Raw genomic sequence first — 55,462 nt, forward strand, 5'->3', positions numbered from 1 at the left:
GTCGGCGCCGGAAGCCCGGCGCCGACCCGCGGCGACCCGGTCAGGGATGCATGGTGGCACCCTTGAGCACCTTGTCCACCACGTTGCGCGGGGCGTGCAGCGCCAACCCCACGAGGTCGATCTTCTCCCGACCCGCCGCCCGCACGGCGGCCCGGTTGTCCCGGTCGTTACCGGTGGCGAACAGCTCCTGCGTGAAGATCGAGAGGCGTAACCCACGGCTGAGCGCACGCGAGTGCGCGCCGGCCAGCACGGCCCGGTCGCCAGCGAAGACCAGCACCGGCTGGCGGAACATCGGCAGGTACGTGGTGCCGTCCGCGTCGCGGTACTCCTCGCCGAGCAACTCCGGCTCGGCGTTCGCGACGCCGCTGATCAGGAAGGCGGTGACGTTCAGCTGTTGCCAGCCCGCCAGGTCGTTGCGGAGCAGCACGGCAATCTTGGTGGGAAAGCGGATCGGTTCGGTCATGGCGTCGAACCTGCCCGAACCGGTACCGGCAGGTCTTGTACGTTCTTAGCGTGGTCACCCGGCCAGCGGGCTCGCACGTCAGCGCGTGGCGACCCTCGGTAGCCGGGGTCGCCGAGGTCTTCCACGCCCACTTCGTGGATCACGCGTACCCGCCGCACACCCACGACGCGTGGACGCTGCTGATCGTCGACGATGGCGCGGTCCGGTTCGACCTCAACCGGCACCGGCACGGCGCGCTGCGGACGTCCGTCACCCTGCTGCCGCCGTACGTACCGCACGACGGCCGCGCCGCCACGCCGCACGGCTTCCGCAAGCGGGTCCTGTATCTCGACACCTCGACGCTCGGTGCGGAGCTGGTCGGCCGCGCGGTCGACCAGCCGAACCTGGCCGATCCGCGACTGCGGCACCGGATCCACCACCTGCATCAGGTGCTCGCCGTACCCGGCGACGAGTTCGAGGCCGACAGCCAGCTCGCGCTCATCCTGGACCGGCTCCGCCAGCAGCTCAGGCAGCCGGCCCGAGCCAGCGTCCAGCCGGCCGCGCGCGGCCTCGCCGTCCAACTGCGTGAGCTGCTGGACGCCCGCACCGTCGAGGGCGTCCCGCTGCGGGAGGCCGCCGCCCTGCTGCACGCCCACCCGACCCATCTGGTCCGGGCGTTCACCCACGTGCACGGGCTGCCGCCGCACTCGTACCTGACCGGTCGCCGGGTCGAGCTCGCGCGTCGCCTGCTCCTCGAGGGGCGGCGTCCCGCCGAGGTCGCCGCCGCGGCGGGGTTCTTCGACCAGGCTCATCTGACCCGCCACTTCCGGCGTCACCTGGGCGTCAGCCCGGCCCGCTACCCGGCCGCGCAGCGCTGGCACGGACCGCGTTCGGGCGAAGCGGCCGTCCCGCCCGCCGGCCGCACCTAGCATCGGGGGAGGACCGTCCCGGACCCGTTCAATGGTGTCCGCAGGTACGGCGCCGGCACGGGGTGCCCGCCGTGGCCCGTCCGTCCGATTCCCGACCCGCGACCAGGAGGCATCGGCATGAGCTACGTCAAGGCCAAGGACGGCACCAAGCTCTACTACAAGGACTGGGGCGAGGGGCCTGTCGTCACCTTCTCCCACGGCTGGCCGTTGAGCGCCGACGCCTGGGACGGGCAGATGCTCTTCCTCGTCCAGAACGGGTTCCGGGTGGTCGCGCACGACCGTCGCGGGCACGGCCGGTCGAGCCAGGCCCGCAGCGGCAACGACATGAACGGGTACGCCGACGACCTGGCCGCCGTCATCGAGGCACTGGACCTGCGGGACGCCACCCTGGTCGGTCATTCCACCGGCGGGGGAGAGGTGGCCCGCTACATCGGCCGGCACGGGACGGAGCGGGTCGCCAAGGCCGTGCTCATGTCCGCCGTACCGCCGATCATGGTGCAGAGCGCGGACAACCCGGAGGGGCTGCCGATCAGCGTCTTCGACGACCTGCGGGCCCAGCTCTTCGCCGACCGGTCGCAGTTCTACCAGGACCTGGCGCAGATGTTCTACGGCGCCAACCGGCCGGGTGCGAAGGTGTCGAAGGGGATCCTCGACCAGTTCTGGCTGTGGAGCATGCAGTCCGGCATGTGGAACGCCTACGAGAGCATCAAGGCGTTCTCCGAGACGGACTTCCGGGACGACCTGGCGAAGTTCGACATCCCGACGCTGGTGATGCACGGCGAGGACGACCAGATCGTGCCCGTGAAGGACTCGGCGCACAAGACCGCGAAGCTCGTCGCGAATGCCAAGGAGATCTACTACCCGGGCGCACCGCACGGCATGACGGCGACGATCCAGGACCAGGTCAACAAGGATCTGCTCGCGTTCCTGCGGAGCTGACCGGGGTCAGACGAGCTGGGCGCCGATGACGGTGAGCAGCCGCAGCTTCTCGTCGCTCTCCGACCCGGGCACGGCGGTGAAGACCAGCAGCGTCTGGGACTGGTCGGGATCCACCAGCGTCTGGCAGTGCAGCTCCAGCGGCCCCACCTCCGGGTGGACGAAGCGCTTCGGAGGGCAGTAGCCGGCCTGCACCGGGTGCTCCCGCCACAGCTGGGCGAACTCCGGGCTCGTGGCCAGCAGGGAGTCGACGATCGTCGCCGCCCGCGAGCCCCGGCCGTCGCGGGTGTACGCCGCGTGCAGGTGCGCCACGAGGAGCCGGCTCTGCGTCTGGTGGTCCTCCGCCGGGTGTAGCTGCCGGGTCTGCGGGTCGGTGAACCAGCGGTGGTGCAGGCTGCGCGCCAGCCCGGTGTGCCGGGTCTCGTCGCCGAGCAGCGCGATCGCCGGCACGGTCTGCGCCAGGGTCTCGCCGAGGTGGTTCACCACCTGGGCGGGGGTGTCGTGCAGCCGGTCGAGGATCCGCATCATGCCCGGGTTGACGTGGTCGGCCCGGACCGTACGGTGCGGGACGGCGTGACCGGCGAGCTGGAACAGGTGGTCCCGCTCGGCCAGGGAGAGTCGCAGGCCACGGGCAAGGGCGGCGAGCATCTGCTCCGAGGGGTGTGGCCCCCGCTGCTGCTCCAGCCGGCTGTAGTAGTCGGTGGACATTCCGCTCAGTGCGGCGACTTCCTCGCGTCGTAGCCCTCCGGTCCGCCGGCGCCGGCCCCGGGGCAGCCCCACGTCCTCGGGCTGGAGCGCCTCGCGTCGGGTACGCAGGAAGCTGGCGAGTTGGGCGCGGTCCACGGTGGCTCCTCGATCGGTGGGTGCCGGTGGGGGACCGGCACAGTGACTGCAACAGGCGAACCGGGGCGGGGTGTTCCGCTCCGGCGCCCCGAGGATGCCGGGGGCGGCGGCCTTGCATCAGTCCTTTGCTGTGCTTCACCCCACGCAACACCAGACGTCCGCTATCCGGACAACCGGTGTTGCGCCGGTTGAAGCAGAGCAAAAAGCGCGCGGAGGGCGGGACCGGGCGGCCCGGCCCCGACGGCGCGGGACAGCCCCGGCCCGACGGCGCGGGCCGGGACGCCGGGCGCGATCAGCGCTGGATGGACTTGGTCTCCAGGAACTCCTCCAGGCCGAAGCGGCCGAACTCGCGGCCGTTGCCGGACCGCTTGTAGCCGCCGAAGGGGGCGAGCGGGTTCCAGTGACCGCCGTTCACGTCGACCTGGCCCACGTGCAGCCGCTTCGCGACCGCGAGGGCGTGCTCCGGCTCGCCGAAGACGCCGCTGGTCAGGCCGTACAGCGTGCCGTTGGCGATGGTTACGGCCTCATCCTCGTCGGCGTACGGGATGATCGTCAGCACCGGGCCGAAGATCTCCTCCTGGGCGATCGCGGAGTTCGGGTCGACGTCCGCGAAGATCGTCGGCTGCACGTAGGCGCCCTTCGCCAGGCCCTCCGGCCGACCTGGGCCACCGAACACGAGCCGGGCGCCGTCGGCGACCCCCCGCTCGATGTACCCGACGACCTTCTGCCGGTGGGCCTCCGAGGCCATCGGGCCGATCCGGGTCGCCTCGTCGGCGGGGTCGCCGACGGTGAACTGCTTCGCCGCCTCGACGGCGAGCGACACGACCTCGTCCTGCCGGGAGGCGGGCACCAGCATCCGCGGCCATGCGCCGCAGACCTGGCCGCCGTTGGCGAAGGACATCATCACCCCGGCGGTGACCGCCTTCGGCAGGTCGGCGTCGTCGAGGATGATGTTCGCGCCCTTGCCGCCCAACTCCAGCGCGACCCGCTTCACGGTCGCCGCGGCCACCGCCCCGATTCGCTGCCCGGCCCGGGTGGAGCCGGTGAAGGAGATCATGTCGATGTCCGGGTGGGCGGAGATGGCCTCGCCGACGACCGCGCCGGTGCCGTACACCACGTTGAACACGCCCGCCGGTACGCCGGCCTCGGCGGCGACCTCGGCGAGGATCCGCGCGGTCAGCGGGGCGTTCTCGGACGGCTTGAACACCATCGTGTTTCCCGCGAGCAGCGCCGGCGCCAGCTTGGAGACGATCTGCTGCAGCGGGAAGTTCCACGGCGTGATCGCGCCGACCACGCCGATCGGCTCGCGGACGATCAGCGAGTTGCCGACCTCCTCGGTCCAGGCGAAGTCGTCGGCGAGGCCGGCGACCGATTCGATCACGGCGGCGGGGAAGGCGACCTGGGCGGTCCGGGACATGCCGATCGGGGAGCCCATCTCGGCGGTGATCGCCCCGGCGATCTCCTCCTGCCGGGCGGCGAGGCCCGCGCCGAGGCGGCGCAGCACATCCGCCCGGTGCTGCGGGGTGGTCGCCGCCCAGGCGGGGAAGGCCGCCCGGGCGGTGGCGACGGCCCGGTCGACGTCGGCGGCGGTGCCGGCCGGCGTCTCGGCGACGATGTCACCGGTCGCCGGGTTCACGACGGGAAGGGTGCCGGCCGAGCCGGCGACGATCTCGCCACCGATCCAGTGGCCGGTGACGGTGTGGGTGGAAGGTGTCATGCACCGACCGTGGCACCGGCGCCGAGCCCCAACCAGGTGCGGTCTATCCAGGGTTTCGCGATCCCTGGCTGGGGCCGGGCCTGGTCAGAGCGCGAGGACGACGCGGCCGGCCGCGGTGCCGTTGTCCTGCCGGGACCAGGCGTCCGCGACCGAGGCGAACGGCACGATCTCATGGTCGACGGTGAGCCGACCGGCGGCCGCGTGCCCGGCCACCACGGCCAGCGACGCCGCCCGCTGCTCGGTCGACAACCCGTTGTTGGTGTAGCCGATCATGCGCAAGGAGCCACTGCGCAACACGGCGGACTCGATCGGCGCGGTGGCGCCCGCGGCGCTGCCCAGGTTGACCAGGCGGCCACCCGGGCGCAGCACCCGCAGCGCCGCCGCGGCCGGAACGCCGAAGACCGGATCGAGGACGAGATCGATCGGACCGTTGGCGGCGTCGCGCAGTCGGTCGGCCATCGACGCGACGTCGTCATCCGGCAGCAGCGGGAGGGCGGCCGCCGCCCCGAGCTCCTCGGCGCGGGCCCGCGCCGAAGCGGAGCGGGCCACCGCGATCACACGCCGCGCCCCGCCGAGCAGGGCCAGCTGCACGGCCGCCTGGCCGACCACGCCGCCGGCGCCGAGCACGATGACCTGCTCGCCGGCCACCAGGCCGCCGGCGCGGGTCAGGGCCGCGTGCGCGGCGACCGCGGAGAGGCCCAGGGCGGCGAGCAGGGTCAGCGGTACGTCGGGCGGCAGCGCCACCACGTCGGCGGTGGGCACCGCGACCGTGGTCGCCATGCTGCCGTCGACTCCGGGCCGCATGCCGGCCGAGGTCCCGAACCAGACGGGGGTGCCGTCGGCGAGCCGGCCGACACCCTGCACGCCCGGCACGTACGGCGTCGCCGGCGTGCCGAAGTAGCTGGTGCCGGTGGCGCAGAGCACGTCGAGCGGGGTGATCGGCACCGCCTCGACGGTGACCACCACCTCGCCGTCGGCCGGCACGGGGGCCGGCCGCTCGGAGACCGTCGGCGGAGTGCCGCAGGCGGTGAGCTGGGCCGCGCGGATCACGTCGCGATGTCCGGGTAGGGCATCGCGAAGTGAGCCAGCCGCGCGCCGTAGGACTTCTGGTACTCCAGCGGCTCGGTGTTGTCCCGCTCGAAGACGGCGATGAAGAGGGTCAGCGTCAGGAACGGGTGGGCGCCCAGCTCGAACAGCTTCACGTGGTCGTGGGCGGCCAGCGCCTCGCGCTCGACGTCGTCGAAGCGCAGCCAGGTGCTCGCCTCCCCGCCGTGGCAGTTGAGCACCGCGTTGGCGCGTTCAGCCTCCCACCAGGCGACCAGCTCGCGCGGCTCGCTCCGGTAGCGCTCGACCAGCTCCGGATCGCGGTCGACGGTGTAGAGGAACTTGTTCAGCAGGTACTTGCTCATGCCGCCGGCGCTCCGTTCGGGTACCAGGTGAAGTACGCCTCCATGGTGTGGAACAGGTCGAGGGTGTCGACGTAGTCGGCCTTCACGCCGGCACCGGCCACGCCCATCATGAGCATGAAGTCCATGAAGCCGTGGGTGGCGTTGCCCGGTGAGTGCAGGCTGTCCAGCGTGACCTCGCGCAGGCACCCGTCCAGGTCGCCGTTGGCGATCCACTCGACGGCCCGCTGGTCGAACTCCGGGTCCGGGCCGTGCGGGCCGAACTGCCGGGGCCCACCGAGCTCGAGCGAGAGGTGGCCGGTGCCGATGACGGCGACCCGCAGGTGCGACGGCCACGACTCGACGATCTCCCGGATCGCCTCGCCGAGCTGGACGAAGCGCTTCGGCTGCGGCAGCGGCGGCGCGAAGATGTTCGTGTAGATCGGCACGATCGGCAGGTCGGCCTCGGGCCGCAGCGTGATGATCGGGCAGGTGATGCTGTGGTCGATGCGCAGCTCGTTGCTGAACGCGAGGTCGAAGCCGGCGTCGAGCCCCGCCCGCAGCACATGCGCGGACAGGTCCTCCTGACCCTTCAGCAGCATGCGGGGCAGGCCGAACTCACGCTCCTCGTTGTACCAGTTGGCGTCGTAGAAGGGCGCCTTGCCGACCAGGAACTGCGGCATGTTGTCCAGCCAGAGCTGGTGGAAGTGGTCGGAGCCGACCATCACCAGCACGTCGGGCCGGGCCCGGGTCAGCGTCTCCCGGAAGGCCAGGATCTTGCTGGTCCACTCGTCGGCGAACGGTGGCCGATCCTCGCCCGTGGCCGTGCTGGCGCGGTAGTAGAAGGGGTGATGGGTGGAGGCGATGACCGCGACGATGGAGGCCATTCCCACTCCTCTCGGGGGCTGAAAAGGGGGATCAGGGTTCGTACACGGCGTTGCGGTCGACGGTGCGGTAGATGTCCATGCCGAGCGGTCGGCGCCGCTCCTCAGCGAGGTGCCCGAGCAGCCCGGCCGCGCGGGCCAGCAGGGCGAACCCGCGCAACATCTCGACGGGGAGCCCGAGGTCGGCGAGCGCCGCGCCGCAGACCCCGGCGCCGTTGAGCGGCAGGGTCCGGCCGAGCACCTGCGGGTGGACCCGTCCGATTGCCTCGAACAGTCGCAGGTGCGGGCCGTGCAGACCCTCCTCGGTGGCGATCCGGATCAGGACGGGGGTGCGCGGGTCCTGCTCCTTGTGCACGGGGTGCCCGAGCCCCGGGACCAGCCGGCGCTCCTGCCGGGCACGGGTGACGGCGTCGAGCGCCACGGCGTCGTAATCGGTCACCTCTCCTGCCTGCGCGAGCGTGTCGGCGAGGAAGCGTCCACAGTCCTCGGTGACGCCGAGGAAGCGCGAGCCGCCACCGAGCAGGCCGGCGGCGAGCGCGCCCTGAAGCGACTCCGGGGCGGACAGGTAGGTGAGTCGGGCGGCGATCGCCGTCGGGGTGAAGCCGTGGTCGGCGAGCGCCACCAGTACCGCCTCGAAGACCCGCACCTCGCCCCGGGTGGGCCGGCGGCCGGCGACCAGCCAGTACGCCAGCTCGCCGAAGCCGACCTGGCCCATCAGGTCGGCGGCCAGGTCCTGCCCGAGCAGCGAGATGGTGGTCGGGTCGGACGTGCCGATCCCGGTCGGGAAGCTCAGCTCTTCAGCCACGCGCGGATCTCCTCGCCGTGTTCGTCGAGCCCGGGCGGCGGCAGCTCGTACCGGGCGGGGGTGTCGGAGAAGGTGATGGGGTTGCGGACCCCCGGCACGTCGCCGACGGCCACCACCGGGTCGAGCCCCAGCTCCTGGGCGAGCGCCACGCCGCCGTCGATGGTGTTGATCGGTGCGCACGGTACGCCCGCGGCGAGCAGGTCGCGGAACCACTCGTCCTTGGTCCGCTTGGCGAGTCGTTCGACGAGCAGGGGTCGCAGCTGTTCGCGGTTGGCGGTGCGATCCTGGTTGCGCCCGAAGCGCGGGTCGTCGGGCAGGTCGGGCAGGTCGAGTACCTGGCAGAGCTTGCGGAACTGCCCGTCGTTGCCGGCGATGACGATCAGCTCGCCGTCCGCCGTGGGCAACGGCTCGTACGGGAAGAGGCTCGGGTGCGCGTTGCCCATCCGGAACGGGACGGTGCCATCGGCGACGTAGCCGCTGGAGTGGTTGACCAGGCCGGACAGCGCGGAGCTGAGCAGGTTGACCTCGACGTGCTGCCCCTTGCCGGTCGCGCCACGGTGGTGCAGCGCGGCGAGGATGCCGATGCTCGCGTGCAGCCCGGCCATCACGTCGAACACGGAGATGCCGGCCCGGTACGGCGGGCCGTCCGGGTCGCCGGTGAGACTCATCAGGCCCGAGATCGCCTGCACCATCAGGTCGTAGCCGGGGAAGTCCGCTCCGGCGCCGGTGCCGAAACCGCTGATGCTCGCGTACACGACCTTCTCGTTGCCGGCGGTGACGGTGTCGTAGTCCAGGCCGAAGCGGGCCAGGCCGCCGGGCCGGAAATTCTCGATCATCACGTCGGCGCGGCGGGCGAGTTCCTGCGCGGCCGCCAGGTCGTCCGGCTTCTTCAGGTCGAGGGCGATCGACCGCTTGTTGCGGTTGATGCCGAGGTAGTACGTCGAGACGCCGTCGCGGGTGGGTGGCATCCAGGTGCGGGTGTCGTCGCCACCGGGGCTCTCCACCTTGATCACCTGGGCGCCCAGGTCGGCCAGGAGCATCGTGGCGTACGGCCCGGCGAGGATCCGGGAGAAGTCCGCGACGAGCAGGCCGGCTAGTGGCCCCGTCGAATGCTGCACCATGTTTCCGCCCGTTCTGCGGACACCTGTCCGCAGAAATAGCTTGCGTCACCGGCTGGGAGCTGTCAACGGTCAGCTCATCGTACCGAAACGGGTCCTTGACACGACTTCGTGACCGGGACCACACTGGCGCCACTCGGGGCTGGCCGCACAGCGGACAACCGTCCGGAACCCCTCGTACCCGGAAAGGAATGGGTGGCGATGAGCGCAACCTCCCGGCCGGTGGTCTTCCGCAACGGCCTGGTTCTCACCATGGACGACGCACACACGGTGCTGCCGGGCGCCGACGTGCTGGTCATCGGCGACCGGATCGCGGAGGTGGGCGTCGGCCTCACCGCTCCCGACGACGCCCTGGAGATCGACGCCGCCGGCGGCATCCTCATGCCGGGAATGGTCGACACCCACCGGCACATGTGGCAGACCGCCATGCGCGGGTACGGCGCCGACTGGACCCTGACGCAGTACTTCGTCTGGTACTACCTGGAATCCGGCAAGCTGTTCCGGCCCGAGGACGTGTACGCGGGCAACCTGCTCGCCGCGATCGAAGCGGTCGACGCGGGCGTCACCACCACCGTCGACTGGTCGCACGGCCTCCAGACACCCGATCACGCCGACGCGGCCGTCGACGCCCTCGAGGCGGTCGACGGACGGTTCGTGCTCGCCTACGGCAACATCCAGCAGGGCCCGTGGGAGTGGGCCACCTCGCCGGAGTTCCGCGACTTCCACCGGCGCCGGATCGACGGCGGCAAGCTGGCCGGTTTCCAGATGGCGTTCGACGTCACCGGCGATCCCGCCTTCCCCGAACGCGCCGCCTTCGAGGTGGCCCGGGAACTGGGCGCCGCGGTGACCACCCACGCCGGCGTCTGGGGCGCCACCAACGACGACGGCATCCGGCTGATGCACGAGCACGGCTTCATGAACCCCTCGACCGTCTACGTGCACGCGGCGACGCTCACCCACGACTCGTACAACCGGATCGCCGCCACCGGCGGCTCCGTCTCCGTCTCCACCGAGAGTGAGCAGAGCGCCGGGCAGGGTTACCCGCCCACCTGGCAACTGCGCCACCACGACATCCCGGTGTCGCTCTCCATGGACACCAGCGTCTGGTGGAGCGGCGATCTCTTCTCGGCGATGCGGACCACGCTCGGCGCCGACCGCTCCCGCGAGCACCTGGAGGCGCACGCCAAGCAGGACACCATCACCCACTGCCACCTGCGGGCCGAGCAGGTCGTCGAGTGGGCCACCCGGGGCGGCGCCCGCGCCCTCGGCATGGACTCCACGATCGGCGCCCTCACCCCCGGCCGGCAGGCCGACATCGTCCTGATCAAGAACGACGCCTCACCGGTGATGTTCCCGATCCTCAACCCGCACGGTCACGTCGTCTTCCAGGCCCAGCGCGGCGACGTGCACACCGTGCTGGTGGGCGGCCGGGTCGTCAAGCGGGACGGCCGGCTGGTCGACGTCGACCTCGCCGCCGCGCGGGCCAGGGTGGCGGCCACGATCGACCACCTCCGCGAGACCATGGGGGAGGAGGCGTGGCTGCGGGGCATGAACCCGGACGTCCCGGAGACCGCGATCCTGGAGAACCCGTACCAGTACACCGAGTGGGACGCCGGCTCGGCGCAGTGGAAGCATTAGGACATGAGTGACACCGGAAGGGGCGCCGGGCCCGACTTCATCGAGGCTCTCGCCCGGGGTCTCGACGTCCTGCGCTCCTTCCGTCCGGCCTGCCCGTCGATGACGCTCAGTGAGATCGCCGCCGCCACCGGCCTGGCCCGGCCCACGGTCCGGCGCATCCTCATCACACTCGAGTCGCTGGGCTACGTCCGCGCGGTCGGCCGTGGCCACGCCCTCACCCCGCGCGTCCTGGAACTGGGGATGGCGTACGTCAACGCGCTGAATATGTGGGACGTCGCCCGCCCGCACATGGAGAAGCTCGTCGCGCAGACGAACGAGTCCACCTCGATGGCCCAGCTCGACGGCAGCGACATCGTCTACGTCGCCCGCGTCGCCGTACCGAAGATCGTCACGCTCGCCGTGACCATCGGCACCCGCTTCCCGGCCCCCGCGACGTCGATGGGCAAGGTGCTGCTCGCGGGGCTGCCGCCGGAGACGCTGGCCGCCGTGCTCGCCGAGCCGACCCGCTCCGGGATCACGCCCCGCTGGCAGCCCTCGCCCGGTGAGTTGGACGCCGTGCTGCGCGAGGTGCGTGCGAAGGGTTGGGCGCTCGCCGACCAGGATCTCGCTCCGGGGATCCGGTCCGTCGCCACCGGGGTCCGCGACGGCGACGGTCGGGTCATCGCCGCGATCAACGTCACCGTGCACGCCGCGGAGACGTCGTTGGAGACGCTGGTCGACGACCACCTGCCGCGGTTGTTGCGCGCGGCCGCCGACATCGGGCACGACTGGGCGCTGACCGCCGCGGTGCCGGTGTCCACCGCCTGAAGGTCCACCTCCCCGGCTGCCCCTTGTGGGACCCGCTCGGCGCCGGCCGGGGCGGACCGCGTCGACGGCGGGCTCGGCCGTTTCGGCTGGCTGATCGACACCCCGACAACCGGCTGCAATCGGACGGCCGAACGGATGCGCCGCCGCGCGGTCACGAAATCCGGCGGCGGACCGTCACAGGGGACAGATAGTCTGCCTGCGCGCGTCGTCGCCTCGGTACGTCGCGTCCTGCGCCTGGTAGGCGCGGCACCGCCGCCACCGCCCACCATTCGCCGGTTCAACCGACTTCAGGAGAGTTTGTGACCCAGCAATCTGTCGCGACATCGGACAAACTCGACGCCGCGGTGCTCAAGGTGGCGGGCGTCGTCGTCCTCGGCGCGATCATGTCGATCCTCGACGTGACGGTGGTCAGCGTCGCGCTGCCGACGTTCCAGAGCGAGTTCGACGCGTCCTACGCCCGTGTCGCGTGGACGATGACCGCCTACACCCTCGCCCTGGCCACGGTGATCCCGCTGAGCGGGTGGGCAGCCGACCGGTTCGGCACCAAACGCCTCTACATGGTGGCGCTGGCCCTGTTCACGATCGGGTCCGGGCTCTGCGCCACGGCCGACACGATCGGCGAGCTCATCGGTTACCGCGTCCTGCAGGGCCTCGGCGGCGGCATGCTCATGCCGCTGGGCATGACCATCATGACCCGGGCCGCCGGTCCGCACCGGATCGGCCGGTTGATGGCGGTCCTCGGCGTCCCGATGCTGCTCGGGCCGATCGGCGGCCCGATCCTGGGTGGCTGGCTGATCGACACCGCGAGCTGGCACTGGATCTTCCTGATCAACCTGCCGATCGGCGTGGTCGCGCTGGTCTACGCGCAGATGGCGCTTCCGAAGGACGCGCCCGAGCCGTCGGAGTCGTTCGACTTCATCGGCATGCTGATGCTCTCACCGGGGCTCGCGCTGTTCCTCTACGGCGTCTCGTCACTGCCGGAGACGGGCACCTTCGCCGAGACCAAGGTGTGGGCGCCAATGCTGGTCGGCGCCGCGCTGGTGGTGGCGTTCGTGCTCTACTCCTTCAAGCCTCGGCACCCGCTGCTCGACCTGCGGCTGTTCACCAACCGCAACCTGACCATCGCCTCGGTGACGCTGTTCGTGTTCATCATCGCGTTCATGGGCGCCGGCCTGCTGTTCCCGAGCTACTTCCTTCAGGTGCGCGGCGAGTCGACGCTGGCCGCCGGTCTGCTGATGGCGCCGCAGGGCATCGGCGCGATGATCACCATGCCGATCGCCGGCACGCTGGCCGACCGGGTGCCCATCGGTCGCACGGTCCCGTTCGCGCTGGCGCTCATCGTCGTCGGGTTCTTCAGCTTCACCCAGGTCGACCCGCAGACCTCGTACTGGCTGCTCGGCGGGTCCTTGTTCGTGATGGGCCTGGGCATGGGCGGCACGATGATGCCGATCATGACGTCGGCGCTGCGGACGTTGCAGGCCCACGACGTGGCGCGCGGCTCCACGCTGGTCAACATCCTCCAGCAGATCGGCGGGTCGATCGGCGCCGCGGTGATGTCGGTGATCCTCACCAACGAGCTGAACGGCTCCCGGCCGATCCCCGGCCTGGTCGACCCGAGCGGCAAGCCGGTCACCGAGGCCGGGCTGGCCATCGCCGCCCAGCAGCGGCCGGAGCTGCTCCAGCAGACGCCGGTGGACCCGTCGCTCATCGAGCGCGGGCTCGACTTCGCCGCCAAGTCGTTCGCCACCACGTTCTGGGTGGCGTTCGCGCTGGTGCTGCTCACCTTCATCCCGGCTGCCCTGCTGCCACGCCGGCGGAAGCCGGCGCAGCCGCTCGACGACCAGGGTGAGCTGGCCAAGGCCCCCGTCGTCATCCACTGAGCGACCCGCTCGCCGCGCTCGGCACCCCTCGTGGTGCCGAGCGCGGCGGCGCGGCGTTCAGCGAAGCGGGCCGTCCCCGGGCCCGTTCGGGTCCTCGACCAGGTGGATCGCAGCCTCCTCGGCGCTGGCGGCGCCTCCATCGATCCCGACGTCCCACGCCACCGACTCGGCCTCGTCGTCCTCGCTGAGCCCCTCGTCGTCGGCGACGAGCCGCCCCGCCCGCGCCTCGCGCTCGTATCCCCGCCGGGTCAGCTCATCCTCGTCGTCGACGCTCTCCGCGTACGGGTCGGTGTCCGGTTCCTCCTCGGCGAGGAGCTGCGCCAGAGACTCGCCCGCCCGCTCCTCGGCCGGCGTGGTGCCGAACCGGTTCGCCGCCGTCCAGTGGTCCTCGGCGATGATGCCGGTGTCGAGGGGGTCGCCGACCCGGTCGTCGTCGAGGGTGTCGGAGGCGTCCAGGACCCCGTCGTCCTCGGCCACGTTCCACTCGTCGACGGAATCCATCCGTTCGGTCTGGCTCACGGCGGTCTCCTCTTTGTCACGGTGCAGCAAAGTGCTCAGCCTATGACCGTGCAACGCGCCTGTACGCCGAGGCCTGCCCGCTGTGACGAACGACCTCGGGACGCGCTGTGCCGGGGTGGGTCACCGCTTCAGCAGCTCCGCCACGGCGTCGGTGAACTCCACCGGCTGCTCGATGTGCGCGAAGTGCCCGCTTCGCTCCAGCGTCACCAGCCGCGAGTCCGGAAGCCCCGCGTGCAGCTGCTCGGCCCAGCGGGGGCCGCAGATGAAGTCGTACGTCCCGACGATCACCACGACGGGCACGGTGATCTCACCGAGGTTGTCCCGCACGTCGAAGGGCGTGGGGTCCTGCGCGTCGGCCGGCGTCGACCAGATCCGGACGGCCGCCTGAAACGGGGCGAACTCGTCCCGTCGACCCCAGAAGTCCGCGAAGTACACCGGCAGGGCGGCGCGCAGCGCGGCCCCCAACGACTCGTCGTCCGTCGCGCCGCCGATCTGCGCGAAGGCGGCCGGGACCGCCGTCGCCTCCGGCCGGTCCGGGTGCCGCTGCGGGTAGGCGGCGAGGCTGGCCATGGCCTCGGCCCAGAACTCGGCGCCGGTGACGGGTGAGGTGTCGTACAGTGCGAGGCCGGCGATCCGGTCCTGGTGGGTGAGCGCGTACCGCTGGGCGACGAAACCGCCGTGCGAGTGCCCGAGGAGGTAGACCCTGGGTTCGCCGAGGTGCTCGACGACGGCGTGCAGGAACCGGACATACGTGTCGAGACGGTAATCGTCGGGGTTGTCGAGCTGTCCCGACGCGCCCGTGCCCACCGGCTCGACGTAGACCATGGTGAAGTGCGCCTCAAGGCTGGGCGTCCGCAGGTACGTCCACTCGATGCCCGGGCCGCCGGAGTGCGCCACGCACACCGGGCCGGCGCCGGCGACGTGGTAGACCTGCCGAACGCCGTCGACGGTGAACGTGTGGGCACCGGGTGTGAGGGCGCTGACGTCGTGGCGGGTGGAACCCATGAACTATCTCCCGATCCGAGACCCGCGCGGCGTCCGCCGACACGGCAACTGGTGCATGACGCGGACCAGATGCGCGGGCCGAGGGGAAAGTTCGCTCGGTCGGGAAAGTTTTTTCAGACCAGCGCGGGGACGGGGTGGAAGAGGGTGAGTTGGCGTACCCGGCCCTCGCGCAGCACCTGCATCCACAGCGCCCCGGGCGGGCAGTGCTCCGGGTCGTCGGGCGGGCTGATCAGGTCGGTTTCCCAGATCAGCACGTCACCGCTGGCCACGACGTTGCGCAGCCGCTGTCGTACCCCGTTCGTCAGGTCCTTCGTCATGCCCTGGACCGCCAGGTCGGTGCCGCCGCGCAGGCCACCCGGCGCGAGCATCTCCGCGTCCGGCCACCAGCTCTCGCGCACCACCCGGTCGAAGTCACCGCGCATCGCCGTCGTGATCATGTCGCGGCCCTCGCGCCACCGGGCGTCGCTGGACGCGGTGACGTCGACGTGCGCCGCGGCCGCCGACGCCCGCAGGCCGCCGGCGAGGGCGCGGCGGGCGTGGCTGAGCCGGCTGCGGACGGTGCCGACCGGCACGCCGCAGACGGCGGCGATCTGCTCGTACGAGGAGGCGTCGCTGAAGTACCGCAGCAGGGTCACCAGCCGGTCGGGCTCGGACAGCGCCCCGATGGCGTGCCACACCCAGTCACGCAGCGCGCCCCGGTCCAGCGCCTCCTCGGGGGTGGGGGTGGTGGCCGGCTGCGCGAACCACTCGGGTTCGGCGACCGGGACGGGCCGGGGCCGGCGCAGGGTCGTCCGACTGTTGTTACGGACGATGGCCCGCAGCCACGGGCCGATCGAGGCCGGGTCGCGAACCTCGCCGATGCGGCGCAACGCCACCACCATCGCGTCCTGGACCGCGTCCTCGGCGTCCGGACCGTAGCCGAGCAGGCTCAGCGCGACCGCCCGCATCTCTGCCTCGTGCCGGGCCAGCAGCACACCGAGCGCCGCCGCGTCGCCCGCCTGCGCGAGCAGGACCAGCTCCGCGTCACCACGCGTCACGCCCGCTTCCCCCCACTATGTGGCCTTTCAGTCGTTTCGGCCACGCCATCGGCCGTTCGAGCCTAGGCCGGGCGGTCGTGCCACCGCCCGCGCTGCCTACCCGGTTGTCGGGCCGGCAGCCCGGGTGGCCCGCGCGCCGATCTCGCGGAGGTACGCGATCAGCTCCGGCGGCTCGTGCACCTCGAAATCGCAGCCGAGGGTCAGCAGGCGCCACGCCAGCCACTCCAGGGTGTCGGCGTGACTGCGCAACCGGCAGGAGGTGGCGTCGATCGGCTCCAGGTCGACCGAGGCGCCACCGAGCGGGCCGGTCATCCGCTCCACCGGTGCGTGCAGGGTCACCACCGCCCGGTAGACCGGGGTCAGTTCGAGCAGCTTCTCCGTCACGAACGCCGCTGCGTCGGGGGCCGGCAGCGAACGAGGTGCGACACGGGTCCGGGTGGATCGCAGCTCGCCCATCCGGTCCACCCGGAAGATCCGCCAGTCGCCCCGGTCGTTGTCGTATCCCACCAGATACCACCGGCGGCCCGCCGACACCAGCTTGTAGGGCTCGACCAGCCGCTCGCCGGCCGCGCCGTCGCGCCGCCGGTAGGTGAACCGGAGCTGCTCGCGGTTGGTGACGGCGGCGGCCAGCGCGGTCAGCTGCTCGGGGTCGACCGTCGGCCCGCCCCAGGTGAGCAGCGGTTCGGTGGCGGCACCCAGCGCGCCGAGCCGGTGGCGCAGCCGGGCGGGCAGCACCTGTTCCAGCTTCGCCAGCGCTCGCACCGAGGCCTCCTCGATCCCGGCCACCGCATGACCGGCGGCGGTACGAAGACCGACCGCGATCGCCACCGCCTCCTCGTCGTCCAACAGCAGCGGCGGCATCGCCTTGCCGGCGACGAGGCGGTATCCGCCGATCGCGCCCATCGTCGCCCGCACCGGATAGCCCAGGTCGCGCAGCCGTTCCACGTCCCGGCGGACGGTGCGCAGGCTGACGCCGAGCCGGGTGGCCAGCTCGTTGCCGGGCCACTCGCGCGGGGTCTGCAGCAGAGAGAGCAGATTCAGCAGCCGGGCGGGGGTGTCGGACATGGCTCCAGAATGCCAGCGATGTGTGACAGGACCTGACCTATATAGGTCGTAGCGTGGCCGACATGACGCCATTTCGCATCGACATCCCGCAATCGGAGCTCGACGACCTGCGTGACCGGCTCTCGCGGACCCGGTGGCCCCGCTCGTTGCCCGGCGCCGACTGGACGCGCGGAGTGCCGGTGGACTACCTGCGCGAGATGGCCGACCACTGGGCGACCGGCTACGACTGGCGGCTGCACGAGGCGCGGTTGAACGAGTTCCCGCAGTTCGTCACCGAGATCGACGGGCTGGAGGTGCACCTGCTGCACGTACGCTCGCCGGAGCCGGACGCGCTGCCGTTGCTGCTGACGCACGGCTGGCCGAACTCGGTGGTCGAGTTCACCGAGTTGATCGGCCCGCTGACCAATCCGCGCGCCCACGGTGGGGACCCCGGGCAGGCCCTTCACGTGGTGGTGCCGTCGGTGCCCGGCTACGGCTTCTCGCAGGCGCCACCGGCCGGGTTCACGGTCAACCGGGTCGCCCGGATGTGGGCCGAGCTGATGCGTCGCCTCGGCTACGACCGGTACGGCACCCAGGGCGGCGACCTCGGCGCGTACGTCGCGCCGGAGGTGGCGACCGTGGCGCCCGAGCAGGTGGTGGGCGTACACATCGACGGAGGGTTCGGCTTCCCGACCGCCGCCGACGTGCCGGGCATGACCGAGGCGGAACGCGCCGAGTGGGAGCAGATGCAGCAGTGGATGAGCGGCGGCGTGGACCATCACGCGCTGCTGCGGGCCGCGCCGATGACCCTCTCGTACGCCTGGAACGACTCGCCGGTCGGGCTGCTGGCCTGGATGATGCACAAGTTCAAGGAGTTCACCATGACGGTGCCGACGCCGGAGCAGGCCATCGACCGGGACCACCTGCTCACCAACGTGAGCCTGTACTGGTTCACCGGCACGTCGGGATCGTCCTCGTGGCCGATGTACGAGCGCGTCACGATCGCGGACGACGGCGGTTTCGCCTGGCCGAAGGGGCAGCGGCGGGTGCCGTCCGGCGTGTACGGCGGAGGGTCCGCGCTGATGCGGCGCCTCGCCGAGCGGGACAACGCGATCGTCCACTGGCCGGAGGGCAACCCGGGTAGCCACTTCGTGGCGATGGATGAGCCGCTGGCGCACGCGGCGGACATCCGCGCGTTCTTCGGGAGCCTGCGGTGATCAACCTGAGCTGGGGTCAGGTGTGCGCCCGGCGCATGGACCGGCACGGGCTCTCCGCGCCGACCGCGACGGGTTCCGCCCCGGAGGCCGACACCGTCGCCGCCGTGGTGTCCGCGATGTGCGGCGCGCACGCCCAGGTCGCCTCCGCCGCCGAACTGTCCGTCGGGCTGCGGGTCCCGGGCGCCACCCGTGCGCTGGTGCGCCAGGCGCTGTGGACGGACCGGATCCTGGTCAAGAGCCGCGGGCCGCGCGGCACCGTGCACCTGCTCGCCACCGCCGACCTGCCGATGTGGACGGGCGCGCTCTCCGCGCTGCCGGTCCCGTCGTGGGAGCAGGGCCGCGACCTGCTGACCCCGGCGCAGACCGAGCAGGTCCTCGCGGCCCTCGCGGACGCGCTGGCCGAGGCCGAGCTGACCACCGACGAGCTGACGGAGCAGGTGGTCGCCCGCACCGGCCCCTGGGCCGGCGAGCGGGTCATGGACGCGTTCCAGGACAAATGGCCGCGCTGGATCTCCGCGATGACGGCCGCCACCCGGGGCGGCGTGATCTGCTTCGGCCCGAACCGGGGCCGCTCCACCACCCACACCAGCCCAACCCGCTGGCTGCCCGGGTTCGCGCCGATGGACGGCACGGCCGCGCTGGCCGCCCTCGTCCGGAGCTACCTGTACGCGTACGGGCCGGCCACCCCGGCGCAGTTCGCCCGGTGGCTGTCGGTACCCGCGACCTGGGCGGCGACGCTGTTCGAGTCGCTGGACCTGGCACCCGTCACGGTGGAGGGCACGCGGGCGTGGGTGGCGGCCGGCGACACCGACTTCCCGGACGACGGGCCGTCGGGGGTGCGCCTGCTGCCCTACTTCGACGCGTATACGGTCGGCTGCCACCCGCGTGACCTGCTCTTCCCCGGGGCTGCCGCCGACCGGGCGCTGGCCCGTGGGCAGGCCGGCAACTACCCGGTGCTGCTGGTCGACGGAACGGTCGCCGGGGTGTGGCACCAGCGTCGCTGCGGTCGCACGATCCACGTGACGGTCGAGCCGTTGATGGCACTCGGCGCCGGTCGGCGGCGGGCGTTGGAGGAGCAGGTCGAGCGGGTCGGTCAGGTCCTGGAAGGAACAGCATCGCTGACCATCGGCCCGGTGCAGGTCGGTCCGCACGCGTGAGCCGGGGCAGGATGGGGGTGTGGACATCGAGCCCGTCGACGCCGCGCCCCGGCGCGCGTTCCCCTGGGCGATGCTGCGGCAGCGTTGGCAGGATCTGACCTTCCTGCACTGGCCTGTCGCACCGGACCTCGTCGCGCCGCTGCTGCCGGCCGGGACCCGCCCGGACACCCTGGACGGGGTCAGTCACGTCGGGCTGATCGGCTTCCGGATGGTCGGGCTGGGCCTCGGCCGCGGGCCGGGGGTGCCCTACTTCGGCACCTTCTGGGAGACCAACGTCCGGCTCTACTCGGTCGACGGCACCGGCCGGCGCGCCGTGGTGTTCCGGTCGCTCGACGCGTCCCGGCTGGTGCCGGTGCTCGTCGCCCGTGCGACGCTGCGGCTGCCGTACCTCTGGTCGTCGATGCGGTTGGACCGCGACGGCGACCGGCTCACCTACCGGTGCCGGCGTCGCTGGCCGGGCCCGGCCGGCGCGACGAGCCGCATGGTGGTCCGGGTGGGGGAGCGGATCGCCGACCCGACCCCGCTGGAGCACTTCGTCACCGCCCGCTGGGGGCTGCACACCCGGGCGTACGGGCGCACGCGGCACCTGCCGAACTGGCACCCGCGCTGGCCGCTGCACCGTGCCGAGCTGCTGCACCTGGACGACGAGCTGATCGCCGCCGCGGGGCTGCCGGCGCCGACCGGGCCGCCGGTCAGCGTGCTGTATTCCCCCGGGGTCGGGGTGCGCTTCGGTCCGCCGGTCACCGTGCGCCGGCCCGGCTGACCCGCTGGTACGGGTCGCCGGGCCGGTCGCGGTGGTGCGTCGAGCGTCAGTAGCGACCGCCCTCGGGCGCGGGCAGGGCGTCGAGGTCGGCCAGATTCTCGGCGCTGAGCCGCACGTCGCCCGCCGCGCAGTTGTCCACCAGGTACTTCGGGGTCTTGGTGCCGGGGATCGGAATGACCTGGTCACCCTGGGCGACCACCCACGCGAGCGCGACCTGTGCGGGGCTGACGGCGGCCCGGTCGGCGATCTCGCGGACCCGGCCGACGATGGCGAGGTTGGCGCGCAGCGCGTCCTGCTGGAAGCGCGGCAGGCCACGCCGGAAGTCGTCGGTGGGCAGATCGTCGAACGAGGTGAACCGGCCGGCGAGGAAGCCCCGGCCCAGCGGGGAGAACGGCAGGAAGGCGATGCCCTGCTCGGCGCAGTACGGCAGCACCTCGGTCAACGGGTCGCGGGTCCACAGTGACAGCTCGGACTGCACCGACGCCACCGGGTGCACCGCCTGGGCCCGCACGATCTGGGCCACCGTCACCTCGGACAGACCGATCTGCCGCGCCTTGCCCGCCGCGATGACCTCCGCCATCGCGCCCCAGGACTCCTCGATGGGCACCTCGGGGTCGACCCGGTGCAGCTGGTAGAGGTCGACGTGGTCGGTGCCGAGCCGGCGCAGGCTGTCGTCGATCGCCGCGCGGATGTGCTCGGGGCGCCCGTTGTTGCCGAGGACCGGCGAGTTGCCGGGGCCGCCGGTCGGGGACGTGACCACCAGCCCCACCTTGGTCGCCAGGACCGCCTGCTCCCGGTGGCCGCCGGCCAGGGCCCGGCCGACCAGCTCCTCATTGGTGTACGGCCCGTACACGTCCGACGTGTCGATCAGGGTGGCTCCCAGGTCGAGCGCCTGATGGATGACCGAGATCGACGTCTCGTCGTCGCGGGGGCCGGTGATGTCGTATCCGTGGCTCATGCCCATGCACCCGAGCCCGATGACGCCGACCTCGGGACCCGTACTGCCCAGCGTGGTGGTTCTCATGCGCCCCACGCTACGGCGGGCTCCGGCGTTCGGCGAACGCGTTGCGGCACCCCCGGCGACCGTCGACCTGTGGTCGACTGTCCGCATGGAGCTCTCCCGATTCCTCGACTGCCTCGGGGACGACTTCGCCCGGTTGCGGGCTGTCGCACCGACCAACCTCAGGGCAGCGGTGCCCAGCTGCCCCGGCTGGAGTGTCGCCGACCTGACCCGCCACGTTGGCGAGGTCTATCTCCACAAGACCCTGGCCATCCGCGACGGCGCCGAGCCCGAGCCCTGGCCGCCGGCGGAGCTGGCGAGCGAGGAGCCGCTGGCGTTGCTCGACCGGACGTACGCCGGGTTGCTGGCCGAGTTCGCGGCCCACGACCCGAAGGACCCGGCCGGCTCCTGGTACGCGCCGGGCCAGACCGTGGGCTTCTGGATACGGCGGATGGCGCAGGAGACCGTCATCCACCGCATCGACGCCGAGTTGGGCGTCGGTGTCCCGGTCGCGCCCGTCCCGGACGACCTCGCCGTCGACGGCGTCGACGAGCTGCTCAAGGTGTTCGTGGAGTATTCGGCGGCCGAGTGGGCCGACGACTTCAACAAGATCCTGGCCGATTCGCCGAGCTGGACGTGCGCGATCCGTACCGATGACGCGGCGTGGACGGTGCGTACCGAGCCGGGGCTGTTCCGCGTGACCGACGGCGTGGCCGACGCCGCCGACGTGACGGTGACCGGCCCGCCGGCGGCGATGCTGCGCTGGGCGTGGGGCCGGAACCTGACCGGTGAGCCGGGCGGCGTCACCGTCGAGGGTCCGGTCGAGGCGTTGACGCCGATGCGCCGCTGCATCGTCACCGCGACCCAGTGAGCTGTGCCGGCGGCTCCGCGCCGCGACCACCATAGAATCGATGGTGTTCACTGCCTTTGTCGGCGGTGTCGCTAGTGGCCAGCGCGGAGGGCGGTGCGGGAGATGGGACCGGACGAGCGGGAACGGCTGTTCGAAGGGGCGCGGGAGGCGTCGACGCGGCAGGACACCTGGGCGGAGGCGGACCGACTCTGGGTGCGGGTGATCGACGCCTACCGGCAGGCCGCGCAGGGCTCGGGCCGGGTCGACCGTCGCGACCAGCAGCAGCTGGCCCGGGCGCTGTGGCGGCGTGGGATGCTGCTGTCCGCTCATGGCAGGGCCGCGGACGGGATGGCGCCCGGCGGTGCGGCGGTCGCCCTCTTCGAGCGGGTGCATGACGCGGTGACGGCCGAGGGTGGCGACGTGACCGCTCCGGCGCGGGACGAGGCGCTCGCGGAGCTGATCACCGCACTGGTCGACCTGGCGGAGGTCGCGTTCGCCGCCGGTCAGCCCGTCACCCGGCTGGAGCTGGTGGAGCGGGCCGTGTCCGTGGGTCTGCGCACCGTCGCATCGCCGCCGGCCGCCGGCCCCCGGACCAGGGAGGCGATGGGCACCGCCTACCACAACCAGGCCGTCGCCCTGCTGCACCGGTCGGTCACGCGACCCGCCTCGGACGACTCCGTCCGGGAGGCGGCGCTGGCCGCGTCCCGGGCCTGCGAGCTGCGTCAGGGGCTGCTCGATCCGCTCCGCCCGCTGAGCCTGTGGGAGATGGCCAACACGTACGGGGTGTACGCGCAGTGCCTGGCGCTGATCCGGGATTTCGACCGCGCCGCGATGGTGCTGGGCCTCGGCAATCGGCTGGTGGAGCTGCTGGGGCCGGCCGGCGCGCAGCCCGCCCAGGCCCTGCGTGTGGCGGCCGAGATGGTGGCCCGGGAGAGGTCGGCGTCGGGCGCGACCGCCTCGCGCCGCTGGGGATGGCGGCGGCGCTGACCTCCCGGCCAGCGGGAATCCGCTCGCCCCGCCTTGCCATGCATCGTCATTGATCGATACTGTGCGCCCAGGCGCCGCCCCGCCTCAGGCCATCACAGTCGATCGACCGAAGCGGGTTCAGCATGCGCACACTGAGACTTGTCACGGCCCTGGCCGTCGCCGGCCTGCTCGCCGGTGCGGTGGCGATCACCGCCACACCGGCCAGCGCGGCGACCGCCGTGTTCTCCGTGACGAACAACTGGGGCAGCGGCTATCAGGGCCAGGTCACCGTCACCAACAACACCTCCGCACAGATCACCAGTTGGCGGGTCGAGTTCGACCTGCCGTCCGGGTCGAGCATCAGCCAGTCGTGGAACGCGCAGCAGGCCACCGCCGGTGGCCACTACACGTTCATCAACCTCTCCTGGAACGGGACCCTCGCCGCCGGCGCCTCGACCTCGTTCGGCTTCCTCGTCGCCGGCTCCGGCACCCCGGTCAACTGCACGGTGAACGGCGCGTCCTGCGCGGGCGGGCCGGCCCCGACGCCCACCCCGACGACCCCGACGCCCACACCGACGCCCACCCCGACCGTTCCGCCGCCGACCCCCGGCACCCCCGTCGAGCGGTACGGGCAGCTGCGGGTCTGCGGCACCGGAATGTGCGACAGGAACGGCGCGCGGGTGCAGCTGCGCGGCATCAGCAGCATGTGGCTCAACTGGGAGACGGCCCCCTACGCCGAGAACCTGTCCGCGCTGACCTGGATGCGGGACAACTGGAACCTCCAGGTGATCCGCGCGGCGATGGGCGTGGAGCCGGCGGGCGCGTACCTGAGTGACCCGGTCAAGGCCCGTACGCAGGTCGAGACGATCATCAACAACGCCGTCAGCGCCGGCGTGTACGTGATTGTCGACTGGCACGCGCACGAGGCGCAGCACAATCAGTCCGAGGCGGTCGCGTTCTTCGCCGACCTGGCGCGCCGCTACGGCAACCTGCCCAACGTCATCTGGGAGCCGTGGAACGAGCCGCTCCAGGTGAGCTGGACGGGCGTCATCAAGCCGTACCACCAGCCTGTGGTGGCCGCGATCCGCGCCGCCGACCCGGACAACATCGTCGTGCTGGGCACCCCGACGTGGTCGCAGGATGTGGATGCGGCAGCGGCCAGCCCGGTCGCCGGCACCAACCTGATGTACACGCTGCACTTCTACTCGTGCACCCACGGCGCGTCGCTGCGCGCGAAGGGCGACGCGGCGATCCGGGCCGGTCTGGCGCTGTTCGTCACCGAGTGGGGTGCCAGTCACGCCGACGGAGGCCTCGACGGCCGGGCCTGCCTTCCCGAGGCGCAGACCTGGGTGGACTGGATGAAGGCGAACGGCATCTCCTGGACCGCGTGGAAGCTCGACGTCGGCACCGACACCACCAACCTGCTCAGCGCCGGCGCGCCGGTGACCGGCGGGTGGAACAACTACCTGCACGGCCACGCGCCGTTCGTGGTCGCCAACATGAGATGACGACGTTCGGGCCCAGCTCCGACCGGGAGCTGGGCCCGCGCCGCGACTGCGACCAGCGGCGGCGAAGGCGTTATCCTGCGCCGGTGGAGGTCACGGCGGAGGGTGAGCGGCTGGCCGCCGACCTGGGCCGCTGGCTGGACGACCTGACCTTCGTCGACCTGGACGCCGACGAGGTCACCGCACGGGTGATCGACTCGGTGGTGGGGTGGGCCGAGGCTCAGGGCTGGCGGGTCTACCGGCGGGCACCCAGTGTCCTGCCGTTGCCACCGCCGCTGGAGCAGCGACACTCGGTCCTCGACGTGGCGTGCGCCCGCCCCGGCGGCCCGCCGGTGGTCGTGGAGGTCGACCACACCGACCGGGCGCGGACGGTGCAGAAGCTGCGGGCGGAGGCGGCCGCCGGCCGCATCCCGATCTGGGTGCGCTGGGGCGTCGGCCGTTTCACCGCGCCGCCACCGCCGGTGCGGATGGTGACCTGCGAGGTGACCCGGCGCGCCGGGCCGGCGGGGCGGGGTCGGCTGCACAGCCGGACCGGCGACCGCCCCCCGCCGGCGCACTCCATCGGTGGCGGCACGGCGGACGCGCAGGCGCTGCCCATCCCGCTGACCGACCCGGAGCAGCCGATCTGACCGACGCGCTTCCTGGACCGACACGGTTACGGACGCGGGTAAGGGCAAACTGAAGCGAATCGTAAGCGGGACCCGACAGAGTTCTGGGTGTCACCGAGAGCACCGCCGACAACCAGGAGACCCCCGATGCGCAAGCTCATCAACTCGACCTACATCACCCTCGACGGCGTCATCGAGAACCCCATGTGGACCTCGCCGTACTTCGAAGAGGAGGCCGCCAGCCTCGCCGGCGAACAGACCAACGCCGCGGACGCGATGCTGATGGGCCGGGCCACCTACGACGGCATGTCCGTCGCCTGGCCGAGCATGGACGAGAACGACCCGAGCACCGGCGCGGCGTACTTCAACAACGTCAAGAAGTACGTCGCCTCGACCACCCTGACCAACCCCACCTGGAACAACACGGAGGTGCTCCAGGGCGACCTGGTCGAGGCGGTCACCAAGCTCAAGGCCCAGGAGGGCAAGGACATCATCCAGTACGGGTACGGCTCGGTCACCGCGCAGCTGGTCCGGGCGGGCCTGGTGGACGAGGTCCGGTTCTGGATCCACCCCGTGCTGGAGGGCGGCCCGAGCCTGACGACGCCGCTGACGGACGTCAAGGCGTCGTTCGAGCTGATCGACACCCGGGTGCACAAGAACGGCGTGATCATCGCCTCGTACCGGCCGAAGACGGCCAGCTGACCACTGATCAGAGCTGAGCCCGGGCCTGGCCCGGGCTCAGCTTCGCGCCCTCGGCGACCAGCGCGTCGAAGCGTTCCCGCCCCAGGGCGGCCAGAACGCGGACGCTCACCCGGTCGGTGTCGTCGCGTTCCGCCGGGGCGGCCGGGGCCTGCGCGGCGACCCGGGCGGCCGCCGCCGCGCCCAGGAGTCGGGCGGCGACCTCGGGGGAGCGCACCGCCGACGCCATCCCCTCCAGCGGGGTGACCGCGTCCCGTGAGGTCCCTATCGCCTCGGCGGCCTCGAACGCCTCGATGTGCAGGGCCAGCGCCGCATCCGGGTCACCGGCCTGCTCGACCGCGTAGCCCAGCTCGACCAGGATCATCGGCAGGTAGAGCGCGGGCTGGATCTCCGCGCGACCCTGCTCGGCGAGGTGCGTGAGGTGGGCGACGGCCACGTCGAGCTTGCCGTCGCGGCGGGCGGCCAGCCCGAGGCTCATCTCCGCGAAGACCAGCGCACTGGGCATGGCCTGCTCCACCGCCAGCTGGTACGCGCGCTCGGCCAGCTCCCGGCCCTGCGCGTAGTCGCGGGTCTGCACCGCGAGCCAGGCCAGCCACGACAGCTCGGCGCACACCTGCGGCCACAGCGCCAGCTCCTCGGCCCAGCGCAGCCCCTCCTGGTGCAGGGTGGCGGCGCGCTCGTGCTCACCGCGCATGTCAGCCAGCCCACCCACCCACTCGGTCGCCTGGAGCCGGCCCCACCGGTCACCGAGGTCCGCGAACAGCGCGGCGCTACGGGTTGCGGTGTACTCCAGCGTGACCTGGTCCCCGTTGGCGTGCGCGATCATCGCCCGGGAGCTGAGCACCGCGGCCTCGGTCCACGGATCGGCGGAGGCAGCGGGTAGCAGCTCCGACGCCAGGGCCAGGTCGCTGTGGCCGAGCACCGCGTGGGCCGCGAACCAGGCACCGCGGCCGTCCGGGTCACCGGCCAGCGCGGCGCGGACACCGGCCGGGTCGATCGGGTCGCCCTGCACCAGCGCGAAACCGACGCGCCAGGGCGCGGCGCGGGACTCCTGCGTCGGGTCACCCGGCACCGCCAGCGCCCGCCGCGCCTCGGTGAGCCGGCCGCGCAGATACCAGTACCAGCTCAACGCGATCGCCAGTCGCAGCCCGCCGCCGTGGGCCAGCGCCGATCGCAGGTTCGCCGCCTCCGCGTCGAGCAGCGCCAGCCACCGTTGCTGGTCGGCGCCGCGCAGCTGCGGGTCGGCGCGTTCGGCCAGCTCGGTGTAGTACGCGGCGTGCCGCGCGCGTACCTCGTCGGCGTCGGTCAGGCGGTCCAGGCAGAACGCGGCGACCGATTCGAGCAGCCGGTAGCGCGGCACGACGCCGGCGTCGTCGAGCACCACCAGCGACCGGTCCACCAGCCGGGCCAGCGTGTCCAGATCGGTGTGGCAGACCCGCTCGGCGGCCTCCGGGGTGCAGCCGTCATTGAACACCGCGAGCCCGGCGAGCACCGCCCGTTCGCCCTCGTCGAGCAGGTCCCAGCTCCAGCCGATCACCGCGGTGAGCGTCCGCTGTCGCGGCGGCACGTCCCGTTGCTGGGTGGTGAGCAGCCGGAACCGGTCGTCCAGCCGGTCCACCACGCCGTGCACACCGAGCGCGCGGACCCGGGTCGCCGCCAATTCCAGCGCCAGTGGCAGGCCGTCAAGGCGGCGGCAGAGCTGGGCCACCGCGGGAGCGGTCCGGTCGTCGAGGCGGAAGCCGCGCTGCTGCGCGGTGGCGCGGGCGGCGAACAACCGGGCCGCCGCCGAGCGCCGGACCGCATCCAGGTCGCCGTCCTCCGGCACGGACAGCGGGGGTACCTCCCAGAGCAGTTCCCCGGTGAGGCCGAGCGGCTCCCGGCTGGTGGCGAGCACGCTCACCTCGGGCGCGTCGCGCAGGACCCGGGCCACCAGGTCGGCGACCGGCTCGATCACGTGTTCGCAGTTGTCCAGCACCAGCAGCAGGTGTCGGTGTCGCAGCGCGGCGGTGAGCCGGTCGGCGGGGGACAGGCTCGTACCGGCGGTCTCGCGGGTGTCCAGCGCGCCCAGTATCTGCTCGGCGATGCGTGGGTCACCGGCGGGCAGCGGCGCCAGCTCGACCAGGTGCACACCGTCCGGAAGGGCCTGTGTACGGGCCGCCTCGGTGGCCAGCCGGGTCTTGCCGACGCCGCCCGGGCCGACCAGCGTGACCAGCCGCTGCCGCGGCAGCAGGGCCCGCAGCTCGGCCAGCGCCTCGGCCCGCCCGACCAGCTCGTCCAGCTGCGCCGGCAGGCTGTTGCGGATGATCGCGGCCTTCGGTGGCGGGCTGAGACCGGCGTCCTGTTCGAGGATCCTGCGGTGCAGGGCGACCAGCTCCGGCCCGGGGTCGAGACCCAGCTCGTCGGCGAGCCGGTCGCGCAGCTCGGCGTAGCTGTCCAGCGCTTCGGACTGGCGGCCGGCCGCGTACAGGGCGCGGAGCTGCACCGCTCGCAGGCCCTCGCGCAGCGGGTGCCGGGCGACCAGCTCCGCCAGATCGGCCGCGACGAGGTCGTGCTCGCCCCGGAGCACCCGAGCCTCGGCCAGCCGCTCGTGCACGGTGAGGCGCTGCTCCGCGAGCCGGGTCGCCTCCGCGTGGACGAACCCGGCGTCGGCCATGTCGGCGTACGCCTCGCCGCGCCAGAGCGCGAGGGCCTCGGTCAGCCGCTCGACGTCGGTGCACCGGGCCAGTTCGGCGAACCGGTCGGCGTCGACCGCGCCGGCCCGCAGCAGGTACCCGGGCGGCCGGGACTCGATCATCTCGCGGGCACCCGGCTCGGCGTCGTTGAGCGCCTTGCGCAACTGCGACACCCGCACCTGGAGGGCGCCAGCGGGATTGGCGGGCGCGTCGTCGCCCCACAGGTCGTCGATGAGGCGGTCCGCCGAAACCACCTGGTTGCGGTTGGTCAGCAGGTCGGCCAGCAGCGCCCGGACCTTGGTGCCGGGCACCACCACCGGCTCGCCGGCGTCCGTGGTGACGGCGAGTGGTCCGAGCACCCCGAACTGCACGGCGGTCATCCTAGGCCCTAGCCGCGGTAAGGCCACCTGAAGCCGACCGTAAGCGCTCCGGCGCATCGTGTGGGCATGGACATCCACCACGAAGAGCACGGCAGCGGCGATGGCCGCCCGCTGGTGCTGATCCACGGTGCGCTCTCCGGCATCGGCACCTCGTTCGGCGCGATCCTGCCGCTCCTGGCGAAGACCCGGCGGGTGATCGCGGTCGAGTTGCAGGCACACGGTCACACGCCGGATGTCGACCGTCCGCTGACCGTGGAGCACTTCGCCGCCGACGTGGTCGAGTTGCTGGACCGGCTCGGCATCGCGCGGGCGGACGTGTTCGGCTGGAGCATGGGCGCGGCGGTGGCCCTGCGCCTGGGCACCGACCACGCGGCCCGGGTCGGCCGGTTGGTGCTCGCCTCGGTGAGTTTCGACGACGCGGGCCTGCATCCCGGGCTGCTCGACGGGATCCAGGACCTGCGACCGGAGCACCTGCACGGCTCGGAGTTCCACGAGGAGTACCTGCGGACTGCGCCGGACCCGGCGGGCTGGGCCAATCTGGTCACGAAGATGACGGTGCTGGACGCGAACCTGCCGCAGTGGGCCCCGGAGCGGATCGCCGAGCTGGCCGCGCCGACCATGATCGTGCTGGCCGACGCGGACATCGTCCAGCCCGAGCACGCGGTGCGGATGTTCCGACTGCTCGGCGGCGCGGTGCCCGGCGACCTGACCGGTCTGCCGGCCTGCCGGTTGGCCATCCTGCCCGGCACCACCCACACGTCGATCCCGCAGCGCGCCTGCTGGCTGGCCCCGATGATCGACGAGTTCCTGGACGACGTCTAGCCGATGCCCTCTATTCGGCTCTGCGGCGGACCGCCGCGAGCATGCGCCGCATGCCGATCACATGGCCGCCCGATCTCAGGAGGAGTTGTCGGTACAGGCCGCCGGCCAGGCCGGGGAAGGCGGCTCGCGTCTCGGCCCGCAGCTGTGACCGGCCCCGACCGATGGGCTCGAGGCGGAAGATCAGCGCGTAGGTTGAGAACCGATGGCTGCCGCGCAGAGCCAGTTCCCGACCGGGGATCGCGGTGACCACCCGGAAGCCGGGGAACGTCGAGCCTTCGGCGAGCGGCCGTGGCCCGGATGTGTCCGGGTCGGCGGCACCCACCAGGCGCGCGTAGCCGGCCATGCCGGGCCGGGAGAAGGACCCTTCGACGATGTCCGCCAGGTGGGGCCAGACCTCGACGGTCTCCGCCGCGATGACCGTGGCGTGCTCGTCCACGTAGGGCAATGAGTCGATCCGCATCAGCACCTCCCCCGCTGCACCGTCCATTCTCGCCCGCCCAGACCGAAGTTCGCCGTCTCTGGTCATAGCGTGCGGCCGATTTACCAGGTAGAAACATGCCTATCCCTTCGACTCGGCTCAACCTTCGGTCGGAGGGCCCAGAGAGCGCTCTCACCGCCCCCAGCTGTGCCGGAGGTACGGTCCGGCCACGGAGAGGACGAACCGCATGACAACCCAGCCCCGACGGGTGCGCCGGCGAATTGGTCGCACCCTCTTTCTCGCGGTCGTGCTGATCACCGCGGTCACGGCGACCAGCACCGCCGCTGCCGCCGGCCGGCCGACGCACGGCGCCCCGGACTTCGGGCCCAACGTCACGATCTTCGACCCCAGTATGCCGGTCAGCGAGATCCAGCAGACGCTGGACGCGGCGCACGCCCGGCAGGTCGACAATGAGATGGGCGCCGCGCGGCACGCCTACCTGTTCAAACCGGGCACGTACGGGACGGCCGAGCAGCCGTTGCAGGCCAAGGTCGGCTACTACACCGAGGTGTCCGGCCTGGGCGCCTCGCCCACCGACGTCACCGTCAACGGCAAGATCGAGGTGTACAACCGTTGCCTGGCCGACGGCGGCGCCGGCAACTGCCTCGCGTTGGTCAACTTCTGGCGCACCCTGTCCAACCTCTCGCTCACCATCAACGCGGCCGGCCAGGACGGCTGCCGGTCCTCGGCGAACTTCTGGGCGGTGTCCCAGGCGGTGTCGATGCGCCGCCTGAACATCAGCGGCGGTGGCCTGTCCCTGATGGACTACTGCACCGCGGGCCCGCAGTACGCCAGCGGCGGGTTCATCGCCGACTCCCGGCTGCCGGCCACCACCAACGGCTCGCAGCAGCAGTGGCTGACCCGCAACAGCGAGGTCGGCAGCTGGTCCAACGCGGTGTGGAACCAGGTCTTCGCGGGCGTCGAGGGCGCGCCGGACGACGCCTCCTTCCCGGACCCGCCCTACACGACGCTGGAGACCACCCCGCTGAGCCGGGAGAAGCCCTACCTCTTTGTCGACGGCAAGGGCCGCTACAACGTCCGCGTGCCCGCCGCGCAGCACGACAGCCGGGGGGTCTCCTGGGCCGACGGCCTGACGCCGGGGCGGACCATCGGAATCGGTGACTTCTTCATCGCCAAGCCGTCCGACCCGGTGCACGTCATCAACAGCCAGCTCGCGCGCGGCAAGCACCTGCTGCTCACCCCGGGCACGTATGACATCGCGCGCAGCATCGAGGTCCGGCGCGCCAACACGGTGGTGCTCGGCATCGGGCACGCCACGCTCACCGCGGTGAACGGCGCCATCCCGCTGGACGTCGCCGGTGTCCCCGGTGTCGTCGTCGCCGGCGTCACGATCGACGCCGGCCGGGTCGAGTCGCCGGTCCTGCTACGGGTGGGTCAGCAGCACGGCCGCAACGTCAGCACGCCGGGCAACCCGACCACGCTGTCCGACGTGTACTTCCGGGTCGGCGGCCCGCACATCGGCCGGACGAACACGGCGCTGGAGGTCAACAGCGACAACGTGCTCATCGACCACACCTGGGTGTGGCGCGGCGACCACGGCGTCGAGGGCTTCACCGAGGGCGTCAACGGCGACACGGACCGCTGGCGGACCAACACCGGTCGCTACGGCGCGGTCATCAACGGCGACCACGTGACCGCGACCGGCCTGTTCGTCGAGCACTTCCAGCGGTACAACACCGTCTGGAACGGCGAGCACGGCACGACGATCCTCTACCAGAACGAGCTGCCGTACGACCCGCCGACGCAGGCCGACTGGATGCACGGTGCCGTCGAGGGTTGGGCCGGCTACAAGGTCGGTGACCGGGTGCGGCACCACACCCTGTACGGCGGCGGGGTCTACGTCTTCAACCAGAACAATCCGTCGATCCACACCGAGAACGGCTTCGAGGTCCCGGTCACTCCGGGGGTACGGCTGCACCACATCATGACCGTCAACCTCAGCGCCGGCACGATCGACCACGTGGTCAACGGCGTCGGTGACGCGGCCGACATGACCAAGGTCGGCGCACCGGTCTACGTCACGCAGTACCCGACTCCGTAGGTATCCCGGGCGTACCGAACGGGGGCCGGAGCCAGCGCGGCTCCGGCCCCCGCCGTCTCCTGGTGTTCCGCAACTTCTCGGCACTCAGTTACTTGCGATTCGTTAGCGGACAATTTCATCGATCAGTCGAAGTCTTGCGGGCTGGCGACCGCTACTGCCACGATGACCGTCAATGCCTTCCGTCCCGAAGGAGTGGTCGTCATGGCGGTCTCCCGCCGCAGGTTCGTCACATCGGTGCTGGCAGGGTCCGCCCTCGCCGCCGCCTCCACCACCGAACTGCTCGCCACCGGCACCGGCCCGGCCCGCGCCGCGAGTCCCCCCGGGGACGTGGTCGGCAAGGTGACGGTCGGCTACCAGGGCTGGTTCAGCTGCCCCGGCGACTCGGCGCCGATCGGCGGCTGGTGGCACTGGAGCCGCGACCGGTTCCAGCCGCCCTCGCCCGGCAACACCACCATCGTGTCCTGGCCGGACACCCGCGAGTACACGCACACATACCCCACCGCCTACCCCAACCTCGGCAACGGGTCGCCGGCCACCCTCTTCTCCTCGTACGACCAGCAGACCGTGGACACCCACTTCCGCTGGATGCAGGAGTACGGCTGTGACACCGCCGCGTTGCAGCGGTTCAACCCGTTCGACGACGAGGGGCCGACCCGCGACGCGACGACGCAGAAGGTGCGTTCCGCCGCCGAGCGCCACGGCCGCAAGTTCTACATCATGTACGACGTCACCGACTGGCTGAACATGCAGTCGGAGCTGAAGACCGACTGGACGACGAAGATGTCCGCGCACACCGTGTCCAGCGCGTACGCCCGGCAGAACGGCAAGCCGGTCGTCTGCATCTGGGGCTTCGGCTTCAGCGAACCCAGCCGGCCCTTCGCGCCGGCGCCCTGCCTCGAGGTCGTCAACTGGTTCAAGGCGCAGGGCTGTTACGTCATCGGTGGGGTGCCGACCTGGTGGCGACAGGGGATCGAGGACTCCCGCCCCGGCTTTCTCGACGTCTACCACGCGTTCAACATGATCTCGCCGTGGATGGTCTACCGGACCACCACCCTGGAGGGCCTCGACTCGTACTACAACAACGTCAACATTCCGGACCTGGCCGACTGCGCGGCGCGCGGCATCGACTACCAGCCCTGCGTGATGCCCGGTGACCTCGCCGGGGGGCATCGCCGCCACGGCGACTTCTACTGGCGGCACATCTACAACATGGTCCGACTCGGCTCGCAGGGGCTCTACGTGTCCATGTTCGACGAATACAACGAGGGCAACCAGATCGCCAGGACGTCCGAGACCCAGGCCACCACCCCGGCCGGCGCGAACATCCGGGCCCTGGACGAGGACGGAGTGGCTTGCTCCTCCGACTACTACCTGCGGATCACCGCCGACGGCGGTCGGATGCTCAAGGGGCAGCTCGCCCTCACCCCGGTGCGTCCCACGCCACCGATGGTCGGTGGGCCCCCGCCGACCGGTGGAAACCTGGCCGCCGGCCGACCCACCTCGGCGAGCAGCCAGAACGGCCCGTACCCGGCGTCGAACGCGGTGGACTCCGACGCCGGCAGCTACTGGGAGAGCGGCAACGGCGCCTTCCCGCAGTGGTGGCAGGTCGACCTCGGCGCCAGTCACCAGGTCGGACGGCTCGTGGTGCGGCTGCCCGCCGGCTGGGGGGAGCGTACCCAGACCATCACCGTGCTGGGCAGCGTCGACGGCAACTCCTTCGGCACCATCGCCCCGGCCGCCGGCTTCACCTTCGACCCGGCGACCGGCAACAGCGTCACCCGTACGCTGCCGGCCACCGCCGCCCGGTACGTCCGGCTCAGCATCGGCGGCAACACCGGCTGGCCGGCCGGGCAGCTCGCCCAGGTCGAGGTGTACGCCGCGACCGGCACGCCGGACACCCCGCCCACCGCGCCGACCGGGCTCACCGTGACCGGCCGGACGGCGACCAGCGTGTCGCTGGCCTGGACGGCGTCCACCGACGACGCCGGGGTCAGCGGTTACCAGGTGCGCCAGGGCGGCACGGTCGTCGCCACCGTCACGGGCACCACGGCGACCGTGAACGGGCTCAGCCCGACCACCGGTTACAGCTTCACCGTCACGGCGCGGGACACCGCGGGCAACACCTCCGCGCCGTCGAACGCCGTCACGGTCACCACGGACGCGCCGGCCAACGCGGACCTCGCCCGTGGCCGACCCACCGCCGAGAGCAGCCACACCCAGAGCTACGGATCAGGCAACGTGGTCGACGGCGACCCGAACAGCTACTGGGAGAGCGTCAACAGCGCCTTTCCACAGTGGGTGCAGGTCGACCTGGGCGCATCGCGCACCGTCGGGCGGGTGGTGCTCAAACTGCCGCCGGCGGCGGCCTGGGCGACCCGGACGCAGACCCTCGCGGTGCAGGGCAGCGCCGACGGGACCAGCTTCGGCACGCTGGTCGCTGCCGCCGGGCGCACGTTCAACCCGGCCACCGGCAACCAGGTGGCCCTCACGTTCACCGCCGCGCAGACCCGCTACCTGCGGATCACCGTCACCGGCAACACCGGCTGGCCGGCGGGGCAACTGGCGGCGCTGGAGGTGTACGCGAGCTGACCGCGAGCTGACCGCGAGCGGGCGGCCATCGGAGAGGACGGGTGGCCGCCCCCGTGTCAGCCCGTCGGCTGCTGCATCCGGCGCAGGTCGTCCGCCGGATGGATGGTGCGTACCGGGTCCGGCACCGGCCCGCGCCGTCGCCACTCGCGCGGGTAGCCGAGGGAAACCTCCTCGAAGCGCACCCCGTCATGGAACGTCGTACGAGGAATGTGCAGGTGCCCGTAGACCACGGTGGCCGCACCGAAGCGCAGGTGCCAGTCCCGGGTCCGCACGGTGCCACACCACTGGGCGAACTGCGGATACCACAGGACGTCGGTGGGTGCGCGCACCAGTGGATAGTGGTTGACCAGCACGGTCGGCAGGTCCGGGTCGCGCTCGGCCAGCCGGCGCTCGGTCTCGGTGACCCGGGCCTCGCACCACGCCTCCCGGCTCGGGTAGGGGTCGGGGTGCAGCAGGGCCTCGTCGGTGCACACCACCCCGGCCTCGTACGCCAGGTCCAGCGACTGCTGCTTGGTGCTCGCCTCGGGCACCCGGAACGTGTAGTCGTACAGCACGAAGAGCGGGGCGACCGTGGCCGGACCACCCTCGCCTTCCCACACCGGGTACGGATCCTCCGGCGTGACGACCCCCAGCCGCCGACACAGCCGCACCAGCTCGCGGTAGCGCTCCTCGCCGCGCAGCCGCACCGGGTCGTCGGGCGGTGTCCACAGTTCGTGGTTGCCCGGCGCCCAGAGCACCCGCGCGAACCGGCTGCTGAGCAGCCCGAGCGCCCACTCGATGTCGGCGTACCGCTCGGCCACGTCGCCGGCGACGAGCAGCCAGTCACAGTCGTTGCCCGGGCGCAACTCCCGCACGAACGAGCGGTTCTCGGGATAGCCGATGTGCAGGTCGCTGACGGCCCGCAGCCGGGGCGGAAGGCTCACGCCCCGAGACTAGGTGTTCTGTCCAGAGAGGTTGGGGACGCGGCTGGCAGGTGGGCCGGCATATCCGGCGATCCGGCGGGAAAGCGCTGACGTCCGACAGCCCGAACCGGAGCAGGAGAAGAACATGCCTTTCATCACCGTGGGTACGGAGAACTCCGCGCCCATCGACCTGTACTACGAGGACCACGGATCCGGTCAGCCGGTGGTCCTGATCCACGGCTTCCCGTTCAACGGGGCGACCTGGGAGAAGGAGACCACGGCGCTGCTCAACGCCGGATACCGGACGATCACCTACGACCGTCGCGGCAACGGCAACTCCGCCCAGCCGGCGTTCGGGTACGACTACAACACGTTCGCCGCGGACCTCGACATCCTGATGAACGAACTGGACCTGCGCGACGCGATCCTGGTGGGTCACTCGATGGGCACCGGTGAGGTGGTCCGCTACCTGGGCAACTACGGCTCGCAGCGGGTGAGCAAGGCGGTGCTGCTCAGCCCGCTGCAACCGATGCTGGCCAAGGCCCAGGACAACCCGGAGGGCGTCGAGAGGAGCCTCTTCCAGGGTTTCCAGCAGGCCATCATCAAGGACCGCTTCGCCTACCTGACCCAGTTTTGCGACGCGTTCTTCAACTACAGCGAGAACAAGGGCAAGCTGGTCAGCGAGGAGGCGTACCACGCGCACTGGCAGATCGGCACGATGGCCTCCGGCAAGGCCACCCACGACTCCGTAACCGCCTGGCAGGAGGACTTCCGGCCCGACCTGCCGAAGATCGACGTGCCGGTCCTGATCATCCAGGGCGACAAGGACAACGTGCTGCCCTTCCCGGTGACCGGCCAGCGGCTCGGGCCGATGCTGCCGACCGGTCAGCTCATCACGCTCAAGGGCGCGCCGCACGGCATCCCGTGGACACACGCCGACGACATCAACAAGGCGGTGTTGAACTTCATCAAGCAGCCGGCCAAGGCTCGGGCCTGATCCGTACCGGCATCTGATCGGACGCCAGCGCGGCGGTCCCGCCGCCACACCCGGCCCACGCAGGCCCTCGGGCTCGCGTGGGCCGGGCGGCGTCGACGGTCAGGGCCGGCGGGCCACCACCGCGCCGTTGGCGCCCGGGGCGTCGAACGGCACCGTGTGGACGTCCACGAAGCCGGCGTCGGCGAGCCAGGCGACGTACTCGGCGCCCGAGTAGTTCCGGCCGCCCTCGGTCTCGACCAGCATGTTCATGCCCATCAGAGCGGCTTCCGGCGGCCCGGTGCGCTCATCGTTGAGCAGCAGCTCGCAGATGACGACCGTCCCACCGGGCGGGAGCGCCGCGTGGCACCGGGCCAGCAACGCGCGATTCGTCGGTTCGTCCCAGTCGTGCAGGATCATGCTGAGCAGGATGACGTCGTGCCCGCCCGGCAGCGCCGGGTCGGCGAGGAAGTCGCCGGGCAGCGTGTCGATCCGCCCGGTCAGGCCGGCCGCGGCGATCCGCTCCTCGGCCCGCGCGCAGACGTGCGGCAGGTCCAGGATGGTCGCCCGCAGTCCCGGCAGGCGGCGGCAGAACTCGATCGGGAACGCTCCGGCACCGCCGCCGACGTCGAGCAGCCGGCGGTGCGCGGAGAAGTCGTACGCGTCGGCCAGCGCACCGGCGGTGAAGCTGGACGTGGAGTACATGGCGTCCCAGAACTGCGCCAGCATCTCCGGGTCGGTGGTGTCGAACATCGACTGCTGGGCCTGCGGGTCCCAGGTCAGTGGCCGGTCGGTGCGCAGCGCCTCCCCGATGCGGTGCCAGGGCAGGTAGGTACGCAGGTCGGAGTAGCGGACCTGGGCTCCGAAGTAGTACGGGCCACCCTTGACCAGGAACTGCTCGGCCAGCGCCGAGTTGCGGTAGCCGTCGCCGGCCTTCTCCAGCAGGCCGAGCGAGGCGGTCGCGGCCAGCGCACGTCGGCGCCGGCTAGCTGGGTCGGCGGGCCAGCCGCCGACTGGCCCAGCGTGCGCCGAGGCTCACCGCCGTGCTGCCGATCGCCATCCCGACCAGCACCAGGACCGCCCCGACGGCCCACAACCCGCTGTCGTCGGACGACAACGCCCCCCACGACCAGGCCGCCGTGAAGGCCACCGTCATCACCGGCGCCACCAGCCACGGGCTCAGCCGCGTGCCGGCGAGCACGGCGAGCAGCGCGAGCGTCAGCACGCAGCCGATCACCTGCCACGCCTCGTACGGGCCGCTGCGCGAACCGGTCTGCGGGTCGACGTCGTACTCGGTGTCCCAGCCCAGCCAGAGCAACCACACCCCGACCGTGGCCGCCGCCAGGAACAGAGCCCCGCGCAGTGGTTGTGTACCCCTCGTCGCTGTCATCCGGAGATCATCCCCTGCGGTGGCGCGGTTCGAACAGACTCCGACCGAGCGTGCCCCGCCGCCTCACAGCGTCGGGGCGGGACCGGTCGAGTCGCGGACGACCAGCAGGTGCCCGGTGGAGCGCCGCCGGGGACGCGTCGAGCGGGGCTTGAGCGCCAGGCTGAGCGCGGTACGACCCATCTCGGTCATCGGCAGCCGGATGGTGGTGAGGCTGGGCGCGAGGTCGGCCGCCACGGAGACGTCGTCGAAGCCGACGACCGACATCCGCCCGGGGACCGGGACGCGGCGGGACCGCAGCGCCGACAGCACCCCCATCGCCATCGCGTCGTTGAGCGCGATGATCGCGGTCGTCTCCGGGTGTTCGTTCAGGATCTGCTCGGTGACCGCCCGCCCGCCGCCCCGGGTGAAGTCGCCGTGCACGACGGCGAGGTCGGCCGGGGTCAGCCCGCGCTGCCGCAGTGCCGACGAGACGCCGGCGAGCCGGTCGGCGACCGTGGTGAGACCGGCGCTGCCCGCGGCGACCGTGATCCGCCCGTGGCCGAGATCTATCAGGTGGTGGGCGAGCGCGTTGCCGCCGGCCTCGTTGTCGGGCAGGACGGCGTCGACGCCGAGCGCGTGCCGCCCGATCGCGGCCACCCGGCCGCCGTGGTCCTGGAACGCCGCCAGCTCGGCCCTGGCCTCGGCCTCCACCCGGGGGTCGTCGTACCCCGAACCGCTGATCAGGATGATGCCGACCCGCTGGGCGATGAGGTGGCGGAGTTGTTGCAGCTCGTAGTCGGGGTCCCGGCCGGACTGACAGATCTGCACCAGCAGCCCCTGCTCGGCGGCGAGCTGGATGACCCCGCCGGCGATCTCGGAGAAGTAGGGGTCGTCGACCTGGTGGACGATCAGGCCCACGGTGGAGCTGGCGCCGCCGGCGAGCGTGCGGGCGTACGGGTTGGCGACGTACCCCAGCTCGCGGGCGACCCGACGGACCCGGTCGGCCACCTCGGCGCTGACGCCGTCGCGGCCGGCGAGGGCCCGGGAGGCGGTCGCCAGCGAGACGTCGGCGCGATCGGCCACGTCGACGAGGCGCGGCCGCTGGCCAGCCCTGGGCATCCGCGACTCCCCGGAAACATCCATGTCACCCGATCTATTGCCAGTGACGCTGATCGAAGCCTAGGGTACGTAAGCGCTTACGTAAGCGCTTACGTACCCGGCACCGGCGTGCCGTGAAATGAGGTGAACCGATGTCCAGGGCCAGACGAGCGGCCGTCGCCACCGTCTCCCTCCTGGCGATCGGCGCGCTCACCGGAGCGGGGGCGCCCCCGGCGCAGGCGGACCGGCATCGCCCGTCCGACGTCCACCCCGCCCTGCGAGCGCACCTGGTCGCCGCCTACGACTTCGACCACCCGGTGCCGGGCGACGCCGCGCTGGAGCGCGACCAGGGCCGCTCCGGCACCGAGATCGAGCTGGTCAACGGCGGCGCCGCCATGCGGGTACGGGACCACGCCTACCGGGGCAGCGGCAACGCGGTGCGGACCCGGCAGGTCGACCCGGCGGTGGCCGGCAACGACGACTGGAAGGCCGGCACCTGGTCAGCCAGCGGGGTGCGCACCCTCCGCGCCTTCAGCGCGACCGCGGGCACCACCGTGATGGGCTGGTTCAAGCTGGAGATGGACAACCCCCTGCCCAACTCCACCACCGCCGACCCGAACGACCGGTACAACGCCATCGGCCTGGCCGGGGTGCTGACCGGCGACTCCGACGGCCACGGCGTCCGGGCCCTGCTCGAGCTGATCGACGTCGACGGTGAGCTGCGCCTCGTCGCGCTCGGCCGGCGCCTCGACGGCGGCAACTCGCAGACGTTCGCGGCGAGCCAGGACTGGCGTGACCTGCTGCCGGCGGGGGAGTGGGTGCACCTCGCCGCCACCTTCGACTTCGGCACCGGCGCCCTTGCCCTCTACCGCAACGGCGAACCGGTCAGCGGCTTCTACACCCGCACCGACGACCCGTGGCTCGTGTCCGGGCCGGGCCCGCACGTGACCACCGCGTCCGACCCCCGGGGCATCAAGATCGGCGGAAGCTTCCCCCAGGACACGGTGGAGCGGAACCCGTGTGACTGCCGCATGGACGGCCTGATGTTCCTCGACAGCGTGGTCTCCGCGAGCGATGTGCGGAGGCAGTACCGCCACCTGGCCCGCTGACCACCCTCGGCACCGTCCCACCGAGAAGGAGACACGCGTGCTCATCCTCCACGACAGCGCCCACGGTATCCGCAGGTCCGTGTTGACGGCCGGCCTCACCGCCGTGGTGCTGATCCTGTCCACCGTGCTCGCGACGCCCGCCCGGGCCGCGGCCGACGCGGTGTACGACCCGGTCCCCGAGATGCCGATCCAGTCCCGGCTCGGGCTGGTCCTCAGCGAGTACGCCAGCTTCCCGCAGTCGCAGCCGAACCCGGCACCGACCGATCAGCGGCTCATGCGTACCGCCCGGATCAACACCATCATGGAGGTGCCCGACGGCTCCGGCCGGCGCGCGGTGCCCGACCTGAACGGCAGCCTCTACCTGGTCGAAGATGGCGTGCCGCACGTCTACCTCGACGTGGCGGCGACCTTCGCGCCGCAGTTCTTCTCCGGCCGCGGCCTGGGCCAGGGCTTCGGGTACGTCGCCTTCCACCCCGAGTTCGGCGCCAACGGCCGGTTCTACACCATCCACACCGAGCAGGCGTCGGCGACGACCACCACGCCGGACTACGCCCAGGCCGGCACGATCTACCACGGTGTCATCACCGAGTGGACGGCGACCGACCCGAGCGCCGACACGTTCGCCGGCACCCGCCGGGAGGTCCTGCGCATCGGGTTCGGCGGCCAGGTGCACGGCATCCAGGAAATCAACTTCAATCCCACCGCGAAGCGCCACGATCCCGACTACGGCCTGCTGTACCTGGCGGTCGGCGACGGCGGTCTGGGCGTGCGCAACACCGACCCGCAGAACCTGGGCATGCCGCACGGCAAGCTGCTGCGGATCGACCCCCGGGGCACCAACGCCGCCAACGGGCGCTACGGCATCCCACCCAGGAACCCGTTCGTCGGCCGCGCCGGCGCGCTCGGCGAGATCTACGCCCTGGGCTTCCGCGACCCGCACCGCTTCAGCTGGGACCGCGCGACCGGCCGCATGTACCTCGGGCACATCGGTGAACACGCCATCGAGGCGATCTACGAGGTCCGCGCCGGCGACAACTTCGGCTGGAGCGAGCGCGAAGGATCCTTCGTCTTCGACAAGGCGGCCACCAATCCCTGCGACCGGCTCTTCCCGCTGCCCGCCGACGACGACCGGTACGGATACACGTACCCCGTCGCCGCGTACGACCACGACCCCGCCGCGGACTGGAACTGCACCGCGGACGTCGGCGTCGCGGTGGCCGGCGGGTTCGTCTACCGGGGACGCGCGGTGCCGGCGCTGCGCGGCAAGTACGTGTTCGGTGACCTGGTCGACGGTCGGGTGCTCTACACCGAGGCGAACGAGATGCGCCGCGGGCGGGGCCTGGCCCCGATCCACCAGCTCGCCCTCTTCGACGCCGAGGGAACCCCGGTCCGTATGCGGGACCTCTCTGGGCCCGGCGCGCCCGGCGATCCCAACCGCGTCGACCTGCGCTTCGGCACCGACGCCGCCGGTGAGCTCTACGTGCTCGCCAAGGCCAACGGGAAGATCTGGAAGGTCACCGGCACCCGGGTCTTCGCCAGCGGAGACGTCGGGAACACCACCCTGCGGCGCACCGCGGGAGCATCGAACTGGGCGCCGGTCACCCCGGCCAAGTGGCAGTTCACCCACGACCAGGTCATCCTCGCCGAGGCCGGGGTCAGCCGGCCGGGCCCGCGCCGGCCGTTCGAGTACGCCGTCCTGACCGCCGGACCGGCCTGGTCGTCGGTCGAGGTCGAGGCGCGGGTACGGCTCGACACGCCGGTGGAGGTCACCAACCGGGACGTGATCATCGTCTTCGGCTGGCGCTCGGACACGGAGTTCTACTACGCCCACCTCTCCACCGACAACACGATCTACCCGCACAACGGCATCTTCAAGGTCGACAACGCCGACCGGGAACGCATCGACCACCAGTGGAACGGCCGGTCGCGCGGCGCCAACCCGGCGATCACCGACGCCGACTGGCACCGCGTACGGGTCGTGCACCTGCCGGCGACCGGCGAGATCGCGGTCTACGTCGACGGGCGACGGGACCCGCTGATGACCGCGAAGGACAGCACGTTCGGCTCCGGGCGGGTGGGCTTCGGCTCGTTCGACAACGTGGGCCGACTGCGCAACCTGACCGTCACCGGCACGCCGGCCTGAGCACCGGTGGGGCCGGCGGCACGATCACCGCCGTCCCCACTGGCTGCCGGATGCGCGAATCGCCCGCCGGCCGGGAACGCAGAGCCGGCCCGGAGGGGGTCATCCGGTTCGTAGAATCCGTGCCATGCCGCAGATCGTCGAGTTGCTGGCCTCGCCCGTGCACCGCTTCCTGGGCCGGCCCGCCGACGGCCCGGTTCCGGCCCCGCCCGGTGAGCTGGTCGACGTGGTGCGTATCCGGGCCGGTCTCGGCATCGTCGGCGACCGGTACTTCGGCCAGCCCGCACACCGCGACGCCAGCGTGACGGTGATCGCCCAGGAGTCACTGCCAGCCGGCATCGGGTTGGCGGAGGTCCGCCGCAACGTCCTCACCACCGGCATCGCGGTGGACGAGCTGATCGGCAAGGTGCTGGTGCTGGACTCCGGCGACGGCCCGGTCAGCCTGCGGGTGAACCGGGCCGCCCGCCCCTGCGCCTGGATGGACGTCACGGTCGGCCCGGGTACGTGGAAGGCGCTGCGCACCACCGGAGGCATCCGCTGCACCCCGCTCAACGACGGCGTGCTGCGCGTCGGCCCGGTCGACGCCACCGTGAGTTGACGAAACGGGCTCGACGGCGCGCCGCGAAACAGGCATGGTGTGCACCGGATGTCGACCGGCCGGAGCCGCCGACCCGACGCTCGGGGGAGGCGGCGATGGAGCACGCGCTGACGGATCAACTGGTCGACGACCGGACGATCCTGCAGGTGGTCGTCGGCTCCCGCGCGTTCGGCCTGTCCGGCGCCGCCTCGGACACCGACCGACGCGGGGTGTACGCCCTGCCCGCCTCGGCGTTCTGGGGTCTACGCAAGCCAGCGTGGCACCACGACGGCCCGCTGCCGGAGCAGATGCGCTGGGAGGTGGAGCGGGTCTGCGTGCTCGGGCTGGCGGCGAACCCCACCGTCCTGGAGGTGCTGCACTCCCCGCTGGTCGAGACGTGCACCCCGGTGGGCGAGGAACTGCGGGCGCTCGCGCCGGCGTTCCTGTCCCGGCGGGTGGCGGACACCTACCTGCGCTACGCCACCGCACAGTTCGGCAAGGCCGAGCGCGGCATCGCCCGCTCCGGCACCCCGACCTGGCGGCACGTGATGCATCTGATCCGGCTGCTGGCCGCCGGCGGTCACCTGGTCCGCACCGGGCGGTTGGTGCTGGACGTCGGCGCCGACCGGGACCGACTGCTGGCGGTGAAGGCCGGTGAGGTGCCCTGGGAGGACATCGTCGCCTGGCGGGACCGGCTGGTCGCCCGGTTGACGGCGGACCTGGCCACCAGTCCGCTGCCCGACCGGCCCGACGAGGCGCGGGTCGAGCAGTGGCTGATCTCGGTCCGCGACCGCTCCGTGCGGTGCCCGTCGTGACCGCGTGGGAGGGCGCTGGCCTGCCGGCCGGCGTCGACCTGGCGGGCATCGTCGCCGAGCAGCCGCACCCGCTGGTCTTCGCCACCGTCTCCGGCGCCCACCTGTACGGGTTCCCGTCCACCGACTCCGACGTCGACCTGCGCGGCGCGCACCTGCTGCCCGTCGAGCAGGTGATCGGGCTGGCGGAGCCGGCGGAGACCCGCACGGTCATGACCGACCGCGACGGGGTGGAGCTGGACCTGGTCACGCACGACCTGCGCAAGTTCGTACGGCTGATGCTGCGTCGGAACGGCTACGTGCTCGAACAGTTGCTGTCACCCCTGGTGGTGCACACCACGGCGGTGCACGCGGCGCTGATCGAGCTGGCGCCGCTCACGGTGACCCGGCACCACGGTCATCACTACCGTGGCTTCGCCGCGGGCCAGCGGCGGCTGTTCGATGCCACCGGTGAACTCAAGCCGCTGCTGTACACCTTCCGGTCGCTGCTCACCGGCGTTCACCTGCTGCGTACCGGCCGGATGCAGGCGAACCTGCCGGCCCTGCTCGACACCGAACCCGCGCCGGCCTACCTGCCCGACCTGATCGCCGCGAAGCGGGCCGCCGAGCACGGCGTACTGGACGACCTCGTCCCGGGCGCGACCCTCGACCGCGACCTGGCCGAGTTGGCCGCCCGGCTCGACCAGGCACAGCACGACAGTAGGCTGCCCGAACAGCCCGCCGGGTCGGTTGAGCTCAACGACCTCGTGGTCGCGGCCCGACTGCCGTCCACGCGGGACGGTGTTCGAACGCCGGCTGGGCGTGGTGAAGTCGTGGTACCCGTCCGTTAGGCTCGGCCCGTTCGGCCTTGGGGAGGGCAGATGGCGGCGGATCCGGTCAGTGGCGATTTCACCCGCATGTTGGACGCGACGATGCAGGCGTTGGGGGCGGTCAGCGCACCGGCCGCCGGCGCCGACGGGGAGCCGGCCGAGCCGCCGGCCGGCGAGGCCGCGGACGGTCAGGTCCGCGCCGAGCTGGGCCCGGACGGGCGGTTGCGGTCGCTCTGGGTGGAGCCCCGGCTGATGCGGCTCGGTTCGGAGGAGCTGACCGAGCACATCACCACGGCCGTCAACGCGGCGATCGACGCCATGCGGGGCGCCACGACCCCGCCGCAGGCCGGTGACCTGTCGCAGCTGCGGGAGCAGTTGGCGGAGGTCCGGGACACCGCGGTGCCGCGGCTCGGGTCGTTCCTGGCGGCACTGACCGAGGCGCAGGACCGGCTGGCCCGAGGTGGCCCGCGATGAGCGGCAACGGGTTCGAGGTGGAGCCGCAGACGCTGCGCGACGCCGGCACGACGGTCTCCGACCTCGCGGGCCGCTTCCTCGACGAGTTGGACGGCTTCGAGGCGCAGATGGCCGGTCACGGCCAGCCCTGGGGCGCCGACGACATTGGCTCGCTGATCGGGGTGGCCTACACCGAGGTCGCCGCGTACGTCTTCGACTGCCTCGGGCTCGCGGTGGAGGAGATCGGTTCGGCCGGTGGCGACCTGAGCTCCATGGCCGACGCGTACGACCGGGTCGACGAGGACGGCGCGGGCACGATGCGCTCGCTGGCCGGCGGGCTGGGGTAGCGCGATGGGTCTGCAGCTGCCTGGTGAGCTGGTCACCGCGCTCGGCTGGATCGGCTACACCTGGCCGGAGGGCGACGAGGAGAAGCTCTTCGAGATGGGCCAGGCCTGGATCGAGTTCGCCGGTCGGATCGGCGCCACGGCCGGCGAGGCGGACGCCGGCGCGGCCCAGGTGTGGTCGCAGAACGTCGGCCCGGCGGTGCAGGCGTTCCAGGGCTGGTGGACCGGTGAGCAGCACGGTCCGCTGGTGCTCCGGGACGGCGCCCAGGCGGCCGTCATCCTCGGCGCCGGCCTGATCGTCTGTGCGGTGATCGTCCTGGCGTTGAAGATCCAGCTGATCGTGCAGCTGGCCATCCTCGCGTTTCAGGTGGCGCAGGCGATCGTGACCGCGGTGGCCACTTTCGGCGCCTCGCTGGCCGAGATCCCGATCTTCCAGATGATCACCCGGGAGATCGTGGGTCTGCTGATCGACCAGGTCATCGGGCAGCTGCTCGATGCCTAGCAAGCCGAGGAAGGCGCGCGGCGTCGCCGCGAAGCCGGCGGCCGGCAAGATCGTCCGCAAGGCGGTCGAGAAGCTGGAGAAGCCCATCGTCCGGGTCACCGGGCCGGATCACAGCCTGCCGACGAAGGTGATCCGGGTCCAGCGCAAGGACTTCCACGCGACCTCGCAGTTCCGGCGCAAGATGGCGGCGCTGAAGAAGCTCAGCGACGAGGGCAAGCTCTACAAGGCCACCAACCCCGTCGAGCGGGACAAGAGCCTCACCGACGGCTACAAGGAGCGGATCCGCCAGAAGATCTGGGACAAGTACTGGCCGCACGACAAGGATCTGGCCAACCGGCTCAGCCAACGCCTCAGCAGCTACCACCCGGACCACGTATGGGAACTCCAGCTCGGCGGCCCGGACACCGTCGACAACCTCAAGTTGCTGCATGGTAGAACCAACACGGACATCGGTTCGCAGATCTGGGGGCAGATCCAGACCTTGCCGGACGGGACCCCGATCCGAATAGAGGTGGTGGATTGACCCCCGAGCTGCACCAGCTCATCGAGGAGCTGCGGGCCGACCTGGCCGAGGACCAGCCGGCGAGCCTGGGGTATGCCCAGTTCGGCGACGGCGCGGCCACCGACGCCGTGCCGGCGGACCTCCCGGCCGACCTGCGGGATCTCCTGCTGGTGGCCGACGGGCTGCGCGCCGGCCGGATCGAGCTGGCGTCCACGTCCACCCTCACCGGCATCCAGTACCACCTGGACTACGCGCCGGACTTCTCCGCCATCCCGGAGGACCGGGCGGGCTGGCTGGTGATCGGCACCCGCAGCGACGAGCCGATCTTCATGGACCGGGGCACCGGCGCCATCTGGTACTTCCCGCCGACCGGCACCGAGTGGTTCATGGCGGACGCCTTCGAGGAGCTCGCCCCCGACCTGGATTCCTTCGTGCACTACTACCTGCTCGGCCCGGGCTACGCCGACCTGACCCCCGCCGACGACCAGTGGCACGCCTTCCTCGACCAGCAGGGCCTGCTCGACGACGAGGACGACGACGAGCCGGACGACGACGCCGACGCGAGGGACGGGCGGTGACCGTCACCCGCGAGGAGTTGGTCGCGCTGTGGGGCGAGCGGGGCGTCATCTACTTCCCGGACCAGCGCTTCGAGGCGATCCTCGGCCCGTTGGGGCCGGAGGTGTTCCCGCCGTACGGCGCCCTGCCGGTCGAGGTGCCCATCCTGTTCACGGTCGACGTGTCGGCGCCCGACGTGGAGCTCTTCTCCACCCTGCGCATCGAGGTGGGCGACGAGGCGCCGCGCGCGTACATCGTGCTGGGCAGTTCGCCCGAGGACCCGATGCTGCTGTTCTGCCTGGACGCGGCGACCGGCGAGGTGCTGCTGCTGGATCTCCAGACGCCGAACCTGGAGACGGTCAACAGCAGCTTCGCCGCGTTCGTGGAGTTCCTGTACCGGCTGGGCCAGCTCATCGCCACCGACCCGGGCGGGCGGGAGCGGGCGGCCCGCGCCGCACGGATTCGCGCCGGCCTGCGGGAGGTCGACCCGACGGCGTTCGCCGAGCCGGAGTCCTGGTGGACCCTGGCGTTCGACGAGCTGGAGTCCACCACCTGAGCTGGTCGCGCCAGCGGTCACCCGGCCTGCGGGTCAGACCGGGCTGATGTGCGCGGCGAGCACCCGCCAACCGTGCGCGTCGTCATGGATCCAGGTACGGGTGTACCGCAGGCGAGCCGCGAACGGCGTGCCGTCGAACACTCCAGCCACCCGGCCGAGGAAGAACGTCACGCCGGTCGTCCCGGCGACGAGCAGCTCCAGCTCCTCCTCGACGAGTTCCTCGATGACCGAGGTCCGGTCCCGGTGCGCGGTCAGGTCGTCCCGTTTGGTGTGCCTGCCGCCCTCCGGGCCGATGGCGATCAGCTCGTCGACGAGCAACTGGTCGAGGGCCGCCACGTCGCCGGCCCGCTGCGCCGCCTGCAGGGTGCGCTCGGCATCGAGCAGTTCCGCCTCGCGTTCGCTGTCCGGCATGGTGCCGTCCTCCTGATCGGGGTTCACCCGGCGCCACCGTCCACCGGGGCTGTCCGCATTGTGGCAGCCGGCGCGGTCCGAACGGGTGCGGATCGGCCGGCGGCGGGTCGCGTCCGGCGGCGGACGCGCGTCGCATGAACGCGGTGGCTGTGGGCCGCGGGGCGGCCGGTGGCTAGGCTGCTGGCATGGCGGACCAGGGCGGGCGTGCCACGCACGCCGCCGGGGCGGCGCGGCCGGTCGAGGAGGTCGTGCGGGAGATCCTGGCGGTCGTTCCGGCCGGCTGCACGTGGCTGCTGCCGGTGCCGGACGACGGTCGGGCGGTCGCGGACTTCCGGATCGCGGCCACCAGCGGCGACGGCCACGACATCTACGGCCGGGGGACCGACCGGGTGGGCGCGCGGCTCACCGAGCTGTACCCCAGCATGGTCGACGGTCCGCTCTGGCGGCTGTACCTCGACGTGCTGGCCACCGGGGCGCCCGGCCGGCTGGCCGACTTCCGGTACGTGGAGAAGCGCAGCGGCGTCGTCGCCGACTCGCTGTTCGACGTGCACGTGCACCGGGTGTTGGGCGGCCTGCTGGTGACCTGGCAACGGCTCGACGAGGACCTGCGTCGACTGGAGCGCACCGAGTTGCTGGGCAGCCTCGGCTGGGCGGAGTACGACCTGGCGAGCGGGGTCAGCCAGTGGTCACCCGGGATGTACCGGATCTTCGAGCGTGACCCGGCGCTGGGCCCGCTGTCGCGAGCCGAGCAGTCGGCCGCCCTGCTGCCGGACGACCACATGCTGCGCGAGGCGGCCTGGCAGACGCTGGACAGTGGAGCCTCCTCGGACGTGACGGTCCGGTTCCGGGCGGCGGGCTTGGTGAAGTACCTACGGATTCTGTCCGACGTTTCGCGGGACGCGGACGGCACACCGTTGAAGATCCACGCCGTGGTGCAGGACGTGACGGCCAGGGTGGACTCGCGGACCGCCATCGAGCAGCTCAGCGACCAGTTGCGCACCCGGGAGATGACGGCGCTGGCCGAGCACCGGCTGGCCGGTCAGTTGCAGAACCTGATCCAGCCGGTGCCCCGCGAGCCGTTTCCGCTGGCCGGCCTGGAGGCGATGGTCAACTACCTGCCGGCGGAGAGCGCGGTGCGGGTGGGCGGTGACTGGTACCACGCGTAGACCCTGCCGGACGGGTCGGTCGTGCTCGCGGTCGGTGACGTGGCGGGCCACGGCCTCAGCGCCGCCAGCGGGATGGCCCATCTGCGCTTCGCGCTGGTGGCCTGGCTGTCGATCGGCATCCGGGACTCGGCGGTGCTGCTCGGGCACCTCAACCGACTCTGCGGTCAGCTCGCGATCACCGGGACCGCGGTGGTCGCGGTCTACGACCCGGTGACTCGGTTGCTCTGCTGGGGACGCGCCGGGCACCTGGCGCCACTGCTGTCCCGCGACGGCGGGACCGGCCCGCTGGACCGGCCGCCGGGCCTGCTGCTCGGCGCCGCCGACGACTCGGTGTACCCGGTGCTCACCCCGCGACTGCGTCCGGGCGACCTGGTGCTGTTCTACACCGACGGGCTGGTGGAGCGGCGCGCGCCCGAGGAGGACCGGCTGGAACAGGTGCGGTCGGTGCTCTCGGCGCTCTCCGCCGAGCCGGGGGAGCAGACCCTCGGCCGTCTGCGCGACCTGCTGCACCAGCCCAGCCCGGACGACGACACCTGCGCGCTGGCCGTACGCGTGCTGCCCTGAGCCGCCCGGCTCACAGGCCCAGCCGGAGCCGCACCACCGTTCCCTCCGGCTCGGTCAGCACGGCGACCTCGTCGCAGACCTGCTCGACGATCGCCCGCCCCCGCCCCCGTACCGCGTCGGCCGGCGGCATGTCCCGGCCGAACGCGCGCACCGGCGGCCCCTGGTCGATGACGTCGCAGAACAACTGGTCCGCCTCGGCCCACACCCGGACCCGGCCGCCGCCGGTGGTGTGCTGCAACGTGTTGGTGGCGAGCTCACTGACGGCCAACATCAGCAGCTCCACCCGGTGCGGGGGCAGGCCCCGGGCCAGGGCCGCGGTGCAGACGAACGCGCGCAGCGCTCGCAGGTCGGTCGCCACCTGGTACGCCATCGTGTCCGGGGCGCGGGTGGACACCGACTGCTCGGCCACGATCCGGGTCTCCCTCCGGCCGGCCGCCATCAGCCCGCCAGCCGCGGGTCGTCGGCGGGCGGTTGCAGCAGGGTGCCGACGCCGGTGATGTCCAGCACGGCGGCGACCGGCCCGCTGGCGTTGACGGCGTACAACCGCCGACCGGCGGCGCGGGCGGTCTGGTGGGCGGTCACCAGACCGTGCAGGCCGCTGGGGTCGAGGAAGCGCAACCCGCCCACGTCGACCACGACCACGGGCGCGCCGCGGACCGCCGCGGACAGCACGGTGGTCAGCTCCTCCCGGGTGGCCAGGTCGCACTCGCCGGACAGCGTGACGACGATCTGGCCGGGCGCCGTGGACGTCCGGGCCTCGAAGTGCGCCATCGGGCAGCAGCACCTTCCTCGTCGTGACAGCCGTTGTCGGCACATCATGTCACCCACCAGCCTGCCGGCCGTGTCCTCCGTTCGGCGGCGATCGGGGGCGTGCCGTCAGCTTGTCGACGATCCGACCCATCCGCCGGCTCGACCGCACCGAATCACCGGTACGAGCACCACCGCGGTCACCTACCTGAGGAGTTCGAATGAACCGGCGTCTGTTCGTCACCATCGGCGCGATCGCCATCCTGACCCTCGCCGCCGGCTGCGGCGACAGCGACACCGACAGCACCGCCAGCGGCGGGACCGCTGCCAGCGCCTCGGCCGACGCACCGATGCCGTCGGCTACTTCGTCGATGATGACCGCGCAGTTCGGGCCGGGCTGCGCCGTGGTGCCGACCGATCCCGCCGACGCGGGCAGCTGCCAGGCCATGGCGAAGGTGCCGGTGGCCGCCGCCGCCTCCGGTAACCCGCTGCTGTCCACCCTGGTCTCCGCCGTGCAGAAGGCGAATCTGGTGGACTCGCTCAACGGTGCGCAGGGGGTGACGGTGTTCGCGCCGACCAACGACGCGTTCGCCAAGATCCCCAAGGCGGACCTCGGCAAGGTCCTCGCCGACGACGCCATGCTGAAGAAGGTCCTCACCCACCACGTGGTGCCGACCCACCTCTCCCCGGACACCCTGGCCGGCACGCACAAGACCCTCCAGGGCGACGAGATCACGGTGACCGGCAGCGGTAACTCGTTCACGGTCGACGGCGCCTCGATGGTGGTCTGCGGCAACGTCTCCACCGCCAACGCCACCGTCTACATCGTGGACACCGTGCTGATGCCGAAGAGCTGAACCGTGCCGACCACGACCACGCCTCGGCCGGTGGACCCCCGGCCGGGGCGGCCCCCCGTCCCGCGCCCCAACCGCACCGGCGCCCTCGTCGGCCTGCTCACCGCCGCCGTCACGCTGGGCGTCGCCCACCTCGCCGCCGCGCTCACCGACCCGGTGGGAGATCCGGTCCTCGCCGTCGGCGCCACCGCCATCGACCTGGCACCCCAGCCGGTCAAGGCGTTCGCCATCCGCACCTTCGGCACCGCCGACAAGATCGTCCTACTCGGTGGTGTGCTCGCCGTCCTGGTGCTGGTCGCGGTCGTGCTCGGCATCGCCGCGATCCGCCGGACCGGAGCCGGTCTGACCGGCCTCGTCGGGCTGGGCGCTGTCCTCGTCGCCGCCGTACTCGCCCGCCCCGCCGCGACCGTGGCGGACGCCGTCCCCGCCCTCGTCGGCGTCGCCGCCGGCGCGGGTGCCCTGCTCGCGCTGCTGCGCGACGCCCGACCCGGGCCAGCCGTCGCCTCCGGACGGCCCCACTTACTCAACCGCCGGCAGTTCCTCACCACCGCCGCCGCCGCCACCCTCACCGCCGTGGCGGCGACCACCGGCGGGCAGGCCGTCGGCGGGCGCCGGGCCGCCGGCACACGGTCCCGGTCGGCGGTACGCATCCCGCCCCCGGCCACCCCGGCCCCGCCACTGCCACCCGATGTCGCGGTTGAGGGCGGTCCGGCGTTCGTTACCGCCAACCGCGACTTCTACCGGGTGGACACCGCGCTCACCGTCCCGCAGATCGACGTCGACACCTGGCGGCTGCGGCTCGCCGGCGCGGTCGAGCGGCCCCGCACCTGGAGCTTCGCCGACCTGCTCGCCCGCGACCTGGTCGAGCGCGACATCACCCTCAACTGCGTGTCCAACGAGGTCGGCGGCCCGTACGTGGGCACCGCCCGGTGGACGGGAGTGCCGCTCGCCCCGCTGCTGCGCGAGGCCGGCCTGCGGCCTGGGCAGGACCAGCTGCTCAGCCGCTCGGTCGACGGCATGACGATCGGCACCCCGCTGACCGCGATCCTCGACGGCCGCGACGCCATGCTGGTCGTCGCCATGAACAGTGAGCCCCTGCCGGTGGAGCACGGCTTCCCGGTCCGGATGCTCGTGCCCGGCCTGTACGGCTACGTCGGCGCCTGCAAGTGGCTCACCGAGCTGCGGGTGACCACGTTCGACGAGGTCGACCCGTATTGGGTGCGGCGCGGGTGGGCCGCCGACGCGCCGGTGAAGACGGCCTCGCGCATCGACACCCCGAAGCCGTTCGCGCGTCGCCCGGCCGGCCCGCTGATGATCGCCGGTGTCGCCTGGGCGCAGCGGCGCGGCATCAGCGCGGTCGAGGTCCAGGTCGACGACGGCCGCTGGCAGCCGGCCCGGCTCGGCGCGGGCCCGTCGGCGGACCTGTGGCGGCAGTGGACCTACCGGTGGGACGCCCGACCGGGCAGCCACACCGTCCGGGTCCGCGCCGTCGACGGCATCGGGGCGATGCAGACCGAGGCCCGCGCCACGCCCTTTCCGGACGGGGCCACCGGCTGGCACAGCGTCACCGTCACGGTCACCTGAGCCGTCGCCCCGCCCCGGTGACCCGGCCAGAGCCAGGCATCGGCAGAGTCGGCGGCGATCGTGCCCACCGCGTCGCCGTCGCCGGGTCGGGCAGGGTCACGGAGCCGGGTCGAAGACGATCGACTCGCTCAGCTCGCGCCACCGCGCGTCGGACGCGGCGAGGGACTCGGCGGCCGCCGAGGCGACCGCCACGGCGTCGGCGCCGAGCAGCAACCGCGCGGGCGGGTCGTCGACCCGGGTGATGCGGATGATCGCCTGGGCGGCCCGGACGGGATCGCCCGGCTGGCTGCCGCTGGCCTGGCGCAGCCGCTCGACGACCGGCTCGATGACCGGCCGGTACGGTTCGCTGATCGGCAGCGTGCGCATCGAGGAGCCGGCCCATTCGGTCCGCAGCCCGCCCGGCTCGACGGTGGTGACGCGGATCCCGAACGGCGCGACCTCCTTGGCAAGCACCTCCGAGAAGCCGCCGACCGCCCACTTGGCGGGCTGGTACGCGCCCAGCCCGGGCCCGCCGACCCGCCCGCCGACGCTGGAGACCTGGACGATGTGCCCGCGCCCCTGCTCGCGCATCACCGGCAGGGCGGCGCGGGTCAGGTTGACCACCCCGTAGAAGTTGGCCTCGATCTGGGCCCGGAAGTCGTCCTCCGGCATGTCCTCGATCGCGGCGACGTCGGCGTACCCGGCGTTGTTGACGAGGATGTCCAGGCTCCCGAACGCGTCCACAGCGCTGTGCACGGCGGTGCGGGCGGCGGCGGGGTCGGTGATGTCGAGGGCCACCGTCCGGATCTGGTCGCCGTGCCGGTCGGCCAGGTCGCCGAGCTGCGCCGGATCGCGGGCGGTGGCGACCAGCCGGTCGCCGTCGGCCAGCACCGCCTCGGCGAGCGACCGGCCGAGACCCCGGGAACTGCCGGTGATGAGCCAGACACGCGGCACGTCGTCTCCTCCTGCCGGCTCAATCAGACGGTCGCTACGGGCGGATGTTCAGGGCACCGATCAGGTCGTCGCGCAGCGTGAACCGGTACCGTAGCTCGACCGGGCTGCCGGGAAAGCTGCCCGACACCCGGGCGAGGACCAGGTACGAGTCGCCCGCCTGCGGCGTGACGGTCACCGGCTCCGCGGTGTACGAGTAGGTCGCCATCGTCCGCTGCCGCCAGGCGCGGATCGCGGCCCGTCCCTCGTGCACCCGGTCCTCGTCGGCCACGCTCGCGGTGTCCGCGAAGCAGGCGACGAAGGCCTCCAGGTCACCGTCGCCGACGGCCCGGAAGTACCGGTCGATCACCTCGGGCAGGTCGACTCCCATCGGCTCCTCCTGCGGCGCGGGCCGCCCTCGGGCAGCCGGATTCCCCGTCCGACCTCACGGTACGAGACGGTGCCGGTGCTTCGCGGACCAACCGACAGAACCCGTCGTCGACCCATCGTCGCGGGTGTCCGGCGGCAGCCCGCCCGCCGGACACCGCTCAGGGTCGGCGCGGGTCAGGGCTTGCGGCCGACGGCGCAGTAGCCGTCCAGGTCCGCCGGCGGGCCATCCTGCTCGGGCCGCCAGTGGGTGAACCGCACCAGGCCGGGCTCGACCAGTTCCAGGCCGTCGAAGAACCGGGCGATCCGCTCCGGGCTGCGCAGGTGGTACGGCAGCGCGCCACTCTCGTTGTACTGCCGGTGCGACTCGACGACCGCCGCGCTGGTGTCGGTGCCGTCGGACAGCGCCAGATAGCTGCCGGACGGGACCGCGTCGAGCAGGGCGCGGATGATGGCGACCGCCTCGTCGTCGTCGCCGACGTGGCCCAGCACCCCGAACAGCAGGACCGCGACGGGCTGGCTGAGGTCGAGGTGCTCGTCGGCCTGCCGGAGCACCGCCTGCGGGTCACGCAGGTCGGCGTGGATGTACCGGGTCAGCCCGTCCGGGCTGCCGACCAGCAGCGCTCGCGCGTGTGCCAGCACCATCGGGTCGTTGTCGACGTAGACGACCCGGCTCTGCGGGTTGACCCGCTGGGCAACCTGGTGGGTGTTGTCGGCGGTGGGCAGCCCGGTGCCGACGTCGAGGAACTGCCGGATCCCGGCCTCGCCGGCGAGGAAGCGCACCGCGCGGGACAGGAACGCGCGGGATTCGCGTGCCGTCTCGATCATCGCGGGAAAGAGTTCGCGGACCTGCTCGCCGGCCAGCCGGTCGACCTCGAAGTTGTCCTTGCCACCGAGCCAGTAGTTCCAGATCCGGGCGGAGTGCGGGACGCTCGTGTCGATCTTGGTGCCGTCGGTGGCCGGGTCAGGGGCGGTTTCTGCCACGGGCGTCCTTCCGCTGAGGGGTGGGGGAAGACACAGAGGACACTCATGCTCGCACAGCGCTCCCGTCCGCAAAACGGACACCCCTGCCGTCGGATCGCACCGGGACCGGTCCCGGGTTTGCCGTCGGTCGGCCCGGGTAGCCATGCATCTCCGGAACGAAGGGCGGGGGCATGGCTGAGCTGGCGTTCGTCGACAAGGTTGCGGCACGGGCGGGTGTCCCGCCCGAGCAGGCGCGACCGCTGACCGAGGCGGTTCTGCGTACCCTCACCGAGCGGCTCAGCGGCGGCGAGGCGGCCACGCTGGCACCCCACCTGGCCACAGAGTTGAGCCCGCTGCTGGTGAAGGTCGCCGAGGCGCCCGAGGTGTTCGGCTACGACGAGTTCCTGCGGCGTGTCGCC

General features: G+C 72.2%; 57 protein-coding genes and 1 pseudogene (1 of these 58 cut by a window edge). 33 read left to right on the top strand and 25 right to left on the bottom strand.

Going from position 1 to position 55,462, the window contains the following annotated elements:
• Window positions 1-40: 40 nt before the first annotated feature.
• The gene (locus tag ACWD6N_RS23210; RefSeq protein ID WP_387322208.1) at window positions 41-463 is read right to left on the bottom strand and encodes a DUF2000 family protein; all 423 of its coding nucleotides are present in this window, start codon (window positions 461-463) and stop codon (window positions 41-43) included.
• A 50-nt stretch (window positions 464-513) separates the two neighbouring features.
• Here ACWD6N_RS23210 and ACWD6N_RS23215 point away from each other — a divergent pair, with 50 nt between their 5' ends.
• Window positions 514-1,371, top strand: coding sequence for an AraC family transcriptional regulator (locus ACWD6N_RS23215; RefSeq protein ID WP_450005164.1), 858 nt, complete (start codon window positions 514-516; stop codon window positions 1,369-1,371).
• 117 nt (window positions 1,372-1,488) lie between these two features.
• Entirely contained in the window at window positions 1,489-2,310 is an 822-nt protein-coding gene (locus tag ACWD6N_RS23220) for an alpha/beta fold hydrolase (protein WP_354962479.1), read from the top strand.
• A 6-nt stretch (window positions 2,311-2,316) separates the two neighbouring features.
• Here the strand turns inward: ACWD6N_RS23220 and ACWD6N_RS23225 are convergent, their stop codons facing one another.
• The 7 genes from ACWD6N_RS23225 to ACWD6N_RS23255 form a co-directional block, all read right to left on the bottom strand.
• Entirely contained in the window at window positions 2,317-3,150 is an 834-nt protein-coding gene (locus tag ACWD6N_RS23225; RefSeq protein ID WP_387322211.1) for a helix-turn-helix transcriptional regulator, read from the bottom strand.
• Between the two features lie 292 nt (window positions 3,151-3,442).
• Entirely contained in the window at window positions 3,443-4,867 is a 1,425-nt protein-coding gene (locus ACWD6N_RS23230; RefSeq protein ID WP_354962477.1) for an aldehyde dehydrogenase family protein, read from the bottom strand.
• 84 nt (window positions 4,868-4,951) lie between these two features.
• Window positions 4,952-5,917, bottom strand: coding sequence for a quinone oxidoreductase family protein (locus ACWD6N_RS23235; protein ID WP_354962476.1), 966 nt, complete (start codon window positions 5,915-5,917; stop codon window positions 4,952-4,954).
• Window positions 5,914-6,276, bottom strand: coding sequence for a hypothetical protein (locus tag ACWD6N_RS23240; RefSeq protein WP_354962475.1), 363 nt, complete (start codon window positions 6,274-6,276; stop codon window positions 5,914-5,916). The genes ACWD6N_RS23235 and ACWD6N_RS23240 overlap by 4 nt, the downstream gene beginning before the upstream one ends.
• Window positions 6,273-7,139 (bottom strand): DODA-type extradiol aromatic ring-opening family dioxygenase, encoded by an 867-nt coding sequence (locus ACWD6N_RS23245; RefSeq protein ID WP_354962474.1) that lies wholly within the window; start codon window positions 7,137-7,139, stop codon window positions 6,273-6,275. The genes ACWD6N_RS23240 and ACWD6N_RS23245 overlap by 4 nt, the downstream gene beginning before the upstream one ends.
• Before the next feature lie 31 nt (window positions 7,140-7,170).
• Window positions 7,171-7,941 carry a citryl-CoA lyase gene (locus ACWD6N_RS23250; protein WP_354962473.1) on the bottom strand — a complete coding sequence of 257 codons (771 nt, stop codon included), beginning with the start codon at window positions 7,939-7,941 and terminating at the stop codon, window positions 7,171-7,173.
• Window positions 7,926-9,062, bottom strand: a complete 1,137-nt coding sequence (locus tag ACWD6N_RS23255) for a CaiB/BaiF CoA transferase family protein (protein ID WP_354962472.1) — start codon at window positions 9,060-9,062, stop codon at window positions 7,926-7,928. Before ACWD6N_RS23255 ends, ACWD6N_RS23250 begins: the two co-directional genes overlap by 16 nt.
• Window positions 9,063-9,260: 198 nt before the next feature.
• Here ACWD6N_RS23255 and ACWD6N_RS23260 point away from each other — a divergent pair, with 198 nt between their 5' ends.
• The 3 genes from ACWD6N_RS23260 to ACWD6N_RS23270 all read left to right on the top strand — a co-directional run bounded on the left by ACWD6N_RS23260 (window position 9,261) and on the right by ACWD6N_RS23270 (window position 13,384).
• Window positions 9,261-10,697 (top strand): amidohydrolase family protein, encoded by a 1,437-nt coding sequence (locus ACWD6N_RS23260; RefSeq protein ID WP_387322214.1) that lies wholly within the window; start codon window positions 9,261-9,263, stop codon window positions 10,695-10,697.
• 3 nt (window positions 10,698-10,700) lie between these two features.
• Window positions 10,701-11,504, top strand: coding sequence for an IclR family transcriptional regulator domain-containing protein (locus ACWD6N_RS23265; RefSeq protein WP_354962470.1), 804 nt, complete (start codon window positions 10,701-10,703; stop codon window positions 11,502-11,504).
• Between the two features lie 299 nt (window positions 11,505-11,803).
• Complete coding sequence (locus ACWD6N_RS23270; RefSeq protein WP_354962469.1) at window positions 11,804-13,384, top strand: DHA2 family efflux MFS transporter permease subunit; 1,581 nt, start codon at window positions 11,804-11,806, stop codon at window positions 13,382-13,384.
• A gap of 57 nt (window positions 13,385-13,441) precedes the next feature.
• Here ACWD6N_RS23270 and ACWD6N_RS23275 read toward each other — a convergent pair whose 3' ends face one another.
• From ACWD6N_RS23275 to ACWD6N_RS23290, 4 genes are all read right to left on the bottom strand, one after another.
• On the bottom strand, window positions 13,442-13,903 hold the full coding sequence (locus tag ACWD6N_RS23275) for a DUF5709 domain-containing protein (protein ID WP_354962468.1): 462 nt from the start codon (window positions 13,901-13,903) through the stop codon (window positions 13,442-13,444).
• A 120-nt stretch (window positions 13,904-14,023) separates the two neighbouring features.
• A complete protein-coding gene (locus tag ACWD6N_RS23280; protein ID WP_387322217.1) occupies window positions 14,024-14,908 on the bottom strand; it encodes an alpha/beta fold hydrolase in 885 nt (294 codons plus the stop codon).
• A 113-nt stretch (window positions 14,909-15,021) separates the two neighbouring features.
• Window positions 15,022-15,945, bottom strand: a complete 924-nt coding sequence (locus ACWD6N_RS23285; protein WP_354962466.1) for an RNA polymerase sigma factor — start codon at window positions 15,943-15,945, stop codon at window positions 15,022-15,024.
• Window positions 15,946-16,041: 96 nt separating this feature from the next.
• Complete coding sequence (locus tag ACWD6N_RS23290) at window positions 16,042-17,010, bottom strand: helix-turn-helix transcriptional regulator (RefSeq protein WP_354962465.1); 969 nt, start codon at window positions 17,008-17,010, stop codon at window positions 16,042-16,044.
• A 62-nt stretch (window positions 17,011-17,072) separates the two neighbouring features.
• Between ACWD6N_RS23290 and ACWD6N_RS23295 the strand changes: the two genes are divergently transcribed.
• Genes ACWD6N_RS23295 through ACWD6N_RS23305 form a run of 3 tightly spaced genes read left to right on the top strand, consistent with a single transcriptional unit; the run spans window position 17,073 to window position 20,126 of the window.
• On the top strand, window positions 17,073-18,206 hold the full coding sequence (locus tag ACWD6N_RS23295; RefSeq protein WP_354962464.1) for an epoxide hydrolase family protein: 1,134 nt from the start codon (window positions 17,073-17,075) through the stop codon (window positions 18,204-18,206).
• Window positions 18,203-19,363, top strand: coding sequence for a winged helix DNA-binding domain-containing protein (locus ACWD6N_RS23300; protein ID WP_354962463.1), 1,161 nt, complete (start codon window positions 18,203-18,205; stop codon window positions 19,361-19,363). Before ACWD6N_RS23295 ends, ACWD6N_RS23300 begins: the two co-directional genes overlap by 4 nt.
• Before the next feature lie 19 nt (window positions 19,364-19,382).
• Window positions 19,383-20,126: a YqjF family protein gene (locus tag ACWD6N_RS23305; protein WP_354962462.1), complete on the top strand. Its 744-nt coding sequence runs from the start codon at window positions 19,383-19,385 to the stop codon at window positions 20,124-20,126.
• A gap of 46 nt (window positions 20,127-20,172) precedes the next feature.
• On the opposite strand, the gene ACWD6N_RS23310 is transcribed toward ACWD6N_RS23305, so the two are convergent.
• Window positions 20,173-21,150: an aldo/keto reductase gene (locus ACWD6N_RS23310; RefSeq protein WP_354962461.1), complete on the bottom strand. Its 978-nt coding sequence runs from the start codon at window positions 21,148-21,150 to the stop codon at window positions 20,173-20,175.
• Window positions 21,151-21,235: 85 nt separating this feature from the next.
• Here ACWD6N_RS23310 and ACWD6N_RS23315 point away from each other — a divergent pair, with 85 nt between their 5' ends.
• The 5 genes from ACWD6N_RS23315 (at window position 21,236) to ACWD6N_RS23335 (ending at window position 25,757) form a co-directional block, all read left to right on the top strand.
• Window positions 21,236-21,997 carry a maleylpyruvate isomerase family mycothiol-dependent enzyme gene (locus ACWD6N_RS23315; protein WP_387322222.1) on the top strand — a complete coding sequence of 254 codons (762 nt, stop codon included), beginning with the start codon at window positions 21,236-21,238 and terminating at the stop codon, window positions 21,995-21,997.
• Between the two features lie 102 nt (window positions 21,998-22,099).
• Window positions 22,100-22,963, top strand: a complete 864-nt coding sequence (locus ACWD6N_RS23320) for a hypothetical protein (RefSeq protein ID WP_354962459.1) — start codon at window positions 22,100-22,102, stop codon at window positions 22,961-22,963.
• A 122-nt stretch (window positions 22,964-23,085) separates the two neighbouring features.
• On the top strand, window positions 23,086-24,450 hold the full coding sequence (locus tag ACWD6N_RS23325) for a cellulase family glycosylhydrolase (RefSeq protein WP_387322224.1): 1,365 nt from the start codon (window positions 23,086-23,088) through the stop codon (window positions 24,448-24,450).
• An 83-nt stretch (window positions 24,451-24,533) separates the two neighbouring features.
• Complete coding sequence (locus ACWD6N_RS23330) at window positions 24,534-25,076, top strand: hypothetical protein (protein WP_354962457.1); 543 nt, start codon at window positions 24,534-24,536, stop codon at window positions 25,074-25,076.
• Between the two features lie 126 nt (window positions 25,077-25,202).
• The gene (locus ACWD6N_RS23335; RefSeq protein ID WP_354962456.1) at window positions 25,203-25,757 is read left to right on the top strand and encodes a dihydrofolate reductase family protein; all 555 of its coding nucleotides are present in this window, start codon (window positions 25,203-25,205) and stop codon (window positions 25,755-25,757) included.
• A 7-nt stretch (window positions 25,758-25,764) separates the two neighbouring features.
• On the opposite strand, the gene ACWD6N_RS23340 is transcribed toward ACWD6N_RS23335, so the two are convergent.
• Complete coding sequence (locus ACWD6N_RS23340; RefSeq protein ID WP_449937511.1) at window positions 25,765-28,806, bottom strand: BTAD domain-containing putative transcriptional regulator; 3,042 nt, start codon at window positions 28,804-28,806, stop codon at window positions 25,765-25,767.
• A gap of 66 nt (window positions 28,807-28,872) precedes the next feature.
• On the opposite strand from ACWD6N_RS23340, the gene ACWD6N_RS23345 reads away from it, so the two are divergent.
• Window positions 28,873-29,628, top strand: coding sequence for an alpha/beta fold hydrolase (locus ACWD6N_RS23345; protein WP_354962454.1), 756 nt, complete (start codon window positions 28,873-28,875; stop codon window positions 29,626-29,628).
• Window positions 29,629-29,638: 10 nt separating this feature from the next.
• On the opposite strand, the gene ACWD6N_RS23350 is transcribed toward ACWD6N_RS23345, so the two are convergent.
• Window positions 29,639-30,088 carry a hypothetical protein gene (locus ACWD6N_RS23350; protein WP_354962453.1) on the bottom strand — a complete coding sequence of 150 codons (450 nt, stop codon included), beginning with the start codon at window positions 30,086-30,088 and terminating at the stop codon, window positions 29,639-29,641.
• 205 nt (window positions 30,089-30,293) lie between these two features.
• Between ACWD6N_RS23350 and ACWD6N_RS23355 the strand changes: the two genes are divergently transcribed.
• Window positions 30,294-32,168 carry an adenylyl cyclase gene (locus ACWD6N_RS23355; protein WP_354962452.1) on the top strand — a complete coding sequence of 625 codons (1,875 nt, stop codon included), beginning with the start codon at window positions 30,294-30,296 and terminating at the stop codon, window positions 32,166-32,168.
• A gap of 201 nt (window positions 32,169-32,369) precedes the next feature.
• Entirely contained in the window at window positions 32,370-34,757 is a 2,388-nt protein-coding gene (locus ACWD6N_RS23360) for a discoidin domain-containing protein (protein ID WP_387322230.1), read from the top strand.
• A gap of 56 nt (window positions 34,758-34,813) precedes the next feature.
• Here the strand turns inward: ACWD6N_RS23360 and ACWD6N_RS23365 are convergent, their stop codons facing one another.
• Window positions 34,814-35,680 (bottom strand): metallophosphoesterase family protein, encoded by an 867-nt coding sequence (locus ACWD6N_RS23365; RefSeq protein WP_387322232.1) that lies wholly within the window; start codon window positions 35,678-35,680, stop codon window positions 34,814-34,816.
• Between the two features lie 124 nt (window positions 35,681-35,804).
• On the opposite strand from ACWD6N_RS23365, the gene ACWD6N_RS23370 reads away from it, so the two are divergent.
• Window positions 35,805-36,656 (top strand): alpha/beta fold hydrolase, encoded by an 852-nt coding sequence (locus ACWD6N_RS23370; RefSeq protein WP_354962449.1) that lies wholly within the window; start codon window positions 35,805-35,807, stop codon window positions 36,654-36,656.
• A 99-nt stretch (window positions 36,657-36,755) separates the two neighbouring features.
• Here the strand turns inward: ACWD6N_RS23370 and ACWD6N_RS23375 are convergent.
• The 3 genes and pseudogenes from ACWD6N_RS23375 to ACWD6N_RS23385 form a co-directional block, all read right to left on the bottom strand.
• Window positions 36,756-37,601, bottom strand: a pseudogene (locus ACWD6N_RS23375) (methyltransferase); the annotation flags it as partial.
• Window positions 37,602-37,617: 16 nt separating this feature from the next.
• Complete coding sequence (locus tag ACWD6N_RS23380; protein ID WP_354962448.1) at window positions 37,618-38,022, bottom strand: hypothetical protein; 405 nt, start codon at window positions 38,020-38,022, stop codon at window positions 37,618-37,620.
• A gap of 63 nt (window positions 38,023-38,085) precedes the next feature.
• Complete coding sequence (locus ACWD6N_RS23385; protein WP_387322235.1) at window positions 38,086-39,120, bottom strand: LacI family DNA-binding transcriptional regulator; 1,035 nt, start codon at window positions 39,118-39,120, stop codon at window positions 38,086-38,088.
• A 131-nt stretch (window positions 39,121-39,251) separates the two neighbouring features.
• Between ACWD6N_RS23385 and ACWD6N_RS23390 the strand changes: the two genes are divergently transcribed.
• The 11 genes from ACWD6N_RS23390 to ACWD6N_RS23440 all read left to right on the top strand — a co-directional run bounded on the left by ACWD6N_RS23390 (window position 39,252) and on the right by ACWD6N_RS23440 (window position 47,458).
• The gene (locus ACWD6N_RS23390) at window positions 39,252-40,208 is read left to right on the top strand and encodes a LamG-like jellyroll fold domain-containing protein (RefSeq protein ID WP_354962446.1); all 957 of its coding nucleotides are present in this window, start codon (window positions 39,252-39,254) and stop codon (window positions 40,206-40,208) included.
• Window positions 40,209-40,245: 37 nt separating this feature from the next.
• On the top strand, window positions 40,246-42,351 hold the full coding sequence (locus ACWD6N_RS23395) for a PQQ-dependent sugar dehydrogenase (RefSeq protein ID WP_449937496.1): 2,106 nt from the start codon (window positions 40,246-40,248) through the stop codon (window positions 42,349-42,351).
• 124 nt (window positions 42,352-42,475) lie between these two features.
• A complete protein-coding gene (locus tag ACWD6N_RS23400; RefSeq protein ID WP_354962444.1) occupies window positions 42,476-42,946 on the top strand; it encodes a molybdenum cofactor biosysynthesis protein in 471 nt (156 codons plus the stop codon).
• A 95-nt stretch (window positions 42,947-43,041) separates the two neighbouring features.
• The gene (locus tag ACWD6N_RS23405; protein WP_354962443.1) at window positions 43,042-43,740 is read left to right on the top strand and encodes a nucleotidyltransferase domain-containing protein; all 699 of its coding nucleotides are present in this window, start codon (window positions 43,042-43,044) and stop codon (window positions 43,738-43,740) included.
• A 20-nt stretch (window positions 43,741-43,760) separates the two neighbouring features.
• Window positions 43,761-44,567, top strand: a complete 807-nt coding sequence (locus ACWD6N_RS23410) for a nucleotidyltransferase domain-containing protein (RefSeq protein ID WP_354962591.1) — start codon at window positions 43,761-43,763, stop codon at window positions 44,565-44,567.
• Window positions 44,568-44,597: 30 nt separating this feature from the next.
• Window positions 44,598-45,020, top strand: a complete 423-nt coding sequence (locus ACWD6N_RS23415) for a YbaB/EbfC family nucleoid-associated protein (protein WP_354962442.1) — start codon at window positions 44,598-44,600, stop codon at window positions 45,018-45,020.
• Window positions 45,017-45,346 (top strand): hypothetical protein, encoded by a 330-nt coding sequence (locus ACWD6N_RS23420; RefSeq protein WP_354962441.1) that lies wholly within the window; start codon window positions 45,017-45,019, stop codon window positions 45,344-45,346. Before ACWD6N_RS23415 ends, ACWD6N_RS23420 begins: the two co-directional genes overlap by 4 nt.
• A 4-nt stretch (window positions 45,347-45,350) precedes the next feature.
• On the top strand, window positions 45,351-45,845 hold the full coding sequence (locus ACWD6N_RS23425) for a WXG100-like domain-containing protein (RefSeq protein WP_354962440.1): 495 nt from the start codon (window positions 45,351-45,353) through the stop codon (window positions 45,843-45,845).
• Complete coding sequence (locus ACWD6N_RS23430) at window positions 45,838-46,368, top strand: endonuclease (protein ID WP_354962439.1); 531 nt, start codon at window positions 45,838-45,840, stop codon at window positions 46,366-46,368. The genes ACWD6N_RS23425 and ACWD6N_RS23430 overlap by 8 nt, the downstream gene beginning before the upstream one ends.
• Complete coding sequence (locus tag ACWD6N_RS23435; RefSeq protein WP_354962438.1) at window positions 46,365-46,925, top strand: SUKH-4 family immunity protein; 561 nt, start codon at window positions 46,365-46,367, stop codon at window positions 46,923-46,925. Before ACWD6N_RS23430 ends, ACWD6N_RS23435 begins: the two co-directional genes overlap by 4 nt.
• On the top strand, window positions 46,922-47,458 hold the full coding sequence (locus ACWD6N_RS23440; protein ID WP_354962437.1) for an SUKH-4 family immunity protein: 537 nt from the start codon (window positions 46,922-46,924) through the stop codon (window positions 47,456-47,458). The genes ACWD6N_RS23435 and ACWD6N_RS23440 overlap by 4 nt, the downstream gene beginning before the upstream one ends.
• Window positions 47,459-47,491: 33 nt before the next feature.
• Here the strand turns inward: ACWD6N_RS23440 and ACWD6N_RS23445 are convergent, their stop codons facing one another.
• Window positions 47,492-47,896, bottom strand: coding sequence for a nuclear transport factor 2 family protein (locus ACWD6N_RS23445; RefSeq protein ID WP_354962436.1), 405 nt, complete (start codon window positions 47,894-47,896; stop codon window positions 47,492-47,494).
• A 158-nt stretch (window positions 47,897-48,054) separates the two neighbouring features.
• On the opposite strand from ACWD6N_RS23445, the gene ACWD6N_RS23450 reads away from it, so the two are divergent.
• Together ACWD6N_RS23450 and ACWD6N_RS23455 are read left to right on the top strand one after the other, a co-directional pair.
• Window positions 48,055-49,035: a hypothetical protein gene (locus tag ACWD6N_RS23450; protein ID WP_387322241.1), complete on the top strand. Its 981-nt coding sequence runs from the start codon at window positions 48,055-48,057 to the stop codon at window positions 49,033-49,035.
• Between the two features lie 3 nt (window positions 49,036-49,038).
• Window positions 49,039-49,599: a PP2C family protein-serine/threonine phosphatase gene (locus ACWD6N_RS23455; protein WP_387322803.1), complete on the top strand. Its 561-nt coding sequence runs from the start codon at window positions 49,039-49,041 to the stop codon at window positions 49,597-49,599.
• A 10-nt stretch (window positions 49,600-49,609) separates the two neighbouring features.
• On the opposite strand, the gene ACWD6N_RS23460 is transcribed toward ACWD6N_RS23455, so the two are convergent.
• Complete coding sequence (locus ACWD6N_RS23460; RefSeq protein WP_354962433.1) at window positions 49,610-50,008, bottom strand: ATP-binding protein; 399 nt, start codon at window positions 50,006-50,008, stop codon at window positions 49,610-49,612.
• A gap of 29 nt (window positions 50,009-50,037) precedes the next feature.
• Window positions 50,038-50,370 carry an STAS domain-containing protein gene (locus ACWD6N_RS23465; RefSeq protein ID WP_354962432.1) on the bottom strand — a complete coding sequence of 111 codons (333 nt, stop codon included), beginning with the start codon at window positions 50,368-50,370 and terminating at the stop codon, window positions 50,038-50,040.
• Window positions 50,371-50,567: 197 nt separating this feature from the next.
• Here ACWD6N_RS23465 and ACWD6N_RS23470 point away from each other — a divergent pair, with 197 nt between their 5' ends.
• Together ACWD6N_RS23470 and ACWD6N_RS23475 are read left to right on the top strand one after the other, a co-directional pair.
• The gene (locus ACWD6N_RS23470; RefSeq protein ID WP_387322243.1) at window positions 50,568-51,203 is read left to right on the top strand and encodes a fasciclin domain-containing protein; all 636 of its coding nucleotides are present in this window, start codon (window positions 50,568-50,570) and stop codon (window positions 51,201-51,203) included.
• A 3-nt stretch (window positions 51,204-51,206) separates the two neighbouring features.
• Entirely contained in the window at window positions 51,207-52,784 is a 1,578-nt protein-coding gene (locus tag ACWD6N_RS23475; RefSeq protein ID WP_449937486.1) for a molybdopterin-dependent oxidoreductase, read from the top strand.
• 96 nt (window positions 52,785-52,880) lie between these two features.
• On the opposite strand, the gene ACWD6N_RS23480 is transcribed toward ACWD6N_RS23475, so the two are convergent.
• The 3 genes from ACWD6N_RS23480 to ACWD6N_RS23490 form a co-directional block, all read right to left on the bottom strand.
• The gene (locus tag ACWD6N_RS23480) at window positions 52,881-53,717 is read right to left on the bottom strand and encodes an oxidoreductase (protein WP_450005165.1); all 837 of its coding nucleotides are present in this window, start codon (window positions 53,715-53,717) and stop codon (window positions 52,881-52,883) included.
• 34 nt (window positions 53,718-53,751) lie between these two features.
• Window positions 53,752-54,084: a nuclear transport factor 2 family protein gene (locus ACWD6N_RS23485; RefSeq protein WP_354962429.1), complete on the bottom strand. Its 333-nt coding sequence runs from the start codon at window positions 54,082-54,084 to the stop codon at window positions 53,752-53,754.
• Between the two features lie 173 nt (window positions 54,085-54,257).
• Window positions 54,258-55,064: an SAM-dependent methyltransferase gene (locus ACWD6N_RS23490; protein ID WP_354962428.1), complete on the bottom strand. Its 807-nt coding sequence runs from the start codon at window positions 55,062-55,064 to the stop codon at window positions 54,258-54,260.
• A 170-nt stretch (window positions 55,065-55,234) separates the two neighbouring features.
• Between ACWD6N_RS23490 and ACWD6N_RS23495 the strand changes: the two genes are divergently transcribed.
• On the top strand, window positions 55,235-55,462 hold the 5' portion of the coding sequence (locus tag ACWD6N_RS23495; protein ID WP_354962427.1) for a DUF2267 domain-containing protein. The gene runs 159 nt beyond the window's last position; the window shows 228 of its 387 coding nt (coding positions 1-228); its start codon is at window positions 55,235-55,237; its stop codon lies off the right edge, out of view.

The sequence above is a fragment of the Micromonospora sp. NPDC005163 genome (genome assembly GCF_053599835.1).

Coding starts and splice junctions, on each gene's coding strand:
- ACWD6N_RS23210 (WP_387322208.1), bottom strand. CDS start 463: ATGACCGAACCGATCCGCTTTCCCACCAAGATTGCCGTGCTGCTCCGC.
- ACWD6N_RS23220 (WP_354962479.1), top strand. CDS start 1,489: ATGAGCTACGTCAAGGCCAAGGACGGCACCAAGCTCTACTACAAGGAC.
- ACWD6N_RS23230 (WP_354962477.1), bottom strand. CDS start 4,867: ATGACACCTTCCACCCACACCGTCACCGGCCACTGGATCGGTGGCGAG.
- ACWD6N_RS23240 (WP_354962475.1), bottom strand. CDS start 6,276: ATGAGCAAGTACCTGCTGAACAAGTTCCTCTACACCGTCGACCGCGAT.
- ACWD6N_RS23245 (WP_354962474.1), bottom strand. CDS start 7,139: ATGGCCTCCATCGTCGCGGTCATCGCCTCCACCCATCACCCCTTCTAC.
- ACWD6N_RS23255 (WP_354962472.1), bottom strand. CDS start 9,062: ATGGTGCAGCATTCGACGGGGCCACTAGCCGGCCTGCTCGTCGCGGAC.
- ACWD6N_RS23260 (WP_387322214.1), top strand. CDS start 9,261: ATGAGCGCAACCTCCCGGCCGGTGGTCTTCCGCAACGGCCTGGTTCTC.
- ACWD6N_RS23265 (WP_354962470.1), top strand. CDS start 10,701: ATGAGTGACACCGGAAGGGGCGCCGGGCCCGACTTCATCGAGGCTCTC.
- ACWD6N_RS23280 (WP_387322217.1), bottom strand. CDS start 14,908: ATGGGTTCCACCCGCCACGACGTCAGCGCCCTCACACCCGGTGCCCAC.
- ACWD6N_RS23290 (WP_354962465.1), bottom strand. CDS start 17,010: ATGTCCGACACCCCCGCCCGGCTGCTGAATCTGCTCTCTCTGCTGCAG.
- ACWD6N_RS23295 (WP_354962464.1), top strand. CDS start 17,073: ATGACGCCATTTCGCATCGACATCCCGCAATCGGAGCTCGACGACCTG.
- ACWD6N_RS23310 (WP_354962461.1), bottom strand. CDS start 21,150: ATGAGAACCACCACGCTGGGCAGTACGGGTCCCGAGGTCGGCGTCATC.
- ACWD6N_RS23315 (WP_387322222.1), top strand. CDS start 21,236: ATGGAGCTCTCCCGATTCCTCGACTGCCTCGGGGACGACTTCGCCCGG.
- ACWD6N_RS23320 (WP_354962459.1), top strand. CDS start 22,100: ATGGGACCGGACGAGCGGGAACGGCTGTTCGAAGGGGCGCGGGAGGCG.
- ACWD6N_RS23325 (WP_387322224.1), top strand. CDS start 23,086: ATGCGCACACTGAGACTTGTCACGGCCCTGGCCGTCGCCGGCCTGCTC.
- ACWD6N_RS23335 (WP_354962456.1), top strand. CDS start 25,203: ATGCGCAAGCTCATCAACTCGACCTACATCACCCTCGACGGCGTCATC.
- ACWD6N_RS23340 (WP_449937511.1), bottom strand. CDS start 28,806: ATGACCGCCGTGCAGTTCGGGGTGCTCGGACCACTCGCCGTCACCACG.
- ACWD6N_RS23345 (WP_354962454.1), top strand. CDS start 28,873: ATGGACATCCACCACGAAGAGCACGGCAGCGGCGATGGCCGCCCGCTG.
- ACWD6N_RS23350 (WP_354962453.1), bottom strand. CDS start 30,088: ATGCGGATCGACTCATTGCCCTACGTGGACGAGCACGCCACGGTCATC.
- ACWD6N_RS23355 (WP_354962452.1), top strand. CDS start 30,294: ATGACAACCCAGCCCCGACGGGTGCGCCGGCGAATTGGTCGCACCCTC.
- ACWD6N_RS23360 (WP_387322230.1), top strand. CDS start 32,370: ATGGCGGTCTCCCGCCGCAGGTTCGTCACATCGGTGCTGGCAGGGTCC.
- ACWD6N_RS23370 (WP_354962449.1), top strand. CDS start 35,805: ATGCCTTTCATCACCGTGGGTACGGAGAACTCCGCGCCCATCGACCTG.
- ACWD6N_RS23380 (WP_354962448.1), bottom strand. CDS start 38,022: ATGACAGCGACGAGGGGTACACAACCACTGCGCGGGGCTCTGTTCCTG.
- ACWD6N_RS23385 (WP_387322235.1), bottom strand. CDS start 39,120: ATGCCCAGGGCTGGCCAGCGGCCGCGCCTCGTCGACGTGGCCGATCGC.
- ACWD6N_RS23390 (WP_354962446.1), top strand. CDS start 39,252: ATGTCCAGGGCCAGACGAGCGGCCGTCGCCACCGTCTCCCTCCTGGCG.
- ACWD6N_RS23400 (WP_354962444.1), top strand. CDS start 42,476: ATGCCGCAGATCGTCGAGTTGCTGGCCTCGCCCGTGCACCGCTTCCTG.
- ACWD6N_RS23405 (WP_354962443.1), top strand. CDS start 43,042: ATGGAGCACGCGCTGACGGATCAACTGGTCGACGACCGGACGATCCTG.
- ACWD6N_RS23415 (WP_354962442.1), top strand. CDS start 44,598: ATGGCGGCGGATCCGGTCAGTGGCGATTTCACCCGCATGTTGGACGCG.
- ACWD6N_RS23420 (WP_354962441.1), top strand. CDS start 45,017: ATGAGCGGCAACGGGTTCGAGGTGGAGCCGCAGACGCTGCGCGACGCC.
- ACWD6N_RS23425 (WP_354962440.1), top strand. CDS start 45,351: ATGGGTCTGCAGCTGCCTGGTGAGCTGGTCACCGCGCTCGGCTGGATC.
- ACWD6N_RS23430 (WP_354962439.1), top strand. CDS start 45,838: ATGCCTAGCAAGCCGAGGAAGGCGCGCGGCGTCGCCGCGAAGCCGGCG.
- ACWD6N_RS23450 (WP_387322241.1), top strand. CDS start 48,055: ATGGCGGACCAGGGCGGGCGTGCCACGCACGCCGCCGGGGCGGCGCGG.
- ACWD6N_RS23465 (WP_354962432.1), bottom strand. CDS start 50,370: ATGGCGCACTTCGAGGCCCGGACGTCCACGGCGCCCGGCCAGATCGTC.
- ACWD6N_RS23470 (WP_387322243.1), top strand. CDS start 50,568: ATGAACCGGCGTCTGTTCGTCACCATCGGCGCGATCGCCATCCTGACC.
- ACWD6N_RS23485 (WP_354962429.1), bottom strand. CDS start 54,084: ATGGGAGTCGACCTGCCCGAGGTGATCGACCGGTACTTCCGGGCCGTC.